This is a genomic window from Pseudomonas sp. Yb2C2 (assembly GCF_052112325.1).
Lineage (GTDB): Bacteria > Pseudomonadota > Gammaproteobacteria > Pseudomonadales > Pseudomonadaceae > Aquipseudomonas > Aquipseudomonas marginalis.
Genome location: NZ_JAVAJK010000011.1, coordinates 172,356 through 228,983 on the forward strand (window position 1 = coordinate 172,356; position 56,628 = coordinate 228,983).

General features: G+C 62.3%; 50 protein-coding genes (2 of these 50 running past the window's edge). 21 read left to right on the forward strand and 29 right to left on the reverse strand.

Annotated elements, in window-relative coordinates:
• From tcyN to Q8X51_RS17310, 9 genes are all read left to right on the forward strand, one after another.
• A protein-coding gene (gene tcyN, locus Q8X51_RS17270) for an L-cystine ABC transporter ATP-binding protein TcyN (protein ID WP_027607834.1) crosses the window boundary here: on the forward strand, nucleotides 1-176 show its 3' portion. 571 nt of this gene lie to the left of the window's left edge; only the last 176 of its 747 coding nucleotides appear in the window; its start codon lies beyond the left edge, outside the window; the stop codon is at nucleotides 174-176.
• Nucleotides 177-481: 305 nt separating this feature from the next.
• Nucleotides 482-1,258, forward strand: a complete 777-nt coding sequence (locus Q8X51_RS17275; RefSeq protein ID WP_137212723.1) for a hypothetical protein — start codon at nucleotides 482-484, stop codon at nucleotides 1,256-1,258.
• 187 nt (nucleotides 1,259-1,445) lie between these two features.
• Nucleotides 1,446-2,687, forward strand: a complete 1,242-nt coding sequence (locus Q8X51_RS17280; protein WP_065925828.1) for an SfnB family sulfur acquisition oxidoreductase — start codon at nucleotides 1,446-1,448, stop codon at nucleotides 2,685-2,687.
• Between the two features lie 24 nt (nucleotides 2,688-2,711).
• A complete protein-coding gene (locus Q8X51_RS17285) occupies nucleotides 2,712-3,905 on the forward strand; it encodes an SfnB family sulfur acquisition oxidoreductase (protein ID WP_407694655.1) in 1,194 nt (397 codons plus the stop codon).
• Nucleotides 3,905-5,257, forward strand: a complete 1,353-nt coding sequence (locus tag Q8X51_RS17290) for an LLM class flavin-dependent oxidoreductase (RefSeq protein ID WP_065925830.1) — start codon at nucleotides 3,905-3,907, stop codon at nucleotides 5,255-5,257. The genes Q8X51_RS17285 and Q8X51_RS17290 overlap by 1 nt, the downstream gene beginning before the upstream one ends.
• A 145-nt stretch (nucleotides 5,258-5,402) precedes the next feature.
• Entirely contained in the window at nucleotides 5,403-6,218 is an 816-nt protein-coding gene (locus Q8X51_RS17295) for a MetQ/NlpA family ABC transporter substrate-binding protein (RefSeq protein WP_065925831.1), read from the forward strand.
• Nucleotides 6,215-7,330: a methionine ABC transporter ATP-binding protein gene (locus Q8X51_RS17300; protein ID WP_065948525.1), complete on the forward strand. Its 1,116-nt coding sequence runs from the start codon at nucleotides 6,215-6,217 to the stop codon at nucleotides 7,328-7,330. The genes Q8X51_RS17295 and Q8X51_RS17300 overlap by 4 nt, the downstream gene beginning before the upstream one ends.
• Nucleotides 7,320-7,964, forward strand: coding sequence for a methionine ABC transporter permease (locus tag Q8X51_RS17305; RefSeq protein ID WP_016974994.1), 645 nt, complete (start codon nucleotides 7,320-7,322; stop codon nucleotides 7,962-7,964). Before Q8X51_RS17300 ends, Q8X51_RS17305 begins: the two co-directional genes overlap by 11 nt.
• Before the next feature lie 39 nt (nucleotides 7,965-8,003).
• Nucleotides 8,004-8,630, forward strand: a complete 627-nt coding sequence (locus Q8X51_RS17310) for a class I SAM-dependent methyltransferase (RefSeq protein ID WP_407694656.1) — start codon at nucleotides 8,004-8,006, stop codon at nucleotides 8,628-8,630.
• Between the two features lie 83 nt (nucleotides 8,631-8,713).
• Here the strand turns inward: Q8X51_RS17310 and Q8X51_RS17315 are convergent, their stop codons facing one another.
• The 4 genes from Q8X51_RS17315 to Q8X51_RS17330 form a co-directional block, all read right to left on the reverse strand.
• Nucleotides 8,714-10,888, reverse strand: coding sequence for a glycoside hydrolase (locus Q8X51_RS17315; protein WP_065948526.1), 2,175 nt, complete (start codon nucleotides 10,886-10,888; stop codon nucleotides 8,714-8,716).
• 161 nt (nucleotides 10,889-11,049) lie between these two features.
• On the reverse strand, nucleotides 11,050-14,106 hold the full coding sequence (locus Q8X51_RS17320) for an efflux RND transporter permease subunit (protein WP_407694657.1): 3,057 nt from the start codon (nucleotides 14,104-14,106) through the stop codon (nucleotides 11,050-11,052).
• Nucleotides 14,103-15,173: an efflux RND transporter periplasmic adaptor subunit gene (locus Q8X51_RS17325; RefSeq protein ID WP_065925836.1), complete on the reverse strand. Its 1,071-nt coding sequence runs from the start codon at nucleotides 15,171-15,173 to the stop codon at nucleotides 14,103-14,105. The genes Q8X51_RS17320 and Q8X51_RS17325 overlap by 4 nt, the downstream gene beginning before the upstream one ends.
• Nucleotides 15,170-16,252: an efflux RND transporter periplasmic adaptor subunit gene (locus Q8X51_RS17330; protein ID WP_065948527.1), complete on the reverse strand. Its 1,083-nt coding sequence runs from the start codon at nucleotides 16,250-16,252 to the stop codon at nucleotides 15,170-15,172. The genes Q8X51_RS17325 and Q8X51_RS17330 overlap by 4 nt, the downstream gene beginning before the upstream one ends.
• A 239-nt stretch (nucleotides 16,253-16,491) precedes the next feature.
• Here Q8X51_RS17330 and Q8X51_RS17335 point away from each other — a divergent pair, with 239 nt between their 5' ends.
• The gene (locus Q8X51_RS17335) at nucleotides 16,492-16,848 is read left to right on the forward strand and encodes a hypothetical protein (protein ID WP_065925838.1); all 357 of its coding nucleotides are present in this window, start codon (nucleotides 16,492-16,494) and stop codon (nucleotides 16,846-16,848) included.
• 57 nt (nucleotides 16,849-16,905) lie between these two features.
• Here Q8X51_RS17335 and Q8X51_RS17340 read toward each other — a convergent pair whose 3' ends face one another.
• The 11 genes from Q8X51_RS17340 to Q8X51_RS17390 form a co-directional block, all read right to left on the reverse strand.
• Nucleotides 16,906-17,757: a transporter substrate-binding domain-containing protein gene (locus tag Q8X51_RS17340; protein WP_407694658.1), complete on the reverse strand. Its 852-nt coding sequence runs from the start codon at nucleotides 17,755-17,757 to the stop codon at nucleotides 16,906-16,908.
• The gene (locus tag Q8X51_RS17345; RefSeq protein ID WP_315871198.1) at nucleotides 17,754-18,530 is read right to left on the reverse strand and encodes an amino acid ABC transporter ATP-binding protein; all 777 of its coding nucleotides are present in this window, start codon (nucleotides 18,528-18,530) and stop codon (nucleotides 17,754-17,756) included. Before Q8X51_RS17345 ends, Q8X51_RS17340 begins: the two co-directional genes overlap by 4 nt.
• Nucleotides 18,527-19,186 carry an amino acid ABC transporter permease gene (locus Q8X51_RS17350; protein ID WP_027607849.1) on the reverse strand — a complete coding sequence of 220 codons (660 nt, stop codon included), beginning with the start codon at nucleotides 19,184-19,186 and terminating at the stop codon, nucleotides 18,527-18,529. The genes Q8X51_RS17345 and Q8X51_RS17350 overlap by 4 nt, the downstream gene beginning before the upstream one ends.
• The gene (locus Q8X51_RS17355) at nucleotides 19,167-19,832 is read right to left on the reverse strand and encodes an amino acid ABC transporter permease (protein ID WP_057725386.1); all 666 of its coding nucleotides are present in this window, start codon (nucleotides 19,830-19,832) and stop codon (nucleotides 19,167-19,169) included. Before Q8X51_RS17355 ends, Q8X51_RS17350 begins: the two co-directional genes overlap by 20 nt.
• A 587-nt stretch (nucleotides 19,833-20,419) precedes the next feature.
• Complete coding sequence (locus tag Q8X51_RS17360; protein ID WP_027607851.1) at nucleotides 20,420-21,202, reverse strand: MetQ/NlpA family ABC transporter substrate-binding protein; 783 nt, start codon at nucleotides 21,200-21,202, stop codon at nucleotides 20,420-20,422.
• A 149-nt stretch (nucleotides 21,203-21,351) separates the two neighbouring features.
• Nucleotides 21,352-22,272, reverse strand: a complete 921-nt coding sequence (locus tag Q8X51_RS17365; protein ID WP_407694659.1) for a sigma 54-interacting transcriptional regulator — start codon at nucleotides 22,270-22,272, stop codon at nucleotides 21,352-21,354.
• Nucleotides 22,273-22,321: 49 nt separating this feature from the next.
• Nucleotides 22,322-22,903, reverse strand: coding sequence for an alpha/beta hydrolase (locus Q8X51_RS17370; RefSeq protein ID WP_407694660.1), 582 nt, complete (start codon nucleotides 22,901-22,903; stop codon nucleotides 22,322-22,324).
• Between the two features lie 310 nt (nucleotides 22,904-23,213).
• Complete coding sequence (locus Q8X51_RS17375; protein WP_010565408.1) at nucleotides 23,214-23,615, reverse strand: ExbD/TolR family protein; 402 nt, start codon at nucleotides 23,613-23,615, stop codon at nucleotides 23,214-23,216.
• A gap of 1 nt (nucleotide 23,616) precedes the next feature.
• Entirely contained in the window at nucleotides 23,617-24,336 is a 720-nt protein-coding gene (locus Q8X51_RS17380; protein ID WP_027607855.1) for a MotA/TolQ/ExbB proton channel family protein, read from the reverse strand.
• A gap of 54 nt (nucleotides 24,337-24,390) precedes the next feature.
• Nucleotides 24,391-25,206: an energy transducer TonB gene (locus Q8X51_RS17385; RefSeq protein ID WP_012721645.1), complete on the reverse strand. Its 816-nt coding sequence runs from the start codon at nucleotides 25,204-25,206 to the stop codon at nucleotides 24,391-24,393.
• Nucleotides 25,207-25,430: 224 nt separating this feature from the next.
• On the reverse strand, nucleotides 25,431-26,297 hold the full coding sequence (locus tag Q8X51_RS17390) for a LysR family transcriptional regulator (protein ID WP_065941143.1): 867 nt from the start codon (nucleotides 26,295-26,297) through the stop codon (nucleotides 25,431-25,433).
• Nucleotides 26,298-26,405: 108 nt separating this feature from the next.
• Between Q8X51_RS17390 and Q8X51_RS17395 the strand changes: the two genes are divergently transcribed.
• Entirely contained in the window at nucleotides 26,406-27,593 is a 1,188-nt protein-coding gene (locus Q8X51_RS17395; RefSeq protein ID WP_065926338.1) for a CynX/NimT family MFS transporter, read from the forward strand.
• On the opposite strand, the gene Q8X51_RS17400 is transcribed toward Q8X51_RS17395, so the two are convergent.
• On the reverse strand, nucleotides 27,564-29,879 hold the full coding sequence (locus Q8X51_RS17400) for a TonB-dependent receptor (protein WP_407694661.1): 2,316 nt from the start codon (nucleotides 29,877-29,879) through the stop codon (nucleotides 27,564-27,566). The two genes, Q8X51_RS17395 and Q8X51_RS17400, sit on opposite strands and share 30 nt — an antisense overlap.
• A 155-nt stretch (nucleotides 29,880-30,034) precedes the next feature.
• Here Q8X51_RS17400 and Q8X51_RS17405 point away from each other — a divergent pair, with 155 nt between their 5' ends.
• Together Q8X51_RS17405 and Q8X51_RS17410 are read left to right on the forward strand one after the other, a co-directional pair.
• Nucleotides 30,035-30,979 carry a LysR family transcriptional regulator gene (locus Q8X51_RS17405; protein ID WP_065926336.1) on the forward strand — a complete coding sequence of 315 codons (945 nt, stop codon included), beginning with the start codon at nucleotides 30,035-30,037 and terminating at the stop codon, nucleotides 30,977-30,979.
• A 100-nt stretch (nucleotides 30,980-31,079) separates the two neighbouring features.
• Nucleotides 31,080-32,687, forward strand: a complete 1,608-nt coding sequence (locus Q8X51_RS17410; protein ID WP_407694662.1) for an alkaline phosphatase family protein — start codon at nucleotides 31,080-31,082, stop codon at nucleotides 32,685-32,687.
• Between the two features lie 258 nt (nucleotides 32,688-32,945).
• Here the strand turns inward: Q8X51_RS17410 and Q8X51_RS17415 are convergent, their stop codons facing one another.
• Complete coding sequence (locus Q8X51_RS17415) at nucleotides 32,946-33,851, reverse strand: TauD/TfdA dioxygenase family protein (protein ID WP_407694663.1); 906 nt, start codon at nucleotides 33,849-33,851, stop codon at nucleotides 32,946-32,948.
• Between the two features lie 179 nt (nucleotides 33,852-34,030).
• Between Q8X51_RS17415 and Q8X51_RS17420 the strand changes: the two genes are divergently transcribed.
• Nucleotides 34,031-34,951 (forward strand): LysR family transcriptional regulator, encoded by a 921-nt coding sequence (locus tag Q8X51_RS17420; protein ID WP_065941063.1) that lies wholly within the window; start codon nucleotides 34,031-34,033, stop codon nucleotides 34,949-34,951.
• Between the two features lie 267 nt (nucleotides 34,952-35,218).
• On the opposite strand, the gene Q8X51_RS17425 is transcribed toward Q8X51_RS17420, so the two are convergent.
• The gene (locus Q8X51_RS17425) at nucleotides 35,219-36,220 is read right to left on the reverse strand and encodes an ABC transporter substrate-binding protein (RefSeq protein WP_323146834.1); all 1,002 of its coding nucleotides are present in this window, start codon (nucleotides 36,218-36,220) and stop codon (nucleotides 35,219-35,221) included.
• Between the two features lie 288 nt (nucleotides 36,221-36,508).
• On the opposite strand from Q8X51_RS17425, the gene Q8X51_RS17430 reads away from it, so the two are divergent.
• The 3 genes from Q8X51_RS17430 to Q8X51_RS17440 are packed head-to-tail and all read left to right on the forward strand — an operon-like array spanning nucleotide 36,509 to nucleotide 40,553.
• Nucleotides 36,509-38,101, forward strand: coding sequence for an ABC transporter permease (locus tag Q8X51_RS17430; protein ID WP_407694664.1), 1,593 nt, complete (start codon nucleotides 36,509-36,511; stop codon nucleotides 38,099-38,101).
• Complete coding sequence (locus Q8X51_RS17435; RefSeq protein ID WP_065926330.1) at nucleotides 38,098-38,913, forward strand: ABC transporter ATP-binding protein; 816 nt, start codon at nucleotides 38,098-38,100, stop codon at nucleotides 38,911-38,913. Before Q8X51_RS17430 ends, Q8X51_RS17435 begins: the two co-directional genes overlap by 4 nt.
• 29 nt (nucleotides 38,914-38,942) lie before the next feature.
• Nucleotides 38,943-40,553, forward strand: a complete 1,611-nt coding sequence (locus Q8X51_RS17440) for an arylsulfatase (RefSeq protein ID WP_065926329.1) — start codon at nucleotides 38,943-38,945, stop codon at nucleotides 40,551-40,553.
• On the opposite strand, the gene Q8X51_RS17445 is transcribed toward Q8X51_RS17440, so the two are convergent.
• Entirely contained in the window at nucleotides 40,525-41,604 is a 1,080-nt protein-coding gene (locus Q8X51_RS17445) for a fatty acid desaturase (RefSeq protein ID WP_137212715.1), read from the reverse strand. The two genes, Q8X51_RS17440 and Q8X51_RS17445, sit on opposite strands and share 29 nt — an antisense overlap.
• A 101-nt stretch (nucleotides 41,605-41,705) precedes the next feature.
• On the opposite strand from Q8X51_RS17445, the gene Q8X51_RS17450 reads away from it, so the two are divergent.
• Nucleotides 41,706-42,710: an AraC family transcriptional regulator gene (locus Q8X51_RS17450; RefSeq protein ID WP_137212714.1), complete on the forward strand. Its 1,005-nt coding sequence runs from the start codon at nucleotides 41,706-41,708 to the stop codon at nucleotides 42,708-42,710.
• Between the two features lie 365 nt (nucleotides 42,711-43,075).
• Here the strand turns inward: Q8X51_RS17450 and Q8X51_RS17455 are convergent, their stop codons facing one another.
• Both Q8X51_RS17455 and Q8X51_RS17460 read right to left on the reverse strand, forming a co-directional pair.
• The gene (locus Q8X51_RS17455) at nucleotides 43,076-43,441 is read right to left on the reverse strand and encodes a response regulator (RefSeq protein WP_065926326.1); all 366 of its coding nucleotides are present in this window, start codon (nucleotides 43,439-43,441) and stop codon (nucleotides 43,076-43,078) included.
• Nucleotides 43,442-43,479: 38 nt separating this feature from the next.
• Entirely contained in the window at nucleotides 43,480-44,166 is a 687-nt protein-coding gene (locus Q8X51_RS17460) for a Crp/Fnr family transcriptional regulator (protein WP_065948537.1), read from the reverse strand.
• Between the two features lie 83 nt (nucleotides 44,167-44,249).
• On the opposite strand from Q8X51_RS17460, the gene Q8X51_RS17465 reads away from it, so the two are divergent.
• A complete protein-coding gene (locus Q8X51_RS17465) occupies nucleotides 44,250-44,777 on the forward strand; it encodes an Mpo1 family 2-hydroxy fatty acid dioxygenase (protein WP_065948538.1) in 528 nt (175 codons plus the stop codon).
• Between the two features lie 126 nt (nucleotides 44,778-44,903).
• Here Q8X51_RS17465 and Q8X51_RS17470 read toward each other — a convergent pair whose 3' ends face one another.
• The 6 genes from Q8X51_RS17470 to dibA form a co-directional block, all read right to left on the reverse strand.
• Entirely contained in the window at nucleotides 44,904-45,884 is a 981-nt protein-coding gene (locus tag Q8X51_RS17470; protein WP_065948539.1) for a sulfate/molybdate ABC transporter ATP-binding protein, read from the reverse strand.
• A gap of 3 nt (nucleotides 45,885-45,887) precedes the next feature.
• Nucleotides 45,888-46,760 carry a sulfate ABC transporter permease subunit CysW gene (cysW, locus tag Q8X51_RS17475; protein WP_065926322.1) on the reverse strand — a complete coding sequence of 291 codons (873 nt, stop codon included), beginning with the start codon at nucleotides 46,758-46,760 and terminating at the stop codon, nucleotides 45,888-45,890.
• Nucleotides 46,761-46,773: 13 nt separating this feature from the next.
• Nucleotides 46,774-47,592 (reverse strand): sulfate ABC transporter permease subunit CysT, encoded by an 819-nt coding sequence (gene cysT / locus Q8X51_RS17480; protein ID WP_027607868.1) that lies wholly within the window; start codon nucleotides 47,590-47,592, stop codon nucleotides 46,774-46,776.
• Nucleotides 47,593-47,732: 140 nt separating this feature from the next.
• On the reverse strand, nucleotides 47,733-48,743 hold the full coding sequence (locus Q8X51_RS17485) for a sulfate ABC transporter substrate-binding protein (RefSeq protein ID WP_053137687.1): 1,011 nt from the start codon (nucleotides 48,741-48,743) through the stop codon (nucleotides 47,733-47,735).
• Nucleotides 48,744-48,809: 66 nt separating this feature from the next.
• Nucleotides 48,810-48,992, reverse strand: coding sequence for a sulfur starvation response protein OscA (gene oscA / locus Q8X51_RS17490; protein WP_003170956.1), 183 nt, complete (start codon nucleotides 48,990-48,992; stop codon nucleotides 48,810-48,812).
• Between the two features lie 238 nt (nucleotides 48,993-49,230).
• Entirely contained in the window at nucleotides 49,231-51,141 is a 1,911-nt protein-coding gene (dibA, locus tag Q8X51_RS17495; protein WP_065926321.1) for a phosphodiesterase DibA, read from the reverse strand.
• A gap of 166 nt (nucleotides 51,142-51,307) precedes the next feature.
• Here dibA and desA point away from each other — a divergent pair, with 166 nt between their 5' ends.
• Both desA and Q8X51_RS17505 read left to right on the forward strand, forming a co-directional pair.
• Entirely contained in the window at nucleotides 51,308-52,492 is a 1,185-nt protein-coding gene (desA, locus tag Q8X51_RS17500) for a delta-9 fatty acid desaturase DesA (RefSeq protein ID WP_065926320.1), read from the forward strand.
• A gap of 188 nt (nucleotides 52,493-52,680) precedes the next feature.
• Entirely contained in the window at nucleotides 52,681-53,682 is a 1,002-nt protein-coding gene (locus Q8X51_RS17505) for a sensor domain-containing diguanylate cyclase (protein ID WP_065926319.1), read from the forward strand.
• 392 nt (nucleotides 53,683-54,074) lie between these two features.
• Here Q8X51_RS17505 and gabT read toward each other — a convergent pair whose 3' ends face one another.
• Together gabT and gabD are read right to left on the reverse strand one after the other, a co-directional pair.
• Nucleotides 54,075-55,352: a 4-aminobutyrate--2-oxoglutarate transaminase gene (gene gabT / locus Q8X51_RS17510; RefSeq protein WP_065926318.1), complete on the reverse strand. Its 1,278-nt coding sequence runs from the start codon at nucleotides 55,350-55,352 to the stop codon at nucleotides 54,075-54,077.
• Nucleotides 55,353-55,534: 182 nt separating this feature from the next.
• Nucleotides 55,535-56,628, reverse strand: partial view of an NADP-dependent succinate-semialdehyde dehydrogenase gene (gabD, locus tag Q8X51_RS17515; protein WP_065948543.1) — the 3' portion only. It continues 349 nt past the right edge of the window; 1,094 of the gene's 1,443 nt are visible here — the last part of the coding sequence; its start codon lies beyond the right edge, outside the window; its stop codon occupies nucleotides 55,535-55,537.

A 56,628-nucleotide genomic window follows, 5' to 3' on the forward strand; every position in this document is an offset into this window, starting at 1 on the left:
AAAACCGCACCATGGTCATCGTCACCCACGAAATGAGCTTTGCCCGCGATGTGGCCAACCGGGTGATCTTCTTCGACAAGGGCGTGATCGTGGAGCAAGGCGAAGCCAAGGCGTTGTTCGCCAACCCCAAGGAAGAACGCACCCGGCAGTTCCTGAGCAAGTTCCTCGCCCACTGATGTGCCGAGGGAGCTTGCTCCCTCATCACACAATCGGCTCCTACAGGAAATCCTCGCCATCCACGCGTAAACCCGCCGTCTCCCCGTTCCAAAAATCCCCTGCCCGGTCAGACCCTTCTGAATCTGCTCCAACCCGCCGTTTAGCCTTTTGCCGCCATTGACGCTCCTTGGCCAACCCTCTTATCTAGCGTCCAGAGGATTGGATCCTATCCCGGCTACTCACTGAATCGTTCCTTTCAGCCCACCTGCGCACCCGCGCCGCGGGGCTGGAACGATTGCTGCTGGCTGCATCAAGGAGATTACTTATGACGCGCACTGCAACCCCGGCCCTGCTCACAGCCCCCACCTTGCCCCAGGCTAACCGGCACGGCATCAACGCACTGGCGGCCAGTCAACTGCAGGTGGACATCGCGCCTTACCCCGGCATGGATGAGGGCGACTTGATCGAACTGTTCTGGAACAACTGCTTTGCCGCCTCACGCAGGGTGAGCGCGTGCAAGGTCGGCTCACCGACCCATCTGCGGGTGCCGGAAAGTTTTGTGCAGGACGGCCTGGCCCAGGTGCATTACCAGGTCATGCAAGTCGGTCGTGCACCTGCCCGCTCGGCCGTGAAAGGTGTGTGTGTAAAGACCCGATACCCCGGTGGCCAGCCCTCCCCCCTGTACAGCGACGAAAACCACAACCTCGCCCCCGTCGGTTTGCCCGAGACCATCCGTCGCTACGGCGTCAACGGTCGCCAGGTGCGACGGGGTATTCCGCTGACCATCGCGCCTTACCTGAACATGGCCACGGGCGATGCCATCACCCTGCGCTGGGGAGATGTACGCATGGACCTGCCACGGATCCAGGCCAAGGCCGTCGGGGTGGTCGTGCAGGTGTGGGTGCCTTCGACGGTGATTGTCGAGGCCGGTGATGACAGCCGCCTGGAGGTGACGTACTGCATTCTCGATCGTGTCGGCAACAATTCACGCTGGGCGCCCACGCGCACGTTACGCATTGCCGCCTGCGCGCCGAGCCAGCCGGCCGGGACCGCGCGGGTCTACCAACCACGGCCCCTCGGCTCGCCCTGTGAACCGGGGTGACAGACCTTCTATGCATATTCCCAAAAGTTAGTTTATTTAAATATTTAACACGCTTAGGGTATATGCACCGGACCACCGGACATCTCTGATTTTTCTGTTTTTATTTCATTGAATGCGAGGTCGGTATGGTCAGAATTACCCCGGTGCATAACGCCAGGGCATTACGTGCAGCCAAGGAGCGGCGCTGATGTCTAACTTGGCTCTAACACCCCCCCAGCGTGATCTGGACGTTGCTCCCCTGCTGTTGCCGGCCGCTGTGCTGCGCAACGATGCAGAGGCGCTGCAGGCTGCCCATGAGCTGGCCCAGGCCGCGCGCCTGCACGCCGCCCAGCGTGACCAGCAACGCAAGCTGCCGTGGGCGCAGATCGAACAATTCACCCGCAGTGGGCTGGGCAGTATTTCCATCCCCCGCGAATACGGCGGCCCACAGGTGTCGTACACCACCCTGGCGGAGGTGTTCGCGATCATCAGCGCGGCAGACCCGGCCCTCGGGCAGATCCCGCAGAACCATTTCGGCATCCTGCAGGTGTTGCAGGGCGCCGCCACCGAGCGCCAGAAAGAGCAACTGTTCCAGAGCGTCCTCGACGGCTGGCGCATCGGCAATGGCGGCCCGGAACGCGGCACCAGGAACACCTTGGAGCTCAAGGCGCGCATCACCGCCCAAGGCGACGGTTACGTGATCAGCGGCCAGAAGTTCTATTCAACCGGCGCACTGTTTGCCCATTGGGTGGCCGTGAAGGCGCTGAACGACGACGGCAGGCAGGTCATGGCGTTTGTACGCCGTGGCACCGCAGGGCTGCGCATCGTGGATGACTGGTCGGGCTTCGGCCAACGCACCACCGCCAGCGGCACCGTGCTGCTGGACCGCGTGCCCGTGGACGCCGAACTGGTCGTAGACAACTGGCGTATCGGCGAAAGCCCGACTATCCAGGGCGCCGTTTCCCAACTGATCCAGGCCGCCATCGACGCCGGCATCGCCCGTGGCGCGCTGGATGACACCATCGCCTTTGTGCGGGAGCGTTCGCGCCCGTGGATCGATGCCAAGGTCGAGCGCGCCAGCGATGACCTCTACGTGATCGCCGATATCGGCAAGCTGAAGATCGAACTGCACGCCGCCGAGGCGCTGTTGCGCAAGGCCGGGCAAGTGCTGGACCAGGTCAGCGCCGCGCCGATCACCGCACAGTCCGCCGCGCGAGCGTCGATTGCCGTGGCCGAAGCGAAGGTGCTCACCACTGAAGTGTCGTTGCTGGTCAGCGAAAAGCTCTTCGAACTGGCCGGCAGCCGCGCCACCCTCGCCGAATTCAACCTCGACCGTCACTGGCGCAACGCCCGGGTGCACACCCTGCACGACCCGGTGCGCTGGAAGTATCACGCCGTCGGCGCCTATCGCTTGAACGGCACGTTGCCGGCTCGCCATTCCTGGATTTAACCGACCAGACCTCTGGAGAAACTCATGACCTTTTCTCACCGTGTCGCGGTTATCACCAGCGACGAACAAGCCCTTATTGTCGCCAGCGACCTGGCCGAAGACTTGCGCCGCGACAGCGCCCAGCGCGACCGCGAACGCCGCCTGCCGCTGCCCGAACTGGACGTGTTCTCGCGCTCCGGCCTGTGGGGCATCAGTGTGCCCAAGGCGTACGGTGGCGCGGGCGTGTCCAACGTCACCCTGGCCAAGGTCATTGCCCTGATCGCCCAGGCGGATGCCTCCCTGGGCCAGATTCCGCAAAACCATTTCTATGCCCTCGAAGTGCTGCGCGTGAATGGCAGCCCTGAACAGCAACAACGCCTGTACGCCGAAGTACTCGCCGGCCAGCGTTTCGGCAACGCCCTGGCGGAACTGGGCACCAGGACCGCCCACGACCGTGTTACGTCCATCACCCGCGACGGCGACGGCTTCCGTATCACCGGCCGCAAGTTCTACGCCACCGGTGCGATCTATGCCCAGCGCATTCCTACCTCGGTGGTGGACGAACACGGCATCCAGCAACTGGCCTTCGTGCCCCGCGACAGCGAAGGCTTGACGGTCATTGACGACTGGAGCGGCTTCGGCCAGCGCACCACCGGCAGCGGCTCGGTGGTGTTCGATAACGTGTGGGTCGCCGCCCACGACGTGATCCCGTTCCAGAGCGCTTTCGAACGCCCGACCACGGTCGGCCCGCTGGCGCAGATTCTTCACGCCGCCATCGACACCGGCATCGCCCGCGCCGCCTTTGAAGATGCGCTGCACTTTGTGCGCACCAAGACCCGCCCGTGGATTGACTCCGGCAACGACAAGGCCACCGAAGACCCGCTGACCCTGAAGAGCTTCGGCCACCTGAGCATTCGCCTGCACGCCGCTGAAGCCTTGCTGGAGCGTTCGGCTGAATACCTCGATCGCGCCCAGGCCGACAGCAATGCAGAGACCGTTGCGGCAGCGTCCATCGCCGTCGCTGAAGTACGCGCCTTGAGCACCGAGATCTCCCTGGCCGCCGGCAGCACCCTGTTCGAGCTGGCCGGCAGCCAGGCCACCCTGGCCGAGCACGGCCTCGACCGCCACTGGCGCAACGCCCGCGTGCACACCCTGCACGACCCGGTGCGCTGGAAGTACCACGCTGTGGGCAATTACTACCTCAACGCTGAAAACCCGCCACTGCGGGGGACCATTTGATGGCAAAGAAAAAGATCCTGCTCAATGCCTTCAACATGAACTGCATCGGGCATATCAACCACGGTATGTGGACCCATCCACGGGACACGTCCACCCAGTACAAAAGCATCGAGTACTGGACCGACCTCGCGCAAACCCTGGAGCGCGGGCTGTTCGACGGTTTGTTCATCGCCGATATCGTCGGCGTGTATGACGTGTACCAGAACTCCATCGATGTGCCGCTCAAGGAGTCGATCCAGCTGCCGGTCAATGACCCGCTGCTGCTGGTTTCGGCGATGGCCGCCGTGACCCGCAACCTCGGCTTCGGCCTCACCGCCAACCTCACCTATGAGCCGCCGTACCTGTTCGCCCGGCGCATGTCCACGCTCGACCACCTGAGCCGTGGCCGGGTCGGCTGGAACATCGTCACCGGCTACCTCGACAGTGCCGCCAAGGCCATGGGCCTCACCGAACAGGTCGAGCATGACCGGCGCTACGACCAGGCCGATGAATACCTGGAAGTGCTCTACAAACTCTGGGAAGGCAGCTGGGAAGACGACGCGGTGCTCAACGATCCGCAGGCGCGGGTCTACGCGCAGCCGGGCAAGGTGCACAAGGTCGAGCACCATGGCGAGTTCTACCAGGTCGAGGGTTATCACCTGTGCGAACCGTCGCCGCAGCGTACGCCGGTGCTGTTCCAGGCCGGCAGTTCAGACCGTGGCCTGTTGTTCGCCGGGCGCCATGCCGAGTGCGTATTCATCAGCGGGCAGAACAAGGCCGCGACCAAGGTGCAGGTGGACAAGGTGCGCGCCAGCGCGGTCGAGGCCGGGCGCAATCCGGATGACATCAAGGTGTTCATGGGGCTGAACGTGATCGTCGGCGCCACCGAAGAACTGGCCTGGGCCAAGCATGCCGAGTACCTGAGCTATGCCAGCGCGGAGGCCGGCGTCGCGCATTTCTCGGCCTCCACCGCGATTGATTTTGCCCAATACGAACTGGACGAGCCGATCCAGTACGTAAAGAGCAACGCGATCCAGTCGGCCACCAAGAACCTGCAGAACAACGACTGGACCCGACGCAAGCTGCTCGAACAGCATGCCCTCGGCGGGCGCTATATCACCCTGGTCGGCTCCCCCGGACAGGTCGCTGACGAGCTGGAATCCTGGATCAGCGAAACCGGGCTGGATGGCTTCAACCTCACGCGCATTGTCACGCCGGAAAGCTATGTGGACTTTATCGATCTGGTGGTGCCGGAGTTGCAGAGGCGGGGGTCGTACAAGACCGCCTATGAGCAAGGAACGTTAAGAGAAAAAGTCTTCCAAGGCAGCGCCCGTCTACCCGAACAACACACCGGCTCGACCTACCGCCACTGATTGAAAAATGTGGGAGGGGGCTTGCTCCCGATAGCGGTGTATCAGTCACCGGATTGGTTTGCTGACACTCCGCTATCGGGAGCAAGCCCCCTCCCACAGTGGATCTCCACTGTTTGTACAAATACCTTATGACTGGAAATCGACCATGAAAAAAACACTGCTCTCCCACCCAGTCAAAGCACTGGCCCTGGCCTTCGGGTTGTTCAGCTCGGCCGTATTCGCCGCCGATGCACCGTTGAAAATCGGCACTACCGCCGCCTTCGCGATTCCCCTGGAAGCCGCCGTCGCCGAAGCCGGCAAGCAAGGCTTGAAGGTCGAGCTGGTGGAGTTCACCGACTGGATCGCCCCCAATGTCAGCCTGGCCGCCGGCGATATTGACGTGAACTACTTCCAGCACATCCCGTTCCTGGAAAACGCCAAGGCCGCCGCCGGTTTTGACCTGGTGCCGTACGCGCCGGGCATCATCAACAACGTCGGCCTGTACTCGAAAAAGTACAAAAGCATCAACGACCTGCCCCAGGGCGCCAGCGTGGCGATTGCCAACGACCCGATCAACAGCGGTCGCGGCCTGCAACTGCTGGCCAAGGCCGGCTTGATCACCCTCAAGCCGGGCGTGGGCTACAAGGCTACCGAAGAAGACATCGTCACCAACCCGAAAAACATCAAGATCCTGCAAGTCGAGGCCGTGCAACTGGTGCGCGCCTATGACGATGCCGACCTGGTGCAGGGCTACCCGGCCTACATCCGCCTGTCCAAGACCTTCGATGCCGAGTCGGCGCTGCTGTTCGACGGCCTCGACCACCCGGAATACGTGATCCAGTTCGTGATCCAGCCAAAAAGCAAAACCGACCCGCGCGTGATCAAGTTCGTCGACATCTACCAGCACTCGCCGGTGGTGCGTGCCGCCCTGGATAAATCCCTCGGCAAGCTCTACCAAGTCGGTTGGGAAGATAAAAAATGACCGCCGCCCACGCTCGACTGCGCGACCTGGGCTCACCGCCCAGGGACGCCGAACAGACAGAACTGCATCCGGACCTGAACCGCGCGCACGTGCGCTTTATCAACCTGGGCAAGACCTACGACGGCGGCGTGCATGCCTTGCAAGGCATCGACCTGGCGATCCAGCACGGTGAAGTGTTCGGTATTATCGGCCGCAGCGGCGCCGGCAAATCCTCGCTGATCCGCACCATCAACCGCCTGGAACAACCCAGCAGCGGGCGCGTGCTGATCGATCAGGTGGACATCGGCGACTTCGACGAAGACCACCTGGTGGCGCTGCGTCGGCGTATCGGCATGATCTTCCAGCACTTCAACCTGATGTCGGCCAAGACCGTGTGGCAGAACGTCGAGTTGCCGCTGAAAGTCGCCGGCGTGCCCAAGCCCCAGCGTGAGCAAAAGGTGCGTGAGCTGCTGGAATTGGTCGGCTTGCAGGACAAGCACAAGGCCTACCCGGCGCAGCTGTCCGGCGGGCAGAAACAGCGCGTGGGCATCGCCCGTTCGCTGGTGCACGACCCACAGATCCTGCTGTGCGACGAAGCCACCTCGGCCCTCGACCCGGAGACCACCCAATCGATCCTCGGCCTGTTGCGCGAGATCAACCGACGCCTGGGCCTGACCATCGTCTTGATCACCCATGAGATGGCGGTGATCCGCGACATCTGCGACCGCGTGGTGGTGCTGGAACACGGGCGCATCGTCGAGCAAGGCACGGTGTGGCAAGTGTTCGGCAACCCGCAGCACGAGGTCAGCCAGACCCTGCTGGCGCCGCTGCAACATGGGCTGCCGGAAGAACTGCAAAGCCGTTTGCACACCCAGCCTGAATCACCGGACGCCGCCGTGGTGCTGCGCTTGCAGTTCACCGGCAGTGCCAGCGATGAACCGGACCTGGCCGCGCTGTTCAGCGCCCTCGGCGGGCGGGTGCGTCTGCTGCAGGGCGGTGTCGAGCGGATTCAGGGGCATGCCTTGGGGCAACTGCTGCTGGCGGTGAATGGCTCGCCCCATGGCACCGAAGAACTGCGCAACCGCGCTGCGAACTGGGCACAACAGGTGGAGGTGCTGGGCTATGTGGTTTGATCGTTTGGTGCAAGGCGCCATCGACACCTTGTTGATGGTCGGCGTGTCATCGTTGATCGCCTTGCTGGTGGGCATTCCGCTGGCGGTGTTTCTGGTGACCAGCGACAAAGGCGGCATCTACCAGGCGCCGGCGCTGAATCGGGTGCTGGGGGCGTTCGTCAATCTGTTCCGCTCGATTCCGTTCCTGATCCTGATGGTGGCGCTGATCCCGTTCACGCGGCTGATCGTCGGCACCACCTATGGGGTGTGGGCGGCGGTCGTCCCGCTGACCATCGCCGCCACGCCTTTTTTTGCGCGGATCGCCGAAGTGAGTCTGCGCGAGGTCGACCACGGCCTGATCGAAGCTGCCCAGGCCATGGGTTGCCGACGCTGGCACATCATCTGGCATGTGCTGCTGCCCGAAGCGCTGCCAGGGATTGTCGGCGGGTTCACCATCACCCTGGTGACCATGATCAACTCGTCGGCCATGGCCGGGGCGATCGGGGCCGGTGGCTTGGGCGACATTGCCTATCGCTATGGCTACCAGCGCTTTGATACGCAGATCATGCTCACGGTGATTGTGCTGCTGGTGATCCTGGTGGCGGTGATTCAACTCGGCGGCGATCGCCTGGCGCGAGTGCTGAACAAGAGGTGAGGTATAGTCGGGCCATCTCAGCGCCCGGTATTCATCACCATGCCCCTCAAGCCCGACGACCTCGACCAGATCACGTCCACCACCCTCGGCCACTACAACAAGGTGGCCGAGGATTTCCGTGAAGGCACCCGCGATCACGATGTGAGCCAGAACATCGACGCGCTGCTGCGCCATATCCAGGGCTCGGCGCCCTTTACCGTGCTGGATTTCGGCTGCGGGCCGGGGCGGGATTTGCAGACCTTTACGCGCCTGGGGCATATCGCCGTCGGCCTGGATGGTTCCGAGCGGTTTGCGCAGATGGCGCGCGAAGACAGCGGCTGTGAGGTGTTGCAGCAGGACTTCCTCAAGCTGGATTTACCCGCCGAACGCTTTGACGGGATCTTTGCCAATGCAGTGCTGTTTCATATCCCCAAGCAGGAACTGCCCCGTGTGCTCAAGCAACTGCATGGGGCGTTGAAGCCCGGCGGTGTGCTGTTCAGCTCCAATCCACGGGGTGAGAACCAGGAAGGCTGGAATGGGCCGCGCTATGGCGCCTATCACGACCTCGAGGCGTGGCAGGCACTGCTCACCGCCGCCGGCTTCGTAGAACTGGAGCATTACTACCGACCCGCCGGGTTGCCTCGACCCCAGCAGCCCTGGTTGGCCAGCGTTTGGCGCAAGGTTTAAGTCTGGGCAAGCCCACTCCCACATTTGGAATGCATTCCCCTGTGGGAGGGGGCTTGCTCCCGATGACGGACTGATACACACCACTACTGCACCTGATACACCACCGATTTCTCATCCACCACCGCTGTCACACTCCTCGCCGCAAACCCCTCTCTCGACCCCGTGGAAAAATTCGCCACCAACCGCGTGCCATCGGCAAACGTGGTTTCCTGCACCTGCCGATCCGCCGTCAGCCAGCGAAACCCGGTCATCGCCTGGGTGGCCAGGCGCTCATGCAACGGTCGGAAAAATCGATCCTGGCGCTGGATCAGCGGCAGCCGCGCCTTGAGCGTCGCAGCACTCAGGTGATACAGCGGCGGCACGTTGTAGAGCAGTTGGGTCAGCTCATTTTCAGCCCGTACATTGCTCAGCTTGAGGCTGTCGAACAGCCAGTGATGGGTGGTGATCACCGAGCCATGGAACACCGCCTGATACAGCGGCAGGCGCAGCGTCGGGTCGAAGTAGAGGGTGCGAAACGGCTCGTTCAGCGGCACCGACTTGAAGAACACCGCCGGTTGCTCCGGCGGGTACCAGTTGCCCACGTAGTAGGGCGACTGTTTGTCCTGGGTCATGTCGCGATCCCCCCAGCCCAGCACCGGGGTTTGCATGCCATGGGCGAACAGGATGCCCTGGGCGGTGATGGCGTTACCGTCTTCGGAGCCGGTCGGCAATTGCAGCGTGGTGTTCAGCCAACGGGCTGCATCGATATTGCCTTCGGCGTTTTGCGCCTGGGTCATCGGTGCACTGTCGCGGTAACTGTCGAACAGCATGCTGGTGGCGTACGCATCAAGAAACCAGGCGTTGAAGCCGGCAACGGCCTGCACGGCTTTCACCCGCGCCTCCAACAGAGGTCGCACACAGCGCGGGTCGGTGTAGTGGCCGGACTGCTGGAAGCCGGTCTTGGGTGTGCCGTCCCTCAACACGATGGCGCAGTCGCGGTAAGCCTGGCTGCCCAGGTGGGCGGTGGTCCAGTCGGGGTTTTCGGTGGCGGACAACGCGGTTTGGTAGGAGTCGTAGGGCGCCATCAGGTAGCCGGCGTCGACACCGGCGCGGATGGTCTCGGGGTGCCAGAGGCCGCCTTCCCAGCCTTCGCCCAGGGTCAGCATCAAGCGTGGCAGCCCGGCGTCGCGCAGCGTCTGTACCACCTGGCTGCCCCAGGTGCCGGGGCTATCGCGCAGGGCACCGGCAAAGTCCACGGCCAATTCGCGACGCAACTCGCCGTAGCGCGCGGCAAGACGGCTCATATCGGGCTCGTCCACCTGCCAACTCTGCCGGGCCTTCCTATTGATCGCGGCATTGAGGCCGCGTAACAGCACGCTTTGCTCGTAGCGATTCAAGGCGCGGGGCTGCGCCAGCAGCGCTGCGGAGTCCTTGTCCAACAGGCCTCTGAGTTCATGAGCGCGCAAGCGCTGGAGCAACAACGGCCAATCACGCACATCCTCCGGCGCCAGCAGGTCATTGCCCCACAGGTAGACATGGCTGGCGCCCAGCAGCTTTTCAGCCCCAGGGGTTTGCCGCAGCTTGTCTGCCAGGGGTTCATAGCGCCCCTGCTCGACCAGCCATCGGCGATAGCGCTTGGCCCCGGCCAGCGGATCGCTTTCGCCCAGGTGCAACAGCAGGGTCATGGGGGCGGCAGGCCCGAGCGAGGTGAACTCATGGGCCAGCGACAACGCCTGGCCCCGCCAGCGCAGGCGGTTGTTATAGGGATTGGTCAGCAGCCAGTTGAGGGTGAAGGCGCCGTGATCGACGCCCCACAGCGGCAGGCTGAGGTCCTGGGTGGTGTTGATGTCACCTTGCGCCACCAGGAAAGCGTTCCACATGGCATTGCCGGCCGGCACGTAATGCCCTTCGGCCAACGGCCACATCAACCCTCGGCCCATGGCGCTCGGCGGTTGCAGAAGAATCGGCAGCTCACCGGCTTCCCGCGCCGTGATCGACAGCACCAGGTCGCGCTGCTCAAGGCTGGCAGTCACGCGATAGGCACCGTCATCCCATTGCCAACTGGCCTGTTGCGCGTTTTGTGCAGGTTGACTGACAGCACGCGCCGCTACACCGTTGGAGGCCTGCACCTGCGGCTGGCCACTGGGTGTCACACGGATGGCGAGGGTGGCCGGATCGAGTTCGACTCGCCACAACGGGTTTTCCAATACGGTGCCGGCAAAGGCCAGGGGCGACAGGAACAAGCAGCAGATCAGCGAGGTAAGACGCAGACGGTTCATGGCAGGCGACCGTTGAGAGGTGGAGGTCGAAGGGTAAAGCACTCAACGGTTGGCCAGGGCAACAGGCGTCACTTCCGGAAATTTCCCACGTCTCAAATGCCCAGCTGAGATCAATTGTGGGAGGGGCGGTGCGACGATTCGACTTGCTCCCTCCCACATTTTTAACCGTGTTGTTCCTGCTTTGGTTCGCGGATCTTGTACCAGGCCACATACAGCGCCGGCAAAAACAGCAGCGTCAGCAAGGTAGCGATGATGATCCCGCCAATCATCGCGTAGGCCATCGGCCCCCAGAACACTTCGCGGGCAATCGGGATCATGCCCAGGCTCGCCGCAGCCGCCGTGAGCAGGATCGGCCGGCGCCGATGCTCGGTGGCTTCCACTACCGCGTCCCACGGCGTGTAGCCGGCCACTTCATATTCGTGGATCTGCGTCACCAGGATCACCGAGTTGCGGATGATGATGCCGATCAGCGCCAGGATGCCGAGGATCGCCACAAAGCCCATGGGCGTGCCCGTGGGGATCAGCGCCAGCACCACGCCGATCAGCCCCAGCGGCGCGACACTGGCCACCAGGAACATCTTCTGCACGCTGTGCAGCTGGATCATCAGGAACGTCGCCATCAGGAACAGCATCAACGGCACCACGCTGGCAATCGGGCCCTGGGCCTTGCCGCTTTCTTCCACGGTGCCGCCCGTCGCAACCTTGTAGCCCACCGGCAGGCCGGCGCTGAATTTGTCGATATCGGGTTTCAGCTGCTTGACCAGATCGGTCGGCTGCATCTCATCGCGCACCGAGGCCTTGATGGTGATGGTCGGCTTGCGGTCGCGACGCCACACCAGCGGCTGCTCCAGCTCATACCGCACAGTGGCGAAGGCCAGCAGCGGAATCGAGGTGCCGTTGGGGGTGACGATCTGCAGGTTCTGCAAGGTTTCCGGCGTGCCACGTTCGGCGTCTTCGGCACGGCCGACCACGCTGATCAGGTAGATATCGTCGTGCACCTGGGTTACCGAAGCACCACTGACCACGCTGTTCATCAGTTGCGCCACGTCTTCGGAGGACAGCCCGAGCTGGCGCGCCTTGTCCTGGGCAATGTCGATGCGCAGCACTTTGCCCGGCTCGTTCCAGTCGTAGATGATCTCGCCCAGGTGGGTGTTTTTATCCAGCAGGGTCGCCAGTTCGATGGCGTGTTTGCGCACCTGGTCGGTGTCTTTGCCAGACACGCGGTACTGGATCGGACGCCCCACCGGCGGGCCCATTTCCAGCGGCTGCACGAAACTGCCGATGCCCACGAAGTCGTCGCGCAGGCGCTTTTGCAGGCGCGCAATCAGGGCACCGCGCTCTTCCAGGCCTTTGCTGACGATCACCAGTTGCGCGTAGTAGGGGTTTTCCAGTTGCTGGTCGAGGGGCAGGTAGAAACGGATCGCGCCCTGGCCGATATAAGTGCTCCAGCGTGCAATGTCCGTGTCGTCCTTGATGATCGCTTCGAGGCGGTCGACGGCCTTGCGCGTCTCGTTGATCGAGGCGTTTTGCGGCAGGTTGAGGTCGACGAGGATTTCCGGGCGGTCCGACGACGGGAAGAACTGGTTCTGCACAAACTGCATGGAGAACACCGACGCCACGAACAGGCCCACGGTGATGCCGATCGCCCACCAACGGTTGCGCATGGCCCACAGCATGCCGCCATTGAACGCGCGGCCGATGCGCCCCGGCTCGGCGTCGTGGGGTTTCACCTTGGCACTGAGGATATGCACGCCGATCACCGGCGCAAACAGCACCGCCACCACCCACGACACCAGCATCGCTACGGCAATCACCGCGAACAGGGTAAAGGTGTACTCGCCTGCCGAACTGGCGTTGAGGCCAATCGGCACGAAGCCGGCGACGGTCACCAACGTACCGGTGAGCATCGGAAATGCCGTGGAGGTGTAGGCGTAGGTCGCCGCCTGCTCCTTGGTTTCGCCTTTTTCCAGGCGCGTGATCATCATCTCCACGGTGATCATCGCATCGTCCACCAACAGGCCGAGGGCGATGATCAACGCCCCCAGCGACACACGCTGCATGGTAATGCCGCTGTATTCCATGAACACGAATACCAGCGCCAGCACCAGTGGAATCGAGCACGCCACCACCAGCCCGGCGCGCATGCCCAGGCTGATAAAGCTCACCACCAGCACGATAATCACCGCTTCGAACAGCGCGCTGGTAAAGCCGCCGACGGCCTCTTCCACCACTTCGGCCTGGTCGGAGACCTTATGCACACCGACGCCCACCGGCAGGTCGGCGGTCAGCTCGTCCATCCGCGTGTGCAGCGCCTTACCGAACGACTGGATATTGCCGCCCTTCTGCATGGCGATGGCCAGGCCAATCGCCGGCTTGCCGTTGAAGCGGAACATCGGCCGCGCCGGGTCGACGTAGCCACGGCTGATCTCGGCGATATCCGCCAGGCGATAGAAGCGGTCATTGAGGCGCAGGTTGACGTTGGCCAGGTCTTTCTCCGAGGCGAACTGCCCCGAGGTACGCACCGAGATGCGCTCCGGACCGGCCTCGATCACGCCGGCGGGGGTCACCGCGTTCTGCGATTGCAGGCTTTGCACCACCTGGCGCTGGTCGATGCCCAGGGCCGCCAGTTTGCGCGTGGAGAAGTTCAGGTAAATCACTTCGTCCTGCTGGCCGATCATCTCGACCTTGCCCAGCCCCGGTACCGAACGGATCTCGGCGCGCACCTGCTCCACGTAGTCGCGCAACTGGCGCATCGACAGGCCGTCGCCGGTAAAGGCATACACCGAGCCGAACACATCACCGAATTCGTCGTTGAACGACGGCCCCTGCAAGCCCTGGGGGAAGGTGCCGCGAATGTCGTCGATCTTCTTGCGGACCTGGTACCAGATCTCCGGGATGGCCTTGGCGCTGGTGGTGTCCTTGAGGAACACGAACACCGTGGATTCACCCGGCCTGGTGTAGCTTTTCACGTAGTCGAGGGCGTCGAGTTCCTCGAGCTTCTTCTCGATGCGGTCGGTGACCTGCTTGAGGGTTTCTTCCTGGGTCGCGCCCGGCCAGCGGGTCTGGATGACCATGGTCTTGATGGTGAACGAGGGGTCCTCTTCACGGCCCAGGTTCATGTACGAGAACACGCCCATCAGCAGCGCGACGAACATCAGGTACCAGACAAAGGACTGATGCTTGAGGGCCCAGTCGGATAAGTTGAAGCTGCCTTTCATCGCGGGCTGTCCTCGTCGATTTTGACTTTCTGCCCGGGCTTCAGGCTGTTCACGCCGGCGGTAACGATACGCTCGCCGGGTTTGACGCCGCCGTTGAGCAAGGCGCTGTCAGCATCACGACTCAGCACCGTGATGTCGCGCGGTTGCACGGTCTGGCTTTGGGTATCGAGGATCCAGATGCGGGTCTTGCCGTCGACTTCCTGCAAGGCGCTCAGGGGCAACTCGATGCGTGGGGCGATGGCCGAACTCAAGGTCACGCTGATCGCCGTGCCAAGGCGGAACGCGGGCGGCGTTTCGGCCAGGGTCAGGCGCGCGCGACGGGTGCGCGTGGCGCTTTGGGCCTGGGGTTCGATCTCGCGCACGGTGGCGGTGGTGTGGACGCTGGGGTCGAGTTGCCCGGCGACGAGGAATACCACATCCGCCGGCAGGCGCTCGGCGAGGCCGGCGGGCAGGTCGATCACCGCCTCCTTGATGTCCGGGCGCGCCAGGGTCACCACTTGCTGACCGGCGCTGACCACCTGGCCGGCCTCGGCATTCCAGGCGGTGACGATGCCGGCGTGGTCGGTGCGCAGCTCGGCGTAGTTGAGCTGGTCCCTGGCCTGGTTGACCGAAGCCTGGGCCTGGTCGAGGGAGGCCTGGGTGGTTTTCAGGTCGGTCTGGGCCACGTCCAGTTGGGCCTGGGCGCCGACGCCACGGTTGAACAGCTCCTGCTGGCGGCGGGCATTGGCCTGGGCGTTGATGAACTGCGCCTGCACCCGCGCCAAATCGCCTTGGGCGGCGCGCAACTGGTTCTGTTGGTCGGTAGGGTCGAGCACCGCGAGCAAGGCGCCCTTGTCCACTTCGGCGCCCACATCCACGGCACGCCGGGCGATGCGACCGGGGACGCGGAAGCCCAGATTGCTTTCATAGCGCGCCTGGATGGCGCCGGCGAAACGGCCGAGGGTTTCCTGGTCCTCGGACTTCACTTCCATGGACAGCACCGGGCGCAAGGGCTCGGGCGCCGGTTCTTCCTTTGAACAGGCCATCAGCAACAGGCTGGCGGCAAGTACGACCGTCAGGCGCTTCATGGCTGGGCTCCTGGCTGGGCGATCTCGACCAGCATGCCGGGGTGCAGCAATTGCCCACCGGCCACCACGACTTTTTCGCCGCCCTTGAGGCCGTCGCCAACAATCACTTTGCCTGTGAGGTAACGCGCCACCGTGACCTTGTGCAGTTGCGCCTTGCCCTCGCCGTCCACCAGCCATACGGCGGGCTCGCTGAGGTCTTTGGTCAACGCCGACCACGGCAGCTCGATACTCGCCTTGGCCGGGCCATTGGCGGTGGCGCTGACCACCGAACCAAGCCGCATGCCTTCGGGTAACGATTGCAGGGCGATCTTCACTTGCACCGTGCCGGTATTGGCGGCCACGGCAGGCGTGACTTCACGCACTTTACCCACGGCCTTGATGCTCGGGTTATCCAGCAGGCTGACGGTGATCGGCGCATCCGGCGGCGGCTCAACCAGCAGTGACTCATAGACGTTGAACACCGCGTCGCGCTCGCCATCGCTGGCCAGGCTGAAAATCGGCACGGTGGCCTGCACCACCTGACCGACTTCGGCCTGGCGCGCGGTGATCACCCCCGGCGCATCCGCGATCAGCGCGGTATAGCCGAGTTGTTCACGGGCGTTGGCCAACTGCGCCTGCGCGGCGGCCAGGGCACTTTGGCTGCTGCGCAGCGCGGCCTGGGCGGAATCGTATTCGCTGCGGCTGGTATAGCCCTTGGGCAGGAGCTTTTCCTGGCGCACAAACGCAGCGGCGGTTTGCTTGACCCGCGCCTGCTCGGCCACGACCTGGGCCTGGGCGGAATCGACGTTGGTCTGCAAATCCTTGGGATCGAGCCTGGCCAGCACCTGTCTGGCTTTGACGCGATCGCCTACATCCACCATGCGCTGGATGATCTTGCCGCCGACGCGGAAGGACAAATCGGTTTGCACGCGGGCCTGGATATCTCCGGTCAGCGTGACGGCCGCGGCGAAATCGGCGGGTTGTACGGTTTGAACAAAGACCCGCGAATGGGCCTTGGGCTCAGCTTTTTCCTGGCCACACGCGCTCAGCAACACCACTAAACCCAGACCGACGATACAGATGGAAATACGACCGCCCATGCAGACTCCTTGTGCGCGATGCGATGTGCCAGTGTGTATGCGACTGTGAGCTTAGTTCAGGGTTCCTTATCTGCATGGGGCTCCCGCACCCCGAGGCTTCGCAGGCCGGCCAGACCTGTGAGTTCTAACAGTAGACGGCCGCCGCCAACCCTCGTAAATATTGGCTCCCGTCTTGCTGCGCGGACATTCCCACGCGCTGCCGTGCAAGCACCTCACTTACCCGTACTGAGGTAGACCCAATGAGCAGCCAAAAGACAAAAAAACTTCCGTCCCTGCAAATCAATGAGGCCAAACCACCGACTCCCCCCTCAGACTACTGGTTACTGTCCTTGAGGGATGTGCCCCCCGAGGGAGCAACCGCCGTCATTCAGCCTACCGACATAGGCACAAGCAATGATCGCCTGCAGATTTACATCGATGGCGAAGTCGTGGTGGACAAAGAGTTCAACAATCAGCCGCCGCGGGAGATTCAGGCATTCATTCCCAGGGATGCATTGCTGAAGAACATAGGCCAGCGGCAAATCCACTACATGATCCGAATCGGCCAGGGAAATGGCGAGATGGGCGACTCCGAAAAATTCCACATCACCCATTGAACAGGGGCCTGGATTATTGCTGATCGTTCCCACGGAGTGGGAACGATCAGCTAGGAATCAGCCCTGCCACTTCCCGCCTTCGACAATCACACTCTCAGGCTTGGTGTCATCGCTCAGCTCCTTGCGCACATATTGGTCATACAGCTTGAGCAGGAATTTCTCCTCACCCAGCTTCGCCAACTCGGCATTCACCCAGTCGCGCAGTTCGATATTGCCCTTCTTCACCGCCGGGGCAATCGGCGCTTCGTCACCGAGTTTCTCCTCCAGTACGCGGTAGCCCGGGTTCTGCTTGGCCCAGCTGAACAGCACCAGGTTGTCTTGCGCATAGGCATCGCCACGCCCGGCCGACAGCGCTTGCAGCGACTCGGAGTTTTTCTCGAACTTCAGCAGTTTCCAGTCCGGGTGGTTCTTGGTCAGCCAGATATCGGCAGTGGTGCCGGTGGTAACGATGGTGGTGCGGGTGGCCAGGTCATCCAGGCTTTTCACCGCGCTGTCCTGGGGCACCAACGCCTGCACCGCGACTTTCAGGTTGGGGTTGGTGAAGTCCACCGCCTCCTTGCGCTCGGGGGTCACGGTCATGTTGGCGAGGATCAGGTCGACCTTGTCGCTTTGCAGGAACGGAATACGGCTGGCCGGCTCGACGGCGACGAATTCGATTTTGTTCTCATCGCCCAACAGGTCCTTGGCGAATTGGCGACCGATGTCGGTATCGAAGCCGACGTAGCGCCCGGCTTCGTTGACAAAGCCAAACGGTGGCTTGTCGGTGAATACGCCGACGATCAGCTTGTCCCGCGCCTTGATCTTGTCGAGGTAGCTCACGGCGGCAGCAGGTTTAGCAGGCTCTTCGGCCTTTTTATCGCAGCCGGCCAGTAGGGCGACAGCCAACAGTGGCAGCAGTAACTTTTTCATAGCAGCTCCAGTTCCTGGGTTTTCTTGGGCAGTGTTGAGACAAAGGAGAATTTCTCCAGGAACTGCTGCGCGCGTGCGGTTTGCGGGTTCGTAAAGAATTCTTCGGGGGTGTTGTGTTCGAGGATGCGACCGGCCTCCATAAACACCACGCGGTCGGCGACGGCGCGGGCGAAGGCCATTTCGTGGGTGACGATCAGCAGGGTCATGCCATCGCGGGCCAGGCCCTGGATCACCTCCAGCACTTCCTTGACCATCTCCGGGTCGAGGGCGGCGGTGACTTCGTCAAACAGCATGACCTGAGGGTTCATGCACAGCGAGCGGACGATGGCGATGCGTTGCTGCTGGCCGCCGGAGAGCTGGCGCGGGAAGGCGTCGCGCTTGTCCGCCAGGCCGACGCGCGCCAGCAGTTTCTCGGCCTGCTGGCGGGCTTCGCGCGGCTCGCGCTTTTGCACTTTCAGCGGGCCGAGCAGGATGTTGTCGAGCACACTCATGTGCGGGAACAGGTGGTAGCTCTGGAACACCATGCCTACGTCCTGGCGCACCTGGCGCCAGTCGGTGGTTTTATCCAACAACTCCTTGCCGGCAAACCGCAGGCTGCCGCTATGGGCCACTTCCAGGCCGTTGAGGCAGCGCAGCAAGGTGCTTTTGCCGCAGCCGCTGGGGCCGAGGATCACCACCACTTCGCCGCTTTGCACACTCAGGTCGATGCCCTTGAGCACCTGCTGGTCGCCGAAGAATTTGTTGAAACCCTGGAACTCGATCAATGCGCTCATGCTTGGGCCCAGCGCCGTTCCAGCACCTTGGAGGCGGCCGACAACGGGTAGCAGATAAAGAAGAAAAACAGGAACAGCGCGCCGTAGATCAACACCGACTCATAGGTGCGCTCGATGATTTGCTGGCCGACCTTGATCACGTCCACCACACCGATCAGCACCGCCAGGGAACTGGTCTTGATGATGCGCGTGTAGACGTTGATGGTCGGCGGCGTCATGCGCTTGAGGGCCTGGGGCAGCAACACGTAGCCGTACAACTGCGGGTCGGACAAGCCAATCGACAGGCCGGCTTCGCGCTGGCCGCGGGGCAGCGAATGCAACGCGCCGCGTACCACTTCGCCCACTTCGCTGGCGCCCCACAGCGACAACACCAGCACCGCGCACCAGAAGCTGGGGATGCTCAGGCCAAAGAAGATCGGCAGGCCAAAGAACAGCAGGTACAACCACACCAGCACCGGAATCGCCCGGAACAGCTCCAGGTAAACCCGCAGCACCGCGTTGACCAGCCTGTTGTTCAAGGTGCGCAGCACGCCATACAACACGCCGCCGACCGTACTGAAGGCGATGCTCAACAACGAAATCGACAGGGTCTGCGCAGCACCCTTGCCCAGTTGCGGCAACGACACCCACAACAACTCAAGACCCGAACTGGCCATGCTGGAGCCTCCTTTCCAGGCGGCTGAGCAGCAACGACAGCGGCAAGAACAGCAGCACGCAAATCAGCGTCAGCACGGCGAGCATTTCGTAGGTTTTGTAGTAGAGGGCGATGTAGCTCTTGGTGGTGTAGAGAATCTCCGGCACTGCCACGGCAGAGACCACGGTGGTCTCCTTGAGCAGGAAGATGAAGTTGGCGAACAACGCCGGCAGGCTGAGGATGCCGGCCTGGGGCAGGATCACATGACGCAGCAGTTGCCAGTCCGACAGGCCGATGGACTTGCCCGACTCGATCTGCGCCAGCGGCACCGCTTCCACACCGGCGCGCAGTACTTCGGTGAGGTAGGCACCGCCGAGGAACGTCATGGTGATGATCGCCGCCCAGAACCCGGAGATATTCAAACCCAGCGCCGGCAAGGCGAAGTACACGAAGAACAGCTGGATCAGCAGCGGTGTATTGCGCGCCAGTTCCACATAGAGCGCCACCAGGCGCGACAGGTACGGCGTGCGAAACACCAGCAGTGCGGCGTTGATCAGCGCCACCAGCAACGAGGTGGCAATGGCGATCAGGCCCACTTGCAGCGTGACGCCCACGGCTTTCAGAAACGCCGGCAGGGTGCTGAGGATAAAAGCGAAATCGAAGGTCATTGTGAGTCCATGACACCGCAGGGGTAATGCGGCGAGCGTCGTCCGATCCGGCGTGGGTAACGCCGGGTAGCGCGAACTTTAAAGGTATAAAAAGTAAAATTTAAATACCGAAATAGCATATTGATATCACCCAAAAAGATAACCGACGGATTCGCGGGTTTTCCAGGTGACGGCTATGGTTGGGGGGTCAGTGTTTCGAGGGAATGAACAATGAACAAAGCGAAACCGATTGATCCGCAGGAGCTGGTGAAATGGTTGGTGGCGTTGCGCAGGGCGATCAATAGCCGGGATCTCTAAAACACCGTAGATCCAATGTGGGAGGGGGTTTGCCCTAATGCCAGTCAGTTAAGCGTACATCGCCTCCTGTAGGAGCGAGCTTGCTCGCGAAAAACGTCAACGATAACGCGTGCTTCCTGAATGAACGCGGCGCCTGTGAGTTTTTCGCGAGCAAGCTCGCTCCTACAAAAAGCCTTCTGACTGGCAAGCCCCTTCCCACATTTTTATTGCATTCCAAATTCCAGGCATAAAAAACGCCGACGCTGTAGTAGCCGCCGGCGTTGAAACCTTGAAGGGGGTTTTGGCTTACATCAGAACGCGGGCACGACTGCGCCGTTGTACTTCTTCTCGATGAAGGCTTTGACTTCCGGGCTGGTCAGGGCCTTGGACAGTTTCTGGATAGCGTCGCTGTCCTTGTTGTCCGGGCGCGCCACCAGGAAGTTCACGTACGGCGACTTGGCATCTTCGATGATCAGCGCGTCCTTGGCCGGGTTCAAGCCAGCTTCCAGGGCGTAGTTGGTGTTGATCAAGTCCAGGTCAACCTGGTCCAGCACCCGTGGCAGCAGGGCCGATTCCAGCTCCTTGAACTTCAGGTTCTTAGGATTGCTGGCAATGTCTTTCGGCGTGGCCAGGGCGTTGGTCGGGTCTTTCAGGGTGATCACACCGGCTTTCTGCAGCAGCAACAGGGCGCGGCCGCTGTTGGAGCCTTCGTTCGGGATGGCCACGGTGGCGCCATCCTTGAGCTCGGAAATATTCTTGATCTTTTTCGAGTAACCGCCGAAGGGTTCAACGTGCACGCCAACCACGGTGACCAGGTTGGTGCCCTTGCCCTTGTTGAAGTTTTCCAGGTACGGCAGGGTCTGGAAGTAGTTGGCGTCCAGGCGCTTCTCGGCAACCTGTACGTTTGGCTGTACGTAGTCGGTGAAGACTTTGATTTCCAGATCCACGCCTTCTTTGGCGAGGGTTGGCTTGACCAGTTCAAGGATCTCGGCGTGCGGGATCGGGGTGGCGGCCACCACCAGTTTCTCGTTGGCCTGGGCGAAGCTTGCAGTCAGGGCAGCCGCCAATGCGGTAAACAACAGAACCTTTTTCATGCAGTGTCCTTATCGAAATTCCGGGGCGTCTCTGACGACCGTTTTTTATGTGGTGTGCCAGCGAAGTGCTATCGCGGCGTGGAATGGACAATACCTAGATTTTTTATTCCCGAACAATATCTTTTATTCACGTTGATATTCCATTTTACTCATGTAGCTGCTTGCTCGCGTAGAAAGCTGCGCAAGGTTTCCCGCTCAGCCAGGCTGGCATTGGCGAAGATGCGCTGCACTTGCTCCAAGGGCGACCCCGCCACCGGCAGGTTCAGGTGTTCGGGCAGAATTTCGTCGCCGCTGCTCACCAGCAAGGCGAAGTGGATGACGTTCTCCAGCTCGCGGGTATTACCCGGCCAGCTGTGGTGTTCCAGTACGCGCTGGGCGGCGTCGCTGATCAACGGCACCGGCAGGTCCAGGCGCTGGCTGTAGATACCGAGGAAGTACTCGGCCAACGACAGGATATCGCCCACCCGCTCACGCAATGCCGGCAGATCCAGCTGGCCTTCGCTCAGGTAATGGAACAGCCGCTCATGAAACTTGCCGGCGGCCACGGCCTGGGCCAGGTCGATGCTGGTGGCGGCCACCAGGCGCACGTCCACCGGGCTCGGCTGGTGAGCGCCCACGCGGGTGACTTCATGGTTTTCCAGGGCCGCCAGCAGTTTCACCTGGATCGGCAGCGGCAAGTCGCCGATCTCATCCAGATACAAAGTGCCGCCATTCGCCGAGCCAAACCACCCGGCCCGGCTGCTGGCCGCGCCACTGTGGGCGCCTGCGGCGTAGCCGAACAGTTCGGCGTCGGCGTAGGTTGGGCTGATGGCGCCGCAATTGACCGATACAAACAAACCGGAGCGGTCGCTGCCCCGGTGAATATGCCGCGCCAGCAATTCTTTACCGCTGCCGGTCTCGCCTCGAATCAATACAGGCAAGGCGCGCGGGGCGAGATTTTCCAGGTCTTCGCGCAGCTTGCGCGAGCGTGGGTCGACAAACACCAGCGCCTTGGCGCGGATGCTCAGCGGGCTTTTTTCGGCGTCGGGGAAGGTCAGCAGCGGCTGACCGAAGGTTTCATGCAGACTCATGGCAGGCTCCCGCCCCAAATCCACTCAGGGACGGGGCGTTGAAAAAATATCAGGCTGTGCGCCGGGCGTGATGCTCGAGGCGGCTTTGCAGGCGATACAGGTAGGCGAACCCCTGCTCCCAGCGCTGGTGACCGGACTTCACATTGATATGCCCGGCCCCCGACAGGATGCCGGCTTCGGCGCCCCAATTACGCGCCAGCTCCAGGGCCCGGGGGGCGCTGACGGCGCTGTCGTTATCGGAACTGACCACCTGGCTGGGAAACGGCAGCAGGTCGGTCGGGATCGGCGCAAAGTTGCGCAAGGCCGGCGAGCAGGCTGGCCGTTCAACATCCGCCGGAGCCACCAGCAAGGCCCCGCGCACCTGCCGCAGGAACTGCACGGGTGCGGTGGCAGCCCAATGGACCACGGTGATGCAGCCCAGGCTATGGGCGATCAGAATTACCGGGGTGCTGTCGGCGGCAATCGCCTCGGCCAGCGCAGCCACCCAGTCCTCGCGGCGCGGCGTCAGCCAATCGGCCTGCTCCACCCGTGCGCTGTTGGGCAGGCTGTTCTGCCAGTGACTTTGCCAATGATCTTCTGGCGATCCTTGCCAGCCCGGCACGATCAGATAACGAATCGACTCGCTGTGCATGGGTGTGCCCTCCTGCAGCGTTTAACGTTGTAGGACAGTATAGGGACGAGGGTTATATTCGTTAAGGAATAAGAAGCTATTTATTAATAACCAAAAACTCAAACCTGCATGAGGTTCAAATGTGGGAGGGGGCTTGCTCCCGATGGCGGTGGGTCAGCTGACAAATAGGCCAACTGACACTCCGCCATCGGGAGCAAGCCCCCTCCCACATTCCACATTGGGATTTGGCGGTGTGGCTTGAATTCCAGGCAAAAAAAAAAGGCCGCACCCTGCCAAGGAAACGGCCAAAAAATTGTCGAGGCTTTTGCAACTAACGTGCGGTAATCACCGACAGCTTGGTAATCCCCGCGCGCTCGATAGACGCCATGGCTCGCGCCACTTCGCCGTAGTTCACACCATCGTCAGCCTGCAGTTGCACCCGCACATCGGGGTCCTTGGCCTTGGCCGCCTGCAGGTTGAATTCCAGCAGGTCCGGCTGGATTTCGTCCTTGTTGATGAACAGTTTGCCGGCGCCGTCGATGCTCACCACCAGCGGGTCCTTCTGCTCCACCGGGGCTACGGCCTCGGTCTTGGGCAGGTTGATCGGGATCGCGTTGGTCAACAGCGGCGCGGTGACGATAAACACCACCAGCAGCACCAGCATCACGTCCACCAGGGGCGTGACGTTGATCTCGCTCAGTACCTCATCACTGTCTTGCGTGGAGAAGGCCATATCAGGACGCCTCCTTCACTTTTTGCGGGTTACCCGGCGCATGTTTAGTCAGGGCAGGATGCAGCAGCACACGGAAGGAGTTTTTCTGCGCCAGGCTGTAGAAGTCGTGGGCAAAGTCATCCAGGTCCGCCGCCGTGAGCTTCAGGCGACGCAGGAAGTAGTTGTAGACCAGCACCGCCGGCACCGCGACGGCGATCCCCACGCCCGTGGCAACCAGGGCGGCACCGATGGGGCCGGCCACGGTTTCAAGGCTGGCGGAGCCGGCGGCGCTGATGCCCTTGAGCGCTTCCATGATCCCCCACACGGTGCCGAACAGGCCGATAAACGGCGAGGTGCTGCCGATACTGGCGACCACGGCCAGGCCGGTTTCCAGGGACCGGCGCTCACGTACGATCTGCTGGCGCAGGGCACGCTCGAGGCGGTCCTGGTGGTTGATCGCCTGGCTCAGGTCGGCCGCGTGCGGCGCTTCCCCGACCTGGATCGCGGCGTAACCGGCCTGGGCCACACGGGCAGCGGCGCCGGGCTGGGTTTCGGCCAACTCGGCGGCCGAGTCGAGGCTCGACGCCGCCCAGAACTGTTTGTGGAACTTGCGATCCTGCGCTTTGAGGCGACCGAACTGCACGCCCTTGAGCAGGGCCAGGCCCCAGGTGGCGACCGAAAAGACCACCAGCAGCCAGATCACCGCGCTTTCGATGGATTCAAGTGGAGATGCTAATGCCATGATGTTTTCCCTCTGTACAAGTCGCGGCGTGTGCTGCACACCGCAGCGCAATAGTTAGTGAATCTTGAAGTCGATCGGTACGCTGACCCAGCCGTCCTGGGCCACATCGCCCTGCTTGGCCGGCACGAAGCTCCACCGCTTCACGGCGGTCAGTGCGGCGTCGTCGAGTTGCTGGCGACCGCTGCTTTTCTGGACCTGGATCTCGCCCGGCTTACCGCTGGCCAGTACATGCACCCGCAATAAAACCGTGCCTTCCCAACCGCGACGCTGCGCCAGTGACGGGTACTCCGGCGCCGGGTTCTTGAGGTACGCGGCGTTGGCCGAAGCCGGTGTCACCGGGGCTGGCGCGGGCGGAGCGGGCGCGGGTGCCGGTGGCGCCGGTTGCGGTGGCGTGGGCGCCTGCTCGACCGGTTTCGGTGCGGGCTTGGGCTCAGGCTTTGGCACCGGCTTGGGCTTAGGTTTTGGAATCGGCTTGGGCGGCGCCGGCTTGGCGGCCAACTCATCCACCACCGGCGGCGGCGGCTCGACAACAGGCGGTGGCGGTGGTGGCGGCACAGGCGGTGGCGGTTCCACCACGGGCGGTGCCGGCTGGGAAAATTCGATGGTCATCGGCGGAATTTCCGGCGGCACAATCGGCAGCACCGGCGTGGGTTTCTGGCTGACCCAATAAATCACTGCACCGTGCAGGGCCAACACCAACAAACCGAGCAGGATCCCTTCGCGGCGGCTGGAGAAGCGCTTCGGGGTTTGCTGCGTTCGCAATTGCCCCAACGGCGCGCGGTGCGGCCGGCCAAGGTCGACCAACTCACCACTCGGTGCCTGGCGCCATTGCGCCTCGGGTGCACTGGCGGCGGTCTGGACATTGCCCATTGATTGACTCCCTACGGTTTCGAAACAAAAAAACCGACGGGCCTGCGTGGAAGGCCGTCGAGGGCTGAATCATCGGGGCCAGACGCTTATCTCTTAAAGTAATCTTTGAAGTTATAGATAGATCAAATTTGAATAAAGGAATGCTCTGCAAACACTAAAGCCCCGGCCCACGTGGCCTGGAGCCGAGGTGGTTTTTTTTGATGCTTTTCAGGCATACAAAATATTCAGTTAAGGCATGGCTCAACGGGGCTGTTTGCACACAAATCGAACAGCTCAGCCTGCAAGCACTGCCCCGCGGCACTCAGGCCATGACGGGCATACAACGCCAGGCGCACGCCTTGCACCACGGGCAAACCGCTGTCCGGCCCCAGTTCCACATGCCCTGGCTGCACGACCCGTCGCGGCAACAGACTCACACCCAACCCCGCCGCCACCGCCGAACACACGCTGGCCAGGCTTGCGCTGGAATAACCGATGCGCCAGCGCCAGCCGCCCACTTCCAGGTGGTGCAACATTTCATTGCGGTACAGGCCGCCCACCGGGAATGCCACCAACGGCAGAGGGTCGCGCCCCAGGCACGGCGTGCTGCGGCTGTCTACCCAACACAGCGGCTCGGGCCACGAGGCCAGGCAGTCATCGCTGCTGCCCATCTGCTTGACCAGCAACACATCGAACTCGCCGCTGCGGTATTGACGCTGCAACTCGGGCCCCAGGCCGCTGGTGACCTCCAGGCGCACCCGTGGATAGGCGAGCACAAATGCCGACAGCAACGGCATCAGGCGCTCGGCGGCAAAGTCTTCCGGTACCCCCAGGCGCAGCACGCCGTCGCTCTGTTGGTTGATCAACACATCGGTGGCTTCTTCATGCAGCGCGAGGATGCGTCGCGCATAGGCCAGCAAGCGTTCGCCCTCAGCGGTGGCGACCACGCGGCGCTGGTCGCGGTCCAGCAACTGGCACGCCACCGCCTCTTCCAGGCGGCGGATCTGCTGGCTCACGGTGGATTGGGTCAGGTGCAGGCGCTCGGCGGCGCGGGTGAAGTTGCCGCAGTCCACCACGGCGACAAAGCTGCGCAACAACACGGGATCGAACATCAGCGTCACCATTCTCTTTGCCACTGGTTGGCATGGTTATATTTAATTTCAGAATACCTTGGGTACTGACCATACTCACGCCTCATTTACCGACTGCAAGAGCGTTGCATGACCCTGAATAAATCCCTCGCCGGCTGGGGCCTGCTGGTGGTGCTCGGCCTGAACCTGCGGCCGATCCTCAGTTCCATCAGCCCGTTGCTCGGCGAGATCCGCCAGGCCACCGGCCTGAGCTTCCAGAGCAGCGCCTTGCTGACCAGCCTGCCAGTGGTGTGCATGGGGCTGGTGGCGCTGGTGGGCGTGCGCGTGGAAGCCCGCCTGGGTGAGCGGCGTGGCATCGCCCTGGGCCTGATGATGATCCTGCTGGCGTGCCTGGCACGCTGGCTGATGGGCCAGGCGTCGGCGCTGCTGGTCACGGCGCTGCTCGGCGGCGCGGGTGTGGCGCTGATCCAGGCCTTGGTGCCGGCGATGATCAAGCGCGAATTCCGGCATCGCGTGCCGGTGGCGATGGGTGTGTACTCGGCCTCACTGATGGCCGGCGGCGGGCTCGCTGCGCTGCTCAGCCCGCTGGTGGCCACGCATTTCCAGGAATGGCAGGCGGGGTTGGGGGTGTGGCTGCTGCCGGCGTTGGGTGCCTTGCTGCTATGGGCCTGGCTGCCACTGGGCGCGGCCAGAAATCCACAGGTGGTGCCGGCCTTCAAGGACCTGCGCAATCGCCGCGCCTGGTTGCTGGCACTGTATTTCGGCCTGGTCAATTGCGGCTACATGAGCCTGGTGGCGTGGCTGCCGGCCTACTATCAGCAACTGGGTTGGGGCGTGCTGCCCAGCGGTTCGCTGCTGGCGTTCATGACCATCTTCCAGGTGATCGCCGCGCTGTTGATGCCGGTGCTGGCGCAGCGCGGTATCGACCGTCGGCCGCTGCTGGGCATCGCCCTGCTGGCCCAGACCGTGGGTTACCTCGGCCTGATCGTCGCGCCGCAGGAATATCCGCACCTCTGGGTGGCGTTGTGCGGCTTCGGCCTGGGCGCGTGTTTCGCCCTGAGCCTGCTGCTGACCCTCGACCACCATCGCGACCCACGCCAGGCCGGGCAACTGGCGGCCTTTGTGCAAGGCGTGGGCTTCTTGATCAATGCGGTGTCGCCGTGGCTGACCGGCTGGCTGCGCGGGCTGACCGGCAACTTTGTCAGCGCCTGGGTGGTGCTGACGGTCACGGCGGTGGCGATGCTGGCGGTGACGCGCGTGTTCAGCCCGGCCACCTATCGCACGGGGCTAGAAGTCATAGCGCCCGGTCACCCCTAGCGTGCGCGGCGTACCGAGCAGGCCTTCGTAGCCGCCGTTCCCCCCCGTCCACAGCGTGGTGTAGTAGGTCTTGTCGAAGGCGTTTTTCAGCCATAACGACACGTCCCACTGCCCCTGCTCATAGTTGCCGCGCAGGCCGGTGGACAGGTTGACCACGGCGTAGGCGGGAATCTGTCCATAGTCGGAGTCCTCCACCGTGCCCACGGCCTTGGAGCGGAAGGCATAGCTGGCGGTGACATAGGGTTCGAAGCCGTTATCCAGGTTCCACTTGTATTCGCCGTTGGCGTTGGCGATCCATTTCGAGGCCCCCACCACTTGGTGCCCACTCAGGTCGCAGGAGGCCGGCGCACCGGGGCGCAGACTGACTTCCGGCGGGCACGGCGCATCCTTGTAAGACAGGTAGCTCACATCGTTGAACGAGCCGTTGAGGTTCAGCGTCAGGCCCTTGATCGGCACCAGGGTGCTTTCCACCTCGACACCCCGCGAGCGCACCGAACCGGCGTTGGTCAGGTACTGCACACGGTTGTCCTGGTCATAGGCATTGGTCTGGTAGCCGTTGACCTGGGTCCAGAACAGGTTGGCATTGAGCTGCAGCCGCCGGTCCCACAGCGTGCTTTTGAAACCCAGTTCGGCGTTGTTGGCGCGCTCGGTGCCGATCAACAGCGAGTCGGCCCCGGCCGTCGGTGCTGAGCCTACCGCCAGGTTGACCCCGCCGGACTTCTCGCCATGGGACAGCGTCGCGTAGCCCAGCAGGTTTTCGTTAAAGCGGTAGCTCAGGTTGAGCAAACCCGAGGGGCTGGTGCTGTATTGCGTGAGGTCGCCGGAGTCGTACGCCCCCGCGCGGCCACGTCGAGCCGTCGCGGCAGCACCGGTGACCGCCGCACCGCCAAGGGGAGCGTTGCGCGTGACCCAGGCACTTTTTTCTTCGTAGGTGCCGCGCAGGCCGGCGGTGAAATCCAGGCGCTCGGTGAGGTGCCAGGTGCCCTGGGCAAACAGTGCAAAACTGTCGGTGCGAATGTGCCCGTTGCCGACGCTGCTGACATTGGCCAGTGCGCCGGCCGGCGTGCCATTCCAGATATCGGCCTGAGGCCCGTAATAGCTGAAGGACTTGTTGTCCAGCGAGTTGCCGAAGTAGTAGGCACCGAGGACGTAATCGAAGAAACCGCCGGTAGGCGAAGCCAGCCGGAACTCCTGGGACCACTGCTTATCTTCCACCGACACCCCGGCGTTATACGACGCCGGCACGTTAAGGCCGTCGTCGTTACGCGGGGTGAAATTCCAGAAGCGATAGGAACTGACCGAGGTCAGGGTGAAATCGCTCGGCAACGTCCAGTTGGACTCCAGCGACGTGCCGCCCTGGAACACGGTGACGTGCTGGTCGCTGTCCAGGTTGACCTTGCGGTGGGTGCCATCGACCAGGGTCGCGCCTGCGGCGTTGGCCCGCGACTGGTAGAGGTTGGTGCCGTTGATGGTCGGCCCGGTGCTGTACAGCACCCGGGTGCCGGCGCTGGAATCCTCTTCGTTGTAATCACCGATCCAGCGCAGGTTGAAGGTCTCGCTGGGCTTGTACAGCAGTTGCCCGCGAAAGCCCTGGCGCGAGCCGCCGTTAAGGTCATGGCCGTTGTATTCGTTCTTGATGTCGCCGTCGCTGCGGGTGCGATAGACCGAGAAACGCCCCGCCAGGTCATCGGTGAGCGGGCCGGAAATCGTGCCCTTGGTCTGGAAGTAGCCGTCCTCGCCCAGCGAGGTTTCAATGCTGCGCTCCGGGGTAAAACTCGGCGCGCGCGTGCTGATGTTGATCACCCCGGCGGTGGTGTTTTTGCCGAACAAGGTGCCTTGCGGGCCACGCAAGACTTCAAGCTGTTCGATGTCCATCAGGTCGAACACCGCCATGCCCGGCCGCCCCAGGTACACGTTGTCGATATACAGCCCTACGCTGCCCTCAAGGCCATCACTCGCCGGGTTGTTGCCCAGGCCACGAATCGACACGCTGGACTGGCGCGCATGCATATAAGCGACGTTGACGCTGGGCACCAGTTGCTGCAAATCCTGAATCCGATACACCCGTTGGCTCTCCAGGGCCTGGCCGCCGATCACGCTCATGGGCGTCGGCACTGCCTGTGCGCTTTCGGTGCGCCGCCGGGCGGTGACGGTGACCGTCTCCAACTCGCCGCCGGCGCTCTCGCCCTTGCTTACCGGCGCGGGCGTTTCGGCGGCCTGGGTCGGCGACCAACTGGAACTGCCGGCCACCAGAATGGCCAGGGGCAAGGACTTCAACAGACTCATAAGCGGCTCCGGAACCCGGAAATATCCATCGACAGATATTCCTTTAGGTTATTTATTTATGTTTTTACGAACATTTACTGCATAAGAGATAGCCTTTATAAGGAGTCGACCTAATGCATAGCCAATGCATTTCCCGGATATTTTTGATGTGAAAAATGCATATCGATTTGCGCCAGCTTCGTCACTTCATCGCCCTTGCCGAACAACGCAGTTTTGTCGCCGCCGCGTTGACGGTGAACCTGTCGCAATCGGCGTTCAGTCGCAGTATCCAGGCCCTGGAACACAGCGCCGGTTGCCAGCTGATTGACCGTGGCCGCAAAGACCTGGCGCCGACCAAACAAGGCCAGGTATTGCTGGAGCACGCTCGGCGCCTGGTCAGCGGCGCACAGCAACTGGCCAACGAGATCAGCCAGTTCAATGGCCTGGAGGCGGGGGAATTGCGTTTCGGCTGCGGCCCGGCACCGGCCAGCGGCTTGATCCCCCGCGCCATCGGCAGTTTTATCGGGCGCTACCCCAAGGCACGGGTGCAGTACCAGGTGGACGACTGGCAGAGCCTGAGCAAACGCCTGCTCAGTGAAGAGTTCGAGTTTTTCGTCGCCGACACCCGCCACTTCGAAGCCAACCCCGACTATCACACCCACCGCCTGCGCCCGCGCCGCTGGTATTTCTGCTGCCGCGCCGGCCACCCACTGGCCGGACGTGGCAGCGTAAGCGCCGCCGAGCTGATGAGTTACCCACTGGCCGTGACCATCCGCCCGCCCAACCTGCGCAAGGTCATCGTCGACCTCAGCGGCCGGCCCGATTACCTGCCCAATGTCGAATGCGAGAACGGCTATAGCCTGATGGGCGTAGTGCTGCGCTCCGACGCCATCGGCATCGTCAGCGCCAACAGCGATGTGCTGCACATGGCCCGGGGCGAACTGGTGTGCTTGACGATCGAGGGCCTGGCGGAGGATCTGGAGGAGCGTTACACCCGCTACGGCGTCGTCAGCCGTGCAGGGTATCGCTTGTCGCCGCTGGCCGAAGCGATGATCGAGCAGATCAAGCAGATCGATGAGTTGGATGAAGAGGTGTGCGCGCTGGAGAACGTCGCCGTCTAGGCCATGCATCCACTGCATCAAAGCCAGTCCCCAAATGCACTTGCCAGCCCCCCACCCGAACGGCGAAAAACCTCACCTGTCCTCCGTCTGGTGAAGTCCCATGTCCCACCCCCAACCCGTGCGCAACGTGCTGTACATCATGTGCGACCAACTGCGCCGCGATTACCTGTCGTGCTACGGCCACGCCCACTTGCACACGCCGAACATCGATCGCCTGGCCGCCGCCGGTGTGCGCTTCAGCCGCGCCTATACCCAAGGCACCATCTGCGGGCCCTCGCGCATGTCGGCCTATACCGGGCGCTACGTCAGCAGCCACCAGGTGGCGTGGAACGCGGTGCCGTTGCCCCTGGAAGAACTGACCCTCGGCGACTACCTGCGTCCCCACGGCATCCGCACGGCACTGGTCGGCAAGACCCACGCCACACCCAATGTTGACGCCTTGCAACGCCTGAATATCGACCCTGACAGCGAGCAGGCCGAGCCATTGAATGAGGTTGGCTTCGAGGCGTACCTGCGTCACGACGGCATCTACCCCGACAGCCCGCTGTTCGAGGATAAACGCGAGTCCGCGCCCTACACCCATTACCTGCGCGAGCAGGGCTACAGCGGCGCCAACCCGTGGCACGAATGGGCCAATGCGGCAGCCGGTGAAAACGGCGAAGTGCTCAGCGGTTGGCACATGCGCAATGCAGGCCGCCCCGCACGCGTGGCCGAGGAACACTCGGAAACCGTCTACACCACCGACCGTGCGATCGACTTTATCCGTGAGCAGGCTGAACGACCGTGGTGCCTGCACCTGTCCTATATCAAGCCACACTGGCCCTACATCGCACCGGCGCCCTATCACGCACTGTATGGCGCCGAGCATATCCAGGCACCGATCCAGCCAGGGGAGACCAGCGATCACCCGGTGTACCAGGCGTTCCGCCAGCACCAGGAGAGCCTGAACTTTTCCCGTGAGGAGGTACGGCTCACGGTGATTCCCACCTACATGGGCCTGATCAAACAGGTCGACGACCAACTGGGACGCCTGTTCGATTTTCTGCAAGGCAATGGCCGTTGGGACGACACCCTGATCGTGTTCACCAGCGACCATGGTGACTTCCTCGGCGATCACTTCCTCGGCGAAAAAGAATTTTTGCTGGAACCTGCCGTGGGCATTCCGCTGATCGTGCGTGACCCACGCGCCGCTGCCGATGCCAGCCGTGGCACGGTGGACGCGCGCCTGGTGGAAACCATTGATGCACTGCCGACCTTCCTCGACGCCTTGGGCCTGCCCGCAGCCGAGCACCGCCTGGAAGGCCGCTCACTGATCCCGCTGCTGCACGGCCAGGCAACCCGCTGGCGCCGCTACGCCATCGCCGAGTACGACTACGCCTTCCAGGCCCCGGCCCGCGAACGCCTGGCGCAACCCATCGACCGTTGCCGCATGACCATGGTGCGCAGCGAACGCTGGAAATACCTGGCGTACGACGGCTTCCGCCCACAGCTGTTCGACCTGGAAAACGACCCGCAGGAACTGCACGACCTGGGCAACCACCCGGCCTATGCCGAAGTGCGCGAAACCCATTTGGGGTATCTGTTCGAATGGCTGCGCGGGCTGAAGCGACGCACCACCATCAGCCACGCAGAGATCGATCTGCGTGGCCAACGGTTTCGTTACGGTGAGCCGCAAGCGGAGAAAGTGGTGCAGATCGGCGTGTGGTAAACCACACATCGAATGTGGGGGGTCCCACTACCTCTTCGAAGTAGCGTAGTCGCGCAGCAAACGGGTACCTCTGTGGTGAGCGGGCTTGCCCCGCGTTGGGCTGCGCAGCAGCCCCAGAACCAGGCGCAGAGGAGTGCCTGATACACCGCATTCGTCTTCATCAGGGGCGCTTCGCACCCCAACGCGGGGCAAGCCCGCTCACCACAGGTACGGTGTTCGCCGTTGACTGACTGGCATCAGGGCTTGCCCCCTCCCACATTAGAGACCTTTGGTGGTCTGGCTGCGCTGCCCTTGCACGCCCACCGGCACATCGCCCTTGAGCGTCACCCGGCGCACGATGCGTTCCTGGGTGCCGTAGTCGTCGACGGCGTAATGCTGGGTGGCGCGGTTGTCCCAGATCGCCACGTCGCCGGTGTTCCAGCGCCAGCGCACGGTGTTTTCCAGGCGGGTAACGTGGCTTTGCAGCAGGTTGAACAGCTGGGTCGAGTCCGCCTGGGAATAACCTTTCAGGCGCTTGACGAAGTGCCCCAGCAGCAGGGTTTTCTCGCCACTGACCGGATGCACGCGCACCACCGGGTGCTCGGTTTCGTACACCGTCGAGGTGAAGACCTTGCGGTATGCCTCAAGTCGCTCGGCCGATACATCCGGCTTGAGCGCGGCGTAGTCGTATTCGTTGCTGTGCACTGCCCACAAGTTATCCGCCAGGGCGCGCAGTTCGACGCTGAGGTCGTTGTAGGCGCTTGAGGTGTTGGCCCAGACCGTGTCGCCACCGGACTTGGGCGCCAGCACCGAACGCAGCACCGAGGCTTTCGGGTAGGCGTCGACGAAGGTCACGTCGGTGTGCCAGGAATTGGCCCGCTGGCCACGGGTGCCGTCCAGCTCCATGAGGAAGCGCGTGCCGTCGCGCACCGGCACCGTCGGGTGGGCAATCGGCTCGCCGAGCAGATGGGCAAAGGCTTCCTGGCTCTGGTCATCGAGGTGAGTCTGCTCACGGAAGAAGATCACCTTGTACTGCACCAGCGCCTGCTGGATGGCTTCGACCGTGGCGGCATCCAGATCGCCGGAGAGTCTGATACCGCGAATCTCGGCGCCGATGCGGCCGGCGACCGGGTGAATATCCAGCGCCTGGGCGACGGGTTGAACAGCTAATGCGGCGTTGCTCATGGTGATGACCCTCTTGTGCCTGCTGATGGGGACGCTTTCCGACAACGCTCTATCCATATGCAATTTAGGTCTAGCAAATGAACGAATGCTTCATTGACGGAATAAGAGCTTGCATTTAAAACCTCTGCTCCCGTGGTCGCAAATGCCTTCGACCTATTTTTAAGATGCAGGGAAAGCATATGGATCTTCGCCAACTGCGCTACTTCATCGCCCTCAACGAACACCGCAGTTTCGTGCGTGCGGCAGACGCCATGGGCATCACCCAACCGGCGTTCAGCCGCAGCATCCAGGGGCTGGAACAGGAGTTCGGCTGCGTGCTGGTCGACCGTGGCCACAAGGACCTGCGCCCCACGCCGGAGGGCCAAGTGGTGCTGCAACATGCCTTGTCCCTGGTGCACGGCGCCGCCTTGCTGAGCAGTGAAGTGACGCGCATGACCAAGCTCGACGCCGGCGACCTGCGCTTCGGCTGCGGCCCGGCCCCGGCGGTGAAACTGGTGCCGGATGCGGTGGCGCGCTTTATCAGCGCCCACCCGAAAATCCGCACCAGTTTCCAGGTGGATAACTGGGAAAAACTCAGCCGTGCCCTGAGCCGTGAAGAGATCGAATTCTTTATCGCCGACATCCGCCAATTCGAAGCCGACCCGAATTTCCAGACCCGCGCGCTGACCCCCAAGCGCGGGGTATTTTTTTGCCGACCGGGGCACCCGTTGCTGGCCAAGGACAGCCTGTCGACCAACGACATGTTCGACTACCCGCTGGCGGCGCCGCTGATCTCACAGGGCATTCGCAAACTGTTGGCGAACCTGAGCGGGCGCATGGATTTTTCCCCGAGCATCCAGACCGAACATTTCCCGGCGCTGGTGAAGATCGTACTGCAGTCCAATGCCATCGGCGTGGGCACCGAGGAGGCATTCGCCGAAGACATCGCCCAGGGCACGCTGAAGCTGCTGCACTGGCGCAACCTGCCGCAGAACATGGAGACCATGAGCGCCCGCTGCGGGATTGTCAGCCGCACCGGTTCACGGTTGTCGCCGGCGGCGAAGGCGATGATCGAGACGCTGGTGGAGGTGGACAGGCAGGAGGTGAGTGTGGCGGTTTGAAGGGCCTCATCGGGGGCAAGCCCCGATGGCCATGAGTATCTACACAACTTCAATAGAATAGTGCGTAGCAGCTGTCGAGCCCCGGCGAGGCTGCGTCGGCCGCGACTCGATCTTGGATCGGCAGCGCGCCTCACGCAGCCTCGCTTGCGCTCGGCAGCTGCTACGGGAGGCCTTGATGGGGTTGGATAAGACGGTATCTACGCAGAAGGCTCGCTCAAGTTGTGTAGATACCCATGCCCCGATGGCGATAGCCCAGCACCACCCGACTCAAAGCCCCGCCGCCGCCAGATTCGGCGCCACCCAGTCACTCACCTGGAACGACTTGCGAATCAGCTTCTCCTTGGAAGCCAGGTCCACCGAACCCTGCAATTTAGCCAGGAACACCGGGTCCAGGGTCGACGGGAAAATCTCGCTGAGGGTCTGGTCTTTCAAGTCATTGGTGAGGATCACCGGCGGGTAACTGGCCAGCCCGGACACCAGCGCTATGTAGGCTTGCTTGTTGTTGTCATCGGTCAACCATTGCACCGCCTGCTGCTGGGCCTTGAGCAGCTTGGCGACGGCGTCGGGGTGCTCGTCGACAAACTGCTTGCTGCCCACCAGCACCGCCTGGACGCTGCCGGCGCCACCGAGGTCCTTGGTGGTCAGCGGTATTTCAGCCAGCCCCTTGGCTTGCAATGCCGTCAGGTTCGAACCGCCCCAGGTGGCGTCGATCTGCTTGGCGGCCAACGCGGCATTGGCGGCGTTGTAGTCCAGGCTGATGACTTTGAGGTCCTTCTCACTCAAGCCCTGGCTGGCCAATGCACTGTCGAACGACAACTGGCTGGCCGTGCCACGGAACACCGCGACGCGCTTGCCCTTGAGGTCCTGCAAGGTCTTGATGCCAGAACCCGGTACCACGCCGAGGTACTGCTTGATGTCCCGCGCGGTAGCACTGAGCAAGCGCGTCTCCAGGCCATTGGAGCGGCCGATGATCGCCGCCAGGTCGCCCAGGTACGCCAGGTCCACCTGCCCGTTGGCGAAGGCTTCGTTGATCACAGGGCCGGCGCCCTTGAAGTAATTCCACTGGATCTTGATGCCTTGGTCGGCAAAGGCTTTTTCGAAGATCTGCTGCTCGCGCAGCACGTCCGTTATGCCCCCGCCGCTGTGCTGGCTGCCTGCGCTGAGGTCGGGCACGGCGATGCGGATTTCCTTGAGGTCGGCAGCCTGTACCAGGCCCGCCAGTGCGGTGCCTGCGACCAGGGTGATCAGACGTTTGAACGGCAGTTTCATAAGCGCAGCTCCTTGTGGGCGAGGGTCGCCTGGGGAGCAGAAAGTAGGCACAACCTGGTCAAAACTTTAAATACTATAAATTCACAATTTAATAGCTTTTAGGACTATGCGAAGGGAAACGCAGGCTCCAGAGGGCTATGCATGAATAGCATCGAAAATATTCTTCGAATGCATTGGATGCGTGCCGGGGCGAGGCTTTAAATGGCTTTTCTTATCCCCCAATCATCTTGATTACGTTTTTATAAGATCGAAATCACATAACGCCCTTGGCGACAACGGAGGTCCTCCATGGCCCGAATCTCACTTTTGAGCCTCCCGCTCGCGGCTCCCGGCGCCACACCACGTTGGCCGCTGCGCAGTGAACGGCTGTTGCCATGGTTGCTGCCGGTGACGCTGTTTGCGCTGTGGTGGCTGGCCAGCCGCAATCACTGGATGAGCGAGCAGATCCTGCCGCCACCGTCCCTGGTGTGGAGCAGCGCGGTGGAACTGGCCGGCGGCGAGCTGTGGAGCCACCTGGCGATCAGCCTGCAACGTCTGTCCTGGGGGTTGCTGGCGGGCATTGGCGCCGGGGCGCTGCTGGGGGCGGTGTTGGGTTTCAGCGCGCGCGCCGAGCGCCTGGTGTTTCCGACGTTCAGCGCGTTGTCGCAGGTACCGACCCTGGCCTGGATTCCACTGTTCATGGTGTTCTTCGGCATTGGCGAAACCCTGAAACTGGTGGTGCTGGTGAAAGCGATCGTGGTGCCCGTCACCCTGCATACCCTGGTGGGCGTGCGCGACGCCCAACCCCAGTTACGCGAAGCCGCCCGCGTGTTGCGCCTGCCCACGCACCTGTTGATCCGGCGCCTGATCCTGCCTGCCGCGCTGCCCGCCTTTATGGCCGGCGTGCGCCTGGCCCTGGCGGCCGGCTGGACCTCGCTGCTGGCGGTGGAGTTGCTGGCCTCCAGCGAAGGCATCGGCTACCTGATGGTGTGGGCGCGCCAGCTGTTCATGCTCGATATCGTCTTCGTGTGCATCGTGGTCATCGGCGTATTCGGCGTGGTGATGGACCGTGGCATTGGCTGGCTGGACCGCAAATGGGTGCACTGGCCCCACCCGGCCACGGCGCAGATTCGTCGCGGCCCGCGCTATCAAGGCTGGCAGCGCCTGCAACCGTGGTTGCTGCCCCTGCTGTTGCTGGCGCTGTGGCAGGTCGCGACGCAACAAGGCTGGGTCGACACGAACATTCTGGTCAGCCCATGGGTGGTGCTGCACACCACCGTCGCCGGGGTGGTGGATGGCAACCTCAGCGGTGCACTGGGCACCAGCCTGGGGCGAAGCCTGGGCGGGTTGCTGCTCGGTGGCGGCCTTGGCTTTGCCATGGGCCTGTGGCTGGGACTGTCACGGCGCAGTGAGCGGGTACTCGGGCCGACCCTGGCCGCCTTGCGCCAGATCGCGATTTTCGCCTGGGTGCCGCTGCTCACTGCCTGGTTTGGCCTGGGTGAGTTGGCCAAATGGGTGTTTATCGCCCTCGCCGCCTTCTTCCCGTTGTTTATCGCCACCCAACGCAGCGTGCTGAATCTGTCGCCACAGCTCAACGAAGCGGTGCAGGTGTTGCGCCTGAACCTGTTCCAACGGCTGCGACGCCTGGTACTGCCAGGCGCCGCAGCCGGCATTTTCGCCGGCCTGCGCCTGAGCCTGATCTACGCCTGGCTGGGCACCATCGGTGCAGAATATTTCATGCCGTCCAACGGCGGTATCGGCAGCCTGATGATCGGCGCCCAACAACTGCTGCGCATGGACCTGATCATGAGCGGCATGCTCCTGGTCGGCCTTACCGGCGCGGCCCTCAACCTGATCGGCCAGCGCATCGAAACCCGCGCCACCCGCTGGAGACACGCATGAACGCACCTATCGTCAGCTTCAACCATGTGGGCAAGACCTTCGACGTCGACGGCTTCGAGCTGGAAGCCATCCGCGAATTCAACCTGGAGATTGCCGAAGGCGAATTCGTCGCGATTGTCGGCTCCAGCGGCTGCGGCAAATCCACCCTGCTGCGTTTGCTGGTGGGGCTCGATACGCAGTTTCGCGGCGAGATCCGCGTCGACGGCAAAGCGGTCAGCGGCATCGGCGGCGAGCGCGGCATCGTGTTCCAGGAGCATCGTCTGTTCCCCTGGCTCACCGTGGCGGAAAATATCGGCCTGGGCCTGGTCAACGAGCCACTGAGCGAAGCAGAGCGCAATCGGCGCATCAGCGATTTTATCGAGCTGGTCGGCCTCACCGACTTCACCCGCGCCTATCCGCACCAACTGTCCGGCGGCATGGCGCAACGGGTGGCGATTGCCCGCGGCCTGGTGGCCAGCCCGCGCATTCTGCTGCTGGACGAACCCTTCGGTGCCCTCGACGCCCTGACCCGCCAGCAGATGCAGGACGAACTCCTGGCGATCCGCGCCCGCGCCAAAATCACCACGGTATTGGTGACCCACGATGTGGAGGAAGCGATTTTCCTCGCCGACCGCGTGGTGGTGATGGAGCCCCGGCCGGGGCGGATCAAGCAGGTCGTCGAGATTGCCCTGCCCCACCCGCGCCAGCGCAGCAGTTTCGAATTCCACCAGCTGCGTGAGGAGTTGCTGCATGAACTGACCAGCGACGGCCATTACCAGCCGCCCGCGCGCGAACAGATCCGCGACCTGCCACTGGCGTTTATCGCCTGCTGAAAAACCGCCTGCTGATGAGGAGTGCCTTGATGCCGCAACGTCCCAATTTTCTCGTGATCCTGGCCGATGACATGGGCTTCTCCGACCTCGGTGCGTTTGGCGGGGAAATTTCCACGCCGCACCTGGACGCTCTGGCGCTGAACGGCCTGCGCCTGACCGACTTCCACACTGCCCCGACGTGCTCGCCTACCCGCTCGATGCTGCTCACCGGCACCGACCACCATATCGCCGGTATCGGCACCATGGCCGAGGCACTGACCCCGGAGCTGATCGGCAAGCCCGGCTACGAGGGCTACTTGAATGACAAGGTGGTGGCACTGCCGGAGCTGCTGCGCGAGGCCGGTTATCAGACACTGATGAGCGGCAAGTGGCACCTGGGCCTGACCGCCGAACTGGCGCCCCACGCCCGCGGTTTCGAGCGTTCGTTCTCGCTGCTGCCGGGGGCGGCCAACCACTACGGCTTCGAACCGACCTATAACGACGACACCCCGGGCCTGCTCAAATCCACCCCGGCGCTGTACATCGAAGACGACCGGTTCGTGGAGCAATTGCCCAAGGATTTCTATTCCTCCGATGCCTTCGGCGACAAGCTGCTGCACTATCTCAAGGAGCGCGACCAGGCCCGGCCGTTCTTCGCCTACCTGCCGTTTTCCGCGCCGCACTGGCCGTTGCAGGCGCCTGCGGACATCGTCGAGAAGTACCGTGGCCGCTACGACGCCGGCCCCGAAGTGCTGCGCCTGGAACGCCTGGAAAAACTCAAGGCATTGGGGCTGATCGACGCCAATGTCGAACCCCATCCGTTGATCGAACTGAACACCCAGTGGGCCGCCTTGAGCGACGAACAGCGCCAGGTCTCGGCGCGGGCCATGGAGGTGTATGCGGCGATGGTCGAGCGCATGGACTGGAACATCGGCCGAGTGGTGGATTACCTGCGCCAGCAGGGGCAATTGGACAATACCTTCATTGTGTTCATGTCCGACAACGGCGCCGAAGGTGCGCTGTTGGAGGCGTTCCCCAAGTTCGGGCCGCAGTTGCTCACCTACCTCAACCAGCATTACGACAACAGCCTGGACAATATCGGCCGCGCCAATTCCTATGTCTGGTATGGCCCGTCATGGGCGCAGGTGGCGACGGCGCCGTCGCGGTTGTTCAAGGCGTTCACCACCGAGGGCGGGATTCGCGTGCCGGCGCTGGTGCACTATCCGCAGTTGTCGCTCAAAGGTCGTATCAGCCATGGTTTCGGCACGGTGATGGACATCACGCCGACCATCCTCGACCTGGCCGGCGTGCGCCATCCGGGCAAACAATGGCGTGGCAAGCCGGTGGCGCCGCTGCGGGGCAAGTCGTGGCTGGGCTTCCTCTCTGGCGAGACCGCCCAGGTGCACGACGACAACACCGTAACCGGCTGGGAACTGTTCGGCCGCCGCGCGATTCGCCAGGGCCAGTGGAAAGCCGTGTACATCCCCGGCCCGGTGGGCCCGGCGACCTGGCAGCTGTATGACCTGGGCCAGGATCCCGGCGAAATCCACGACCTGGCCTTGAGTCATCCGGACAAGCTCGCCACGTTGATCGGCCACTGGCAGCAGTACGTCGACGAAACCGGCGTGGTGCTCAGCGCGTCGCCGTTTCAGCCGGATTGAGCCGGGCCTGGGGCGACGCCATGGGCTCAAGCCGATTGGCCCGCGCAAACGTGCCGAAATCATTGAAGCGCACGCCCATCTCGGCCATGACCTTATGTGCCACCTTGGCCGTCATCTGGCGGATGTAGAACGGCTCCTTCACCACAAAATGGTGAATCCCGTGGGTGCTGCCGAAGTTGAAGCAGAACGCCTGCAACGGCCACAGCCACCACGGGTTCAGCACTTGGGTTTGCTGGATCACATTGCCCGGTTCCACATCGCCGTAGTAGTGCATGTTGGAGCTGACAAAGTGCAGGCAAAAGGTGCGCAGCACATTGGGGCCGATGATCACCACGGCGGCGATGTCGATCACCTGCATCATCTGCAAGGTGCCGGTGGACCAGTCGATCGGCGTGCCCAGCAGGCTGGCGATGCCGTTGGCGGCATGGAAGCCGAGGAAGATATACCACGCGCCCCAATGCAGCAGCGCCAAAGGTGCGTAGACCAGCAGCGAGCGCTTGAGGATCTTGAGTTTGTGGCCCCAGGTCTTGGCGCGCAGCATGCGGATAAACGCCGACATCACGTTATCGCCCACCATCAGCAACCGCGCCAGGCCCCAGGGCTCGCCGTTGGTGATCGCACGTTCCTCCATATCGGTCTCGGTGCCGGAGACCTTGTGGTGATTGAGGTGCAGGTGCCGACGGATCCACGGGTTGATGGTACTCGGCCGCGCCAGCCACACCAGGCCCATCATCAGGTTGTGGGCCACGCGCTGTTTACGAAAGTACATGCTGTGGATCAGGTCGTGTTCCAGCTCGTGGGTCAGTGAGGCCAGGAACGCATTGAGCAGCAGGCAGGTCCACCAGGCCATATGACCGCTGATATAGAGCGCCGCCGAGCCCATCATGCCGAGCAAGGCAAAGGCCAGGATACCCGCGCCCAGGGCGTCCTGATGCTGCAACCACGGGTGCCGGCGACGCAAGCGCACGCCTTCGGCGAGCACCACTTCACGGATATGCGCCGAACGCTGTTGCGCGTTCATCTGCTGGGGACTTGCAGAAGTACCGTCCATGCTCCCATCCTCTTATTCATTGAGGGTTACATCCTGCACCAGGGCTTCTTGCAGGACGCTAGCCCCACACGCCAACCTGTTGACCGCAAGCGCCAATCGCCATGACCGAACCGACTTCCCTCGCCAGCTGGACCCGCGCCCTGCGCAAGCAGCTCGATGCCCTGGGCCTCGACAGCGCCGCGCTGTGCGCCCAGGCCGGGCTTGATCCGCAGCAGATGGACGACCCCAACGCGCGTTACCCGCTGTCGGCCACCACGCGCCTGTGGGAACTGGCGGTGCAGGCCAGCGGCGATCCGGCCATCGGGTTGCGGGTGTCGCGGTTTGTCAGCCCGACCACCTTTCATGCGCTGGGTTATGCATTGGTGGCGAGCGGCAGCCTGCGCGAGGTGTTCGAGCGCATCGTGCGGTATCACCAGGTGGTCAGCGATGCCCTGAGCCTGGAACTCAGCGGCGATGGCGAGCGCTACCGCTTTCGCCTGCTGCAACCGCCAGGCAGCCCGGCGCCGGCGCTCGAAGCCATCGATGCGTTTGCCGCGATCTATGTGCGCACGTGCCGCAATCGCCTGGGCCGCGACTATGCGCCGCTGGCGGTTTACCTGCGGCGCCCGCAACCCGCCGACCCCAAGCCCTGGCACACGGTGTTCCGCGCACCGGTGTTTTTCGGCGCCGAGGAAGACCGCCTCGAATTCGCCGCCAGCGCTTTCGACAGCCACCTGGACGACGCCAACCCGGAACTGGCCGAACACAACGAAACCGTGCTCAAACGCACCCTGGCGCAACTGCAACCGCTGACCTGGGAGCGCAAGGTGCGCGCGGCCATCGAGGCGCAACTGCCCGATGGCGAGCCGAGTGCCGAGCGGATTGCCCAGGCGCTGCACTTGAGTTTGCGCAGTTTGCAGCGGCATCTGGCGGATGAGGGGTGTCGGTTTGATGCGTTGCTCAATGAGTGTCGCCAGAACTTGGCGTTGCTCCACTTGCGTGATCCACAGTGTTCATTGGCCGAGGTCAGCCATCTGTTGGGATTTGCCGATACCAGCAGCTTTAACCGGGCGTTCAAGCGCTGGACGGGGATGACGCCGGGGCAGTTTCGGGATGGGTTGCGGTAAGGGGATATGTGGGGAGGCTGAAGGTCTCATCGGGGCATGGGTATCTACACAATTTTTCAGCCCCTGACAAATCTCACTGTGGCGAGCGGGCTTGTCCCGCGCTGGGCTGCGTAGCAGCCCCAAAACCAGCCTCTACAGAGTGTCTGATACACCGCGTTCTTCTTTACTGGGGCTGCTACGCAGCCCAGCGCGGGACAAGCCCGCTCACCACAACAGCCCTATCTGCCGGGCGCTCAGTGTTGAGCCCAAGTTGTGTAGATACCTATGCTCATCGGGGGCAAGCCCCCACATTTGAAATGCGTTCTCCTGTGGGAGGGGGCTTGCTCCCGATGGCAATCTTTCAGGCACTACAGTGACGGGATCAATCAGCGACCCCGATCCCGCCGCAACAGTTTCCTGACCCGCATCACCAACCCCTTGGCCTCAAACGGCTTGAGCAGGTAATCATCCTCATGCAGCTCCAAGCCGCGCAGGCGATCTTCAATCCCGCCCGGCGTGGTCAGGAACAACACCGGCGTCTCACCCTTCTGCCGGATGGCCTGCTGCAGCTTCCAGGCATTCAGGCCAGGCAGCATCACATCCAGGATCACCAGGTCGTATTCGGCGCTTTCGACAAAGCGCTGCGCCGCCATGCCGTTGGCCGCGACTTCCACGGTGTAGCCGGCCTCGTTCAATCCCCGGGCCATCCGCTGTGCCTCTTCGGATTCATGTTCCACTAACAGCACACGCATAACACACCTCGATTGATCAGGTTTGCAGGCTAACACCCTCAGGTGTGCGCCGCCTCTCGTAGCCGCTGCGCATCGAGGATTTCGATCTCGCCGTAGCCCAGGCGCACGATGCCCTGGGCTTGCAGGTCCTTGAGCAAGGCATTGGTGGTCTGGCGCGACAGGCTCAACATCGCCGCCAGGTCTTCCTGGGGCAGTTGCAGCACGCGTTTTGAAGGCGCCATGTCGCCGTAGCCCTCAACAATCATCAACAGCCGGTGGGCCAGGCGCACCGAAGCGGGCATCAGGCTGAGCTGTTCGAGGCCGATAAAACTCAGGCGCAGCTTCTGGCTCATCAGCAACGCCAGGTCGCGCCAGTAGCAAGGGGATTGATCGAGGATCTTCAGCAGAGCCTGCTGCGGCACCTGCACCAGCGTGCACGGCCCCGTGGCGCAGGCGTCGTGGGTGCGCGGCAAGCCGTCGAACAGGCAGATCTCGCCGAACCAGTAGGGCGCCCCCACCAGGCTCAACAGCGCTTCCTTGCCGTGCTCATTCACCGCACTGACACGCAACGTGCCGTCGAGCACCGCATACAAGCCGCAGGGGGGGTCGCCGCGCTTGAACAGGTATTGACCCGCCGTCAGCTGCCGCAGCCGCGCATGGGCGAGCAGACTATGCTGGAAAGGTACGGGCAGGTGACTGAACCAGTGGCCGACGGCCAACCGGGAGTGCCATTGCGTCGCATCCATGAGAACTCCGAAGATTGTCGCCCAACTGACAGTTAGTCCCAGGCTGACAGGGCATGATCAAACATCCTACAGGAGGAACAACAATGAAAAGCCTCGTCGATCACCTCAGTCAATACGCCGCGTACCACCGCGACCCACGCAATATCGCCAGCCACTTCATCGGCATCCCGCTGATTGTGGTCGCCGTGGCTGTGCTGCTGTCACGCCCCGAATGGGCTGTGGGTGGGCTGTGGCTTTCCCCGGCAGTGATAGTGGCGCTGTTTTCCGCGTGGTTTTACCTGCGGCTTGAACTGGCCCTGGGCGCGCTGATGACGGTGTTGATGGGCTTGTCGGTGTGGGCCGGGCACGTGTTGGCGGCGCAGAGCACGATGGTGTGGCTCAGCAGCGGGGTGGGAATGTTCGTGGTGGGCTGGGTGATTCAGTTTGTCGGGCATTACTACGAAGGCAGGAAGCCGGCGTTTGTGGATGACGTGTCGGGGCTGATTGTGGGGCCGCTGTTTGTGGTGGCGGAGGTGGCGTTTTTGCTGGGGCTGCGCCAGGGTTTGAAGCAGCAGATCGAAGAGCGCTCGGGACCGGTGGTTCGCCGCGATCTGGAGCCGAGACAGATCTGAATATGGGAGGGGGCTTGCTCCCGATTGCAGTGGGTCAGCAGCAGATAAGCTGGCTGAAACACCGCTATCGGGAGCAAGCCCCCTCCCACATTGAACCTGTTTCACATCGGGATTTTTGTTTGGGGCTCAGGCTTTTTGCCAGACCTTGGGCTTGAAGAACAAGGTCTCGCCTCGTACCAAACCAGTCAGGCTGTCGTGGTCCTTCACCACTTCGGCTTCGATCAGCTCGCTCTGGCCTTCGACCTTCAAGGTGACCCGCGTGGTCGCGCCCAACGGACGAATATCACGCACTTCGGCCGCGTGATGATCTTCCAGTTCGTGGCGCGACAGCGACACTTCGTGGGGGCGGAACAGCACGTGCCGGTCTTCACCCAGGTGCAGGCGGTTGGAGTCGCCAAGGAAGTGGTAGACGAAATCGCTGGCCGGGTTTTCGTAGACGTCGCCCGGTGAGCCGATCTGCTCGATCACGCCCTTGTTCATCACCACGATGCGGTCGGCGACTTCCATGGCCTCTTCCTGGTCGTGGGTCACGAACACCGAGGTCAGGTTGATGTCTTCGTGCAGGCGCGCCAGCCAGCGGCGCAGTTCCTTACGCACCTTGGCATCGAGGGCGCCGAAGGGTTCATCCAGCAGCAGCACCTTCGGCTCGACCGCCAACGCGCGGGCCAGGGCGATACGCTGGCGCTGGCCGCCGGAGAGTTGTTCCGGGTAACGGTCGGCCAGCCAGTCCAGCTGCACCATGTTCAGCAGTTCGTGAACCTTGGCCGCAATCTGGCTTTCGTTCGGGCGCTGGTTCTTCGGCTTCATGCGCAGGCCGAAGGCGACGTTGTCGAACACGGTCATGTGGCGGAACAGCGCGTAGTGCTGGAACACAAAACCGACGTTGCGATCACGCACGTCGTGGCCGGAGACGTCTTCACCGTGGAACACGATGCTGCCGTCATCCGGGGTTTCCAGGCCGGCGATGATGCGCAGCAAGGTGGTCTTGCCGCAGCCGGAAGGCCCAAGCAAGGCCACCAGCTCGCCACTCTGGATATCCAGGTTGATGCTGTCCAGGGCCTTGAAGGCGTTGAAGTTCTTGCTGACGTTACGGACTTCGATCGACATGACTTATTCCTCAGCCGCACTGGCGCGCAGGCGATTAATACGGTTCTCGCTCCACTGCTTGAGCAGCAGGATGAAGAGCGCCAGGATCAGCAGCAGACTCGCCACCGCAAACGCGGCAACGTGGTTGTATTCGTTGTAGAGAATCTCGACGTGCAGCGGCAAGGTGTTGGTCACGCCGCGAATATGGCCGGACACCACCGACACCGCGCCGAACTCCCCCATGGCCCGCGCGGTGCACAGCACCACGCCGTAGATCAGGCCCCATTTGATATTCGGCACGGTGACATGCCAGAACATCTGCCAGCCATTGGCGCCCAGCAGGCGCGCGGCCTCTTCTTCCTGGGTGCCCTGCTCCTGCATCAGCGGGATCAGTTCGCGGGCGACGAACGGCACGGTGACGAAGATGGTCGCCAGCACGATGCCGGGCAAGGCGAACACGATCTGGATGTCATGCTCCTGCAACCAAGGGCCAAACAGGCCCTGGGCGCCGAACATCAGCACGTAGACCAGGCCGGCGATCACCGGGGAGACCGAGAACGGCAGGTCGATAAGCGTCACCAGGATGCTCTTGCCACGGAACGAGTACTTGCTCACGCACCAGGCCGCACTGACGCCGAATACCAGGTTGAGCGGCACTGAAATCAGCACGGCGATCACCGTGAGTTTCAGTGCGGACAACGCGTCCGGTTCAAGGATTGCGGTGAAAAACGCACCGAGGCCGTTCTTCAAGCCCTGGGACACCACGATAAACAGCGGCAGCAGCAGGAACAGGAAGAACACCAGCCAGCCCAGGCTGATCAGGATGCGCCGGGAAACAGCGCTGCCACGGCGGGCTGCGTTGGCCGAGGATGCCGCGGAAATAGACGATTGGGACATGTTCCGCGCCTCCTTATGGACGTTCGATGCGCCGCTGCAACAAGTTGATCAGCAGCAGCAGGACAAAGGAAACCACCAGCATCAGTACGCCAATGGAGGTGGCGCCGCGGTAGTCGTACTGGTCGAGCTTGACCATGATCAGCAACGGCAGGATCTCGGTTTTCATCGGCATGTTGCCGGCGATGAAAATCACCGAACCGTACTCACCGACGCCACGGGCAAACGCCAGGGCGAAACCGGTCAGCCAGGCGGGCAGCAGCGCGGGGACGAGGATGTAGCGGAACACCTGCAACGGCTTGGCGCCCAGGCAGGCGGCGGCTTCTTCGATTTCCCGGGGGATATCCGCGAGTACCGGCTGCACCGTGCGCACCACGAACGGCAGGGTCACGAAGGTCAGCGCCAGGGTGATGCCCAAGGGGCTGTAGGCGATCTTGAAGCCCAGGTCGGCGGCGAACTGGCCCACCAGGCCGGTCGGCGTGTACAGCGCAGTCAGGGCAATACCGGCCACGGCGGTGGGCAGGGCGAACGGCAGGTCGATCATCGCATCGATGATCTTGCGGCCGGGGAAGGTGTAGCGCACCAGCACCCAGGCCAGCAGCGTGCCGATCACGCCGTTGATCAGGGCGGCGTACAGCGCGGTGCTGAAGCTCAGCTTCAACGCCGCCAGCACACGGGGTGCGGAGATGATGTTCCAGAACTGATCCCAGGTGAGTTGAGCGGCGTGTACGAACATCGCCGCGAGGGGGATGAGTACGATCAGGCTGAGGTACACCACGGTGTAGCCCAGCGTCAGCCCGAAGCCGGGTATGACGGGGGAAATACGACGCGACATAAGAGTCCTTGGTTAAAGGTAGAAACCACTGTAGGAGCGAGCTTGCTCGCGAAGACCTCAAGGGCACCGCGCTCATTCAGAATGCCCGCGTCATCGTTGACGATCTTCGCGAGCAAGCTCGCTCCTACCGGTACTTTGGCTTACTGCGCCGTGTAGATCTGGTCGAACACGCCACCGTCGTTAAAGAATTTCGGCTGGGCAGTTTTCCAGCCGCCGAAGTCTTTGTCGATAGTCACCAGGTCCAGTTTCGGGAACTGCTGGGCGTATTTGGCGGCCACTTTTGCATCCCGTGGGCGGTAGAAGTTCTTCGCCGCAATCTCCTGGCCAGCCGGGCTGTACAGGTGCTTGAGGTATTCAGTGGCGATCTCGGTGTTGCCCTTTTTCTCGGCGTTCTTGTCGACCACGGCCACCGGCGGCTCCGCAAGGATCGACAGGGACGGCACCACGATGTCGAACTTGTCGGCGCCGCCGTCTTCTTTCAGGGCCAGGAACGCCTCGTTTTCCCAGGCCAGCAACACGTCGCCCTGACCGTTGTTGACGAAGGTAATGGTCGAACCGCGCGCGCCGGTGTCGAGGATCGGCACGTGCTTGAACAGCTCCTTGACGTATTCCTGGGCCTTGGCTTCGCTGCCACCGGATTTCAGGCCGTAGGCCCAGGCGGCAAGGAAGTTCCAGCGCGCACCGCCGGAGGTTTTCGGGTTAGGCGTGATCACGGAAACGTCTTTCTTGATCAGGTCGCCCCAATCCTTGATGCCTTTAGGGTTGCCCTTGCGCACCAGGAACACGATGGTCGAGGTGTATGGGGTGCTGGCGTCCGGCAGGCGGGTCTGCCAGTTTTCCGGCAGGGTCTTGCCCAGCTTGGCGATTTCGTCGATGTCACCGGCCAGGGCCAGGGTCACCACGTCGGCGCGCAGGCCGTCGATCACTGCCCGGCCTTGCTTGCCCGAACCACCGTGGGATTGCTGGATCTTGACGTTATCGCCGGGGTGGGACTGTTTCCAGAAGTTGGTGAACTCAGCGTTGTAGTCCTGGTACAGCTCACGGGTAGGATCGTACGAAACGTTGAGCAACTCGTAGTCCTTGGCAACCGCGGAACCGGCAAACACGGCGCTGGCCAGGGCGGCCAGGGCATAACGGCGAATCGACGACATAGAAGCTCCTGAAAATTCTGGGTGTTGGCTTTTTCTTATAGTGACGGGGTCTATCGCCGTTATTGCTTAGCTCGGTTTGTTACCCGGGTTCTGCAAACGGAATTTTTCCTTGCGTTCGATCTGTACCACTTGAGCGTTGTGCACAGTGATTTCCACCGCGCCAAACCGCAGATCGCGCAAGGCGCTCTGGATCTCGCGCAAAATGGCTGCTTCGTCCTGGCCGTCGACGCTACGTAGAGATGCGCTCATGGTCTCGCTCCTGAAATGAATAGTGCCTCGCAGTGGCGGCACTGCTTGCGGCGTAGGGCGATAGTAGATAAGCGCGGATATTCTTAAAAATACTATTTAAGAATGTTTATATAACCAGAAAGAATTTTCTGGCAGGACGTGGGGTTGCGCGCTTGTTTTGCGCCCAAGCGCTGAAATAACGCCTTGTGAATATCCAAATGTGGGAGGGGGCTTGCCCCCTCCCACATTTGAATGCATTTCAAGGCTGGAGAGTGGGTGCGCAGTTCCAATCAATCTCGTCCGCCGGCATCGGCCGCCCAAACCAGTACCCCTGGCCCATATCGCAGTGCTGCTCCAACAAGAACCGCGCCTGCTCCACCTGTTCGATCCCCTCGGCATGCACCTGCATGCCCATGCTTTTCGCCAGGGCGATCACCACCCGCACAATGGCGGCATCGTCTTCGTCCCACGGCAGCCCGGCGACAAAGCCCTGGTCGATCTTGAGTTTCTGCACTGGCAGGCGCTTGAGGCGCAGCAGGGAGGAATAGCCGGTGCCGAAGTCATCGATGGCCAGGCGCAAGCCCAGTTCGCGCAGGCGGTGCAGTTGTTCCAGGGCCACTTCGGGGTCGTCCATCACCGCGCTTTCGGTGACTTCCAACTCCAGGAAGGCCGGATCCAGACCGGTATCGTGCAGCACCTGGGCGACTTGATCGTAGAGTTCGCGCCGGGCAAACAGGCGGCTGGATACATTGATTGCAATAAAGCTCAGCGGCGCGCCGTCGGCCAGCCATCGGCACATCTGTCGGCAGGCCTGGTCCATCACCCATCCATCGATCTCGGCAATCAACCCGGTGCGTTCGGCGATGGGGATGAAATCACCCGGCGGCACCAGGCCACGCTCGGGGTGTTGCCAGCGCACCAGTGCTTCGACGCCGATCAGGCGGCTGGTGTGCAAGTCGTGCACCGGTTGGTAGTAGACGCGCAACTCCTGCTGTTCGAGGGCGCGGCGCAGTTCGCTGGCGATTTCCACCCGGTTCTGCGCATGGGCGGTGAGTTCTTCGGTGTACAACGCGTAGCCTTCGCGGCCCACGCTTTTGGCCTTGAAGAGCGCGGAATCGGCGTTGCGCAACAATTGCTCGGCGCTCAGGGCATCATTGGGGAACAGGCTGATGCCAATGCTGGCGCTGATAAACAGCTGATGGCCGTCAAAGATGAACGGCTGCTTCATCACATCCAGCATGCGCTGTGCCAAAGCCGCCGCCTGCACCACCTGTGAGCAGTTTTCCGCGAGCACCGCGAACTCATCCCCGCCCAGGCGCGCCAGGGTCACGCCGGGGCCGAACAGCGCCTTGAGCCGCTCGCCCACCAGCTTGAGCAACTGGTCGCCCACATTATGGCCAAGGCTGTCGTTGATGATCTTGAAGTGATCCAGGTCCAGCAACAGTAGGGCGCAGCCGCGCTTGTGGAGTTGCGCCGAGGCCAGCGCCTGCTCGGCACGGTCGGTGAACAGCAGGCGGTTGGGCAGGTCGGTCAGCGGGTCGTGGTGGGCCAGGTGGGCCAGTTCGTGCTCGGAATCCTTGATGGCGCTGATGTCGGAAAACACCGCGACGTAATGGCTGATATGGCCCAGGTCATCGTGAATCACGCGAATGGTTTGCCACTGTGGATAAATCTCACCGCTTTTGCGCCGATTCCAGATTTCACCGCTCCATTCACCGGTGTGTTCCAGGGTCTGGAACATCTGTTGATAGAAATTCGACGAATGGCGACCGGACTTGAACAGGCTCGGCTGCCGGCCCATGACGTCTTCGCACTGGTAGCCGGTGATTTCCATGAAGGCCCGGTTCACATGCACGATCAGGCCCTTGGCGTCGGTGACCAACACCCCTTCGCGGGTGCAATCGAACACGGCAGCAGCCTGGCGCAGGCGCTCGCGGTTCTCTTTCAAGGGTTGCTGCTGGTCGGCCCGGGCAGATCGGGCACAGATCAGGTAGATCAACCAGGCACTGAGCGCGACCCACACATAACCGCGCACCTGCAACCACCGGTGCAGGTCGGTCGGATTATCGAGAAACTCGATCAATACCCGATGAGTGAGGCCTATCCAGACGCTCGAAGCCAGCAGGTATACCAGCCCAGCACGCAGGGCTCCTCGGTATGAAAACAGCATATGCCCAGTAATCCTTACTAAAAGCCCAGAATCGTCCTACAAAGAATGGGGATTATAGGATATGTAACATCTCGTAAGTCTTATCTGAAAGGGCCGCTGGTTTTCTCTGTAGGCTTAGTGATAATGCGTGTGCTGTTCTTTTCTTTATCTGAGGGCCATACAGCCTATGTGGTACAACGGTTTTCTTGACTTGTCGGCCTGGCAACTGGTGGCAGTCACCCTGTTGATGACCCACGTGACCATCGTTGGGGTCACGGTCTATCTGCACCGCTATTCAGCCCATCGCTCCCTGGAGCTCAATGCCGGCCTGAAACACTTCTTCCGCTTCTGGCTGTGGCTGACCACGGCGCAGAACACCCGCGAGTGGACCGCCATCCACCGCAAGCACCACGCCAAGTGCGAGACCGTCGACGACCCGCACAGCCCGGTGATCAAGGGCCTGTCCACCGTATTGCGCAAAGGCGCCGAGCTGTACCGTGCCGAGGCCGAAAACCCCGAGACCCTGCGCATCTACGGCAAGAACTGCCCGGACGACTGGATCGAGCGCAAGATCTACACTCCTTATCCGCTGCTGGGTGTGGCGATCATGGGCGTGATCGACCTGCTGCTGTTCGGCGCCATCGGCATCACCATCTGGGCAATCCAGATGATGTGGATTCCGTTCTGGGCCGCCGGCGTGATCAACGGCCTGGGCCATGCCGTGGGCTATCGCAACTTCGAATGCCGTGACGCCGCCACCAACCTGGTGCCGTGGGGCATCATCGTCGGCGGCGAAGAGCTGCACAACAATCACCACACCTACCCCAACTCGGCCAAGCTGTCGGTGAAGAAGTGGGAATTCGACCTGGGCTGGGCATGGATCAAGGTGTTCAGCTTCCTGCGCCTGGCCAAGGTGCAGCGCGTGGCACCGATTGCCCACCGCGTGGAAGGCAAGGGTCACCTGGACATGGACACCGCCATGGCGATCCTCAACAACCGCTTCCAGATCATGGCCCAGTACCGCAAGTTGGTGATCGGCCCGTTGGTCAAGCAGGAGCTGGAAAAAGTCGATCACTCGGTGCGCCACCAGTTCCACCGCGCCAAACGCCTGTTGTCGCGGGAAACCAGCCTGCTGGATGACCGCCACCACCTGCGTATCCAGAGCATGCTGGAACACAGCCAGGCGCTGAAAGTGATCTACGAAAAACGCCTGGCGCTGCAGCAGATCTGGCTCAAGACCAGCTCCAACGGCCACGACATGCTCGCCGCCATCAAGGAATGGGTGCACGAGGCCGAAGCCAGCGGCATCCAGTCCCTGCGGGATTTTGCCCACCAATTGAAGACCTATTCGCTGCGTCCTGCGGCGGTCTGACAGTAGCGTGGGAGGGCTTGCCCTCCCACCCATCAGCTTTTTGGCGCCATTTCTCGGACACCGTCAATCGAGCCTGTTGACGGAACTTCACTGCAATTCGCCTCTCTCAATGAACACTTCGCCATCATGGTGGCCCCTTGTAGTGACCGCTGCTCGATCTTGCGGCGCGCCCAGAGAGAGTTGTGCCGATGGTTCTCGAAAAGCCCTTCACCGCCGACAGCCCTACCGCTGACCCTCCGCGTCCGGCCGCGGCAGCAACCCTGCTGGCACTGGTACATGCCCAGGGCGAAGTCGAGCGACTGAGTGAGCGCGAACAATTGCTCAGTTCTCTGCTGGTCAGCGTAAACGCCGTGCTGTGGGCCATAGATTGGCAAACCCGCCGCGTGCTCTACGTGAGCCCGGCATACGAGCGGATTTTTGGACGTTCCGCCGGCCTGCTGCTGGCCGACCACCGCGAATGGCGCAACAGCATTCACCCCGAAGACCTCGACTACGCCGAACACAGCCTGGCGCGCGTGCTGGAGCAGGGAGCCGTGGAAGACCGCGAGTACCGCATCATCACCGCCGACGGGCAGATCCGCTGGCTGAGCGACAAGTGCTACATCAACCAGCAGGTCGAACCCGGCGAGCCGGTGATCGTCGTCGGCATGGCCGAAGACATCACGGAAAAAAAACAGCTGGAACTGGAGCTGCACCGTCTCGCCACCACCGATGTGCTGACCCAGAGCAGCAACCGCCGACACTTCTTCGAATGCGCCAACCAGGCCTTCGACAGCGCCTGCGCCCAAGGCGCGCCGCTGGCCTTCCTGCTGCTGGACATCGATGACTTCAAGGACGTCAACGACACCTACGGCCACCTGGAGGGCGACCAGGTGCTGCGGCGTATCGCCGAGAGCGGTCGCGGGGTCCTGCGCCGTGGCGACCTGTTCGGGCGCATTGGCGGCGAAGAGTTCGCGGCCGTTCTGCCGGGTTGCGCGCCGGAGATGGCGCTGCAAGTGGCTGAGCGCCTGGGCAGGGAGATCCAGGAACTGAGTTTCAGCTATGAAGGCCAGGCGTTCAGCGTGACCATCAGCCAGGGCCTGGCCAGCCTGACCGAGGAAGACTCCACCCTGGACAGCCTGTTCGCCCGCGCCGATGCCGCCATGTATGAGGCCAAGCGCCTGGGCAAGAATCGCGTCATCGCTGGCTGAATGCAGATCACTGTGGGAGGGGGCTTGCCCCAATGCCGGTCAGTTAAGGGACAGAACGGACAACCCGTCACCTGTGGCGAGCGGGCTTGTCGAATCGTCGCTCCGCCCGCGTTGGGCTGCGCAGCAGCCCCAAAACCAAGCGCAGAGGAGTGCCTGATACACCGCATTTTGTCTTTATCAGGGGCGCTTCGCACCCCAGCGCGGGACAAGCCCGCTCACCACAAGAATGCGGTTGCCTGAAATTATTTATGCAAAACTCAAGATTTTAGAGTGAAATTTTTTACCCTTTAAAATCAGTAAGTTATTTTAAATTTGATAAGAGCTGGCTTGCTTCTGACGCACAAAAAAACCCGCCGAAGCGGGTTTTTCTTATCGATCAGGCCAACTGCCGCTTACAGCTCGGAGAAGCACTCTTCGATGATCGCCAAGCCTTTGTCCAACTGCTCGTCCGGCGAGGTCAGCGGCACCAGTACGCGCAACACGTTGCCGTAGGTGCCGCAGGACAGCAGGATCAGGCCCTTGTCACGCGCCTTGGCCACCACGGCGGCAACGGCTGCGGCGTTTGGCTTGTGGCTGTCGCCGTCTTCGAACAACTCGACCGCGATCATCGCGCCCAGGGCACGCACGTCACCGATCACCGGGTACTTGGCTTGAATCGCCTTGAGGCCAGTCACCAGGCGCTCGCCGACAGCCTTGCAGCGGTCCAGCAGGTGCTCTTCCTCAAACACGTCCATCACCGCCAGCGCAGCGGCGCAAGCGATCGGGCTACCGGCGTAGGTGCCGCCCAGGCCACCTGGGGCAATGGCGTCCATGTATTCGGCCTTGCCGCACACACCGGCCAGCGGGAAACCGCCAGCGATGGATTTGGCGAAGGTGGTCAGGTCGGCGGCAACGCCCATCTGTTCCATGGCGAAGAAGGTACCGGTACGGCCGGCACCGGTTTGCACTTCGTCGGCGATCAGCAGGATGCCGTGCTTGTCGCACAGCTCACGCAGGCGCTTCATGAACGGCTTCGGCGCGACGTAGAAACCGCCTTCGCCTTGGACCGGCTCGATGATGATGGCGGCAATATCACGCGGCTCGGCATCGTTCTTGAAGATGCGTTCGATGCTGGCGATGGAGTCGTCGTCGCTGACACCGTGCAGTTCGTTCGGGTACAGCGCGCGGAATACGCCGCCGGGCATCAGGCCCATGCCGGCCGAGTAAGGCACGACTTTACCGGTGAGACCCAGGGTCATCATGGTACGGCCGTGGTAGGCGCCGGTGAAAGCGATCACGCCGGCACGGCCAGTCGCGGCACGGGCGATTTTCACGGCGTTTTCAACGGCTTCGGAACCGGTGGTGACCAACAGGGTTTTCTTGGCGAAATCGCCGGGGACCTTGGCGTTCACTTTTTCGCACACTTCGACGTACGGCTCGTAGGCCAGTACCTGGAAGCACGTGTGGGTCAGCTTGTTCAACTGTTCGGTCACGGCGGCGATGATTTTCGGGTGCACGTGGCCGGTGTTCAGCACGGCGATACCGCCGGCGAAGTCGATGAACTCGCGACCTTCAACGTCGGTCACGGTGGCGTTCTTCGCGGATTCGGCGAAGATCGGGTGAATCTGGCCAACACCGCGCGGTACAGCGGCTTCGCGGCGTTTCATCAGGGAAGCGTTGGTCTTGCTCATAAAGTCCTCATTCGCCACTCATCGGGTGGCGTTGCTCAAGGAATACGTGGCGGGGAGGCAACTACGGCAGCATGCGATGATCGACTGCCACAGCTTTCCCGGCCACTACGAATAACGATGTGAAACACGCAAAGGGTCAGCGCTCTCGTGCCCTTTGCGTTTGCTGCAATCTCTTACGGGGCTTAGATGCCCAGGCAGAGGTATTTGATTTCCAGGTAGTCCTCGATCCCATACTTGGAGCCTTCACGGCCCAGGCCCGAAGCCTTGATGCCGCCGAACGGCGCCACTTCGTTGGAGATCAACCCGGTGTTGACGCCGACCATGCCGTATTCCAGGGCTTCGGCCACACGGAACACACGGCCCAGGTCGCGGGCGTAGAAGTAGGACGCCAGACCGAATTCGGTGTCGTTGGACATCGCGATCACTTCGGCTTCGTCCTTGAAGCGGAACAGCGGCGCCAGCGGGCCGAAGGTTTCTTCCTTGGCGACGGCGGCGTTTTTCGGCACGTCGACCAGGATGGTCGGTTCAAAGAAGTTGCCTTCCATGACCTTGCCACCGGCCAACAGCTTGGCGCCTTTGCTCAGGGCATCGGCGATGTGTTCCTGGACCTTGGCCACGGCTTTTTCGTCGATCAGCGGGCCGGTGGTGGTGCCTTCTTCCAGACCGTTGCCGATCTTCAATTTGGCCACCGCGACTTTGAGTTTTTCGGCGAACGCGTCGTACACCGAATCCTGGATGTACAGGCGGTTGGCGCAGACGCAGGTCTGGCCGTTGTTGCGGTACTTGGAGATGATCGCGCCTTCGACGGCCTTATCCAGGTCCGCGTCGTCGAACACGATAAACGGCGCGTTGCCGCCCAGTTCCAGGGAAACTTTCTTGATGTCCTTGGCACATTCGGCCATCAACTGGCGACCGATTTCGGTCGAGCCAGTGAAGGACAATTTACGCACGATCGGGTTGCTGGTCAGCTCGCCGCCGATGTCGCCGGCGCTGCCGGTAACCACGCTCAGCACGCCTTTCGGGATACCGGCACGGTGCGCCAGCTCAACCAGGGCCAGGGCCGAGAACGGGGTTTGCGAAGCAGGCTTGATCACCATGGTGCAACCGGCGGCCAGGGCCGGGCCAGCTTTACGGGTGATCATCGCGGCCGGGAAGTTCCACGGGGTGATGGCGGCGGTCACGCCGATAGGCTGCTTGATCACGATCAGGCGCTTGTCGGGCTGGTGACCGGGGATCACGTCGCCATAGATGCGCTTGGCTTCTTCGGCGAACCACT

Bases quoted from the DNA above. Each gene is read 5' to 3' on its own strand.
- Q8X51_RS17275 (WP_137212723.1), top strand. From the start codon at position 482: ATGACGCGCACTGCAACCCCGGCCCTGCTCACAGCCCCCACCTTGCCC.
- Q8X51_RS17280 (WP_065925828.1), top strand. From the start codon at position 1,446: ATGTCTAACTTGGCTCTAACACCCCCCCAGCGTGATCTGGACGTTGCT.
- Q8X51_RS17285 (WP_407694655.1), top strand. From the start codon at position 2,712: ATGACCTTTTCTCACCGTGTCGCGGTTATCACCAGCGACGAACAAGCC.
- Q8X51_RS17290 (WP_065925830.1), top strand. From the start codon at position 3,905: ATGGCAAAGAAAAAGATCCTGCTCAATGCCTTCAACATGAACTGCATC.
- Q8X51_RS17295 (WP_065925831.1), top strand. From the start codon at position 5,403: ATGAAAAAAACACTGCTCTCCCACCCAGTCAAAGCACTGGCCCTGGCC.
- Q8X51_RS17300 (WP_065948525.1), top strand. From the start codon at position 6,215: ATGACCGCCGCCCACGCTCGACTGCGCGACCTGGGCTCACCGCCCAGG.
- Q8X51_RS17305 (WP_016974994.1), top strand. From the start codon at position 7,320: ATGTGGTTTGATCGTTTGGTGCAAGGCGCCATCGACACCTTGTTGATG.
- Q8X51_RS17310 (WP_407694656.1), top strand. From the start codon at position 8,004: ATGCCCCTCAAGCCCGACGACCTCGACCAGATCACGTCCACCACCCTC.
- Q8X51_RS17315 (WP_065948526.1), bottom strand. From the start codon at position 10,888: ATGAACCGTCTGCGTCTTACCTCGCTGATCTGCTGCTTGTTCCTGTCG.
- Q8X51_RS17320 (WP_407694657.1), bottom strand. From the start codon at position 14,106: ATGAAAGGCAGCTTCAACTTATCCGACTGGGCCCTCAAGCATCAGTCC.
- Q8X51_RS17325 (WP_065925836.1), bottom strand. From the start codon at position 15,173: ATGAAGCGCCTGACGGTCGTACTTGCCGCCAGCCTGTTGCTGATGGCC.
- Q8X51_RS17330 (WP_065948527.1), bottom strand. From the start codon at position 16,252: ATGGGCGGTCGTATTTCCATCTGTATCGTCGGTCTGGGTTTAGTGGTG.
- Q8X51_RS17335 (WP_065925838.1), top strand. From the start codon at position 16,492: ATGAGCAGCCAAAAGACAAAAAAACTTCCGTCCCTGCAAATCAATGAG.
- Q8X51_RS17340 (WP_407694658.1), bottom strand. From the start codon at position 17,757: ATGAAAAAGTTACTGCTGCCACTGTTGGCTGTCGCCCTACTGGCCGGC.
- Q8X51_RS17345 (WP_315871198.1), bottom strand. From the start codon at position 18,530: ATGAGCGCATTGATCGAGTTCCAGGGTTTCAACAAATTCTTCGGCGAC.
- Q8X51_RS17350 (WP_027607849.1), bottom strand. From the start codon at position 19,186: ATGGCCAGTTCGGGTCTTGAGTTGTTGTGGGTGTCGTTGCCGCAACTG.
- Q8X51_RS17355 (WP_057725386.1), bottom strand. From the start codon at position 19,832: ATGACCTTCGATTTCGCTTTTATCCTCAGCACCCTGCCGGCGTTTCTG.
- Q8X51_RS17360 (WP_027607851.1), bottom strand. From the start codon at position 21,202: ATGAAAAAGGTTCTGTTGTTTACCGCATTGGCGGCTGCCCTGACTGCA.
- Q8X51_RS17365 (WP_407694659.1), bottom strand. From the start codon at position 22,272: ATGAGTCTGCATGAAACCTTCGGTCAGCCGCTGCTGACCTTCCCCGAC.
- Q8X51_RS17370 (WP_407694660.1), bottom strand. From the start codon at position 22,903: ATGCACAGCGAGTCGATTCGTTATCTGATCGTGCCGGGCTGGCAAGGA.
- Q8X51_RS17375 (WP_010565408.1), bottom strand. From the start codon at position 23,615: ATGGCCTTCTCCACGCAAGACAGTGATGAGGTACTGAGCGAGATCAAC.
- Q8X51_RS17380 (WP_027607855.1), bottom strand. From the start codon at position 24,336: ATGGCATTAGCATCTCCACTTGAATCCATCGAAAGCGCGGTGATCTGG.
- Q8X51_RS17385 (WP_012721645.1), bottom strand. From the start codon at position 25,206: ATGGGCAATGTCCAGACCGCCGCCAGTGCACCCGAGGCGCAATGGCGC.
- Q8X51_RS17390 (WP_065941143.1), bottom strand. From the start codon at position 26,297: ATGTTCGATCCCGTGTTGTTGCGCAGCTTTGTCGCCGTGGTGGACTGC.
- Q8X51_RS17395 (WP_065926338.1), top strand. From the start codon at position 26,406: ATGACCCTGAATAAATCCCTCGCCGGCTGGGGCCTGCTGGTGGTGCTC.
- Q8X51_RS17400 (WP_407694661.1), bottom strand. From the start codon at position 29,879: ATGAGTCTGTTGAAGTCCTTGCCCCTGGCCATTCTGGTGGCCGGCAGT.
- Q8X51_RS17405 (WP_065926336.1), top strand. From the start codon at position 30,035: ATGCATATCGATTTGCGCCAGCTTCGTCACTTCATCGCCCTTGCCGAA.
- Q8X51_RS17410 (WP_407694662.1), top strand. From the start codon at position 31,080: ATGTCCCACCCCCAACCCGTGCGCAACGTGCTGTACATCATGTGCGAC.
- Q8X51_RS17415 (WP_407694663.1), bottom strand. From the start codon at position 33,851: ATGAGCAACGCCGCATTAGCTGTTCAACCCGTCGCCCAGGCGCTGGAT.
- Q8X51_RS17420 (WP_065941063.1), top strand. From the start codon at position 34,031: ATGGATCTTCGCCAACTGCGCTACTTCATCGCCCTCAACGAACACCGC.
- Q8X51_RS17425 (WP_323146834.1), bottom strand. From the start codon at position 36,220: ATGAAACTGCCGTTCAAACGTCTGATCACCCTGGTCGCAGGCACCGCA.
- Q8X51_RS17430 (WP_407694664.1), top strand. From the start codon at position 36,509: ATGGCCCGAATCTCACTTTTGAGCCTCCCGCTCGCGGCTCCCGGCGCC.
- Q8X51_RS17435 (WP_065926330.1), top strand. From the start codon at position 38,098: ATGAACGCACCTATCGTCAGCTTCAACCATGTGGGCAAGACCTTCGAC.
- Q8X51_RS17440 (WP_065926329.1), top strand. From the start codon at position 38,943: ATGCCGCAACGTCCCAATTTTCTCGTGATCCTGGCCGATGACATGGGC.
- Q8X51_RS17445 (WP_137212715.1), bottom strand. From the start codon at position 41,604: ATGGACGGTACTTCTGCAAGTCCCCAGCAGATGAACGCGCAACAGCGT.
- Q8X51_RS17450 (WP_137212714.1), top strand. From the start codon at position 41,706: ATGACCGAACCGACTTCCCTCGCCAGCTGGACCCGCGCCCTGCGCAAG.
- Q8X51_RS17455 (WP_065926326.1), bottom strand. From the start codon at position 43,441: ATGCGTGTGCTGTTAGTGGAACATGAATCCGAAGAGGCACAGCGGATG.
- Q8X51_RS17460 (WP_065948537.1), bottom strand. From the start codon at position 44,166: ATGGATGCGACGCAATGGCACTCCCGGTTGGCCGTCGGCCACTGGTTC.
- Q8X51_RS17465 (WP_065948538.1), top strand. From the start codon at position 44,250: ATGAAAAGCCTCGTCGATCACCTCAGTCAATACGCCGCGTACCACCGC.
- Q8X51_RS17470 (WP_065948539.1), bottom strand. From the start codon at position 45,884: ATGTCGATCGAAGTCCGTAACGTCAGCAAGAACTTCAACGCCTTCAAG.
- cysW (WP_065926322.1), bottom strand. From the start codon at position 46,760: ATGTCCCAATCGTCTATTTCCGCGGCATCCTCGGCCAACGCAGCCCGC.
- cysT (WP_027607868.1), bottom strand. From the start codon at position 47,592: ATGTCGCGTCGTATTTCCCCCGTCATACCCGGCTTCGGGCTGACGCTG.
- Q8X51_RS17485 (WP_053137687.1), bottom strand. From the start codon at position 48,743: ATGTCGTCGATTCGCCGTTATGCCCTGGCCGCCCTGGCCAGCGCCGTG.
- oscA (WP_003170956.1), bottom strand. From the start codon at position 48,992: ATGAGCGCATCTCTACGTAGCGTCGACGGCCAGGACGAAGCAGCCATT.
- dibA (WP_065926321.1), bottom strand. From the start codon at position 51,141: ATGCTGTTTTCATACCGAGGAGCCCTGCGTGCTGGGCTGGTATACCTG.
- desA (WP_065926320.1), top strand. From the start codon at position 51,308: ATGTGGTACAACGGTTTTCTTGACTTGTCGGCCTGGCAACTGGTGGCA.
- Q8X51_RS17505 (WP_065926319.1), top strand. From the start codon at position 52,681: ATGGTTCTCGAAAAGCCCTTCACCGCCGACAGCCCTACCGCTGACCCT.
- gabT (WP_065926318.1), bottom strand. From the start codon at position 55,352: ATGAGCAAGACCAACGCTTCCCTGATGAAACGCCGCGAAGCCGCTGTA.